The sequence below is a fragment of the Leisingera sp. CC-HEC093 genome, from assembly GCF_059429195.1.
This window is the reverse complement of the sequence record NZ_JCAIJR010000001.1, coordinates 3,000,857-3,055,957: the sequence shown is the minus strand read 5'-3', so window position 1 is coordinate 3,055,957 and position 55,101 is coordinate 3,000,857. Positions and strand designations below refer to the sequence as shown.

Sequence of the window (55,101 nt, the reverse complement as noted above, 5' to 3'; positions counted from 1 at the left end):
ACGGCTGGTTCACCCCCCGCGTCCTGCCCCAGCTGCACGTGCTGGTCTGGGGCAACAAGCGCGGCGTCTGAACATAGGAACCCTGACATGTCTGACAGCATCTACAGCAACCTGAAGCAGCTGGGCGGCGACACCATCGTGCCGCAAAGCCCGGAACAGGCAGAACTGGAGCGGGTCCAGAACCCGCAGGCCGATGTTGCCTACAACGTGCGTTTCACCGCGCCGGAGTTCACCTCGCTCTGCCCAATGACCGGGCAGCCGGACTTTGCCCATCTGGTGATCGACTATGTGCCGGGCAAATGGCTGGTAGAAAGCAAATCGCTGAAGCTCTTTCTCACCTCTTTCCGCAACCACGGCGCCTTCCACGAGGACTGCACCGTCTCCATCGCCCGCCGGCTGGCGGACTTCCTGGAGCCGCAATGGCTGCGCATCGGCGGCTATTGGTATCCGCGCGGCGGCATTCCGATCGACGTGTTCTGGCAGACCGGCCCGATGCCCGAGGGTGTCTGGATCCCGGACCAGGGCGTGCCGCCCTACCGCGGCCGCGGCTGACACAACCCTAAGACCTCACGGCCCGTTACAGCCCGGCAGCGCAGCTGCCGGGCTTTTCCGTGTAAAAACAACCGCATTCCCACTACCCCCCTGTGATCTGCGCTGCGTTAGCGTCACTCATGGAAAAGAAACAATTTACCGCAAAAGTAGTTTTGAGTTTAGTGATCCCGCACTCCCTGACTGAAACGGGAGGGTATCCGGGACATCCGGGTGAATAAAAAGACGGGGAACATGATGAACTCACTGGACTTGGGGAAAGCACTTTCAAGCTATTTACACACCCTTACACAGGCCGGGCTGCAGGTGGAAATGTGCACCGATTTCGAGAACGTGCCGGAAGCAGCCGCAGCCACGGGCCGCCATTTTCAAATGCCTGGATTTGCCATCGAGCGGGCCGACCACACATCAAACTCGGCCTTTTGGCTGTTTCTCAAAGAGGGGGACACCTACATAGGCGGTGCAGCTTTGATGCTGCAGGACCTGGGGCGTGAATCCCTCGCGGACTACCTGATCCGCACGTCGCGCCATCAGTTCCCCAATGACGCCGGCGGCGGAGTGGAAAGCGTTGCCGAACCGCTGGCACGGGAAGTGGGCGGTCGGCTGGCCTATATCGGGGAGCTGAACTTCTTGCCCGGCCATCGCGGCAAGCGGTCTGAGCGCCTGGAGCCCTTCATGCGGATCCTTCAGGTTCTGGCAATCCAGAAATGGGATGTGGACTGGATTTATGCATTCATCCCCGACCGCCACATGCAGGCCCGGCTGGATCTTGTCTATGGCTTCAGCCGCGCCATCCCGCGGGCGCAGAAATGGCGCGACCCGGAACCCGAAGTGCGCAGCAGCAGCGAATGGTTTGTCGGCTCTTCCCGGCTGGAGATGGAGCACATGCTTCAGAGCGACCTAGCCAAAGTTGATGTCCTGTGAGAAATTGACCACCAGCAGCTTGCCGCCGGGCAGATAGACAGGCGCCAGAACCCGCCGGTACTGGCGGGTGAACCGCCGCCCGTTCAACAGCTTCACATCAATGGACGGATGGGTGATCACAGGTTCGCCCCTGCTGATTGCTTCGCTATGTGCCATCACCAGGTCAGCGTTCAGATTGTCGCTGAACCCGTTCAGTGTGTTTCTAAGCTGGCTGCTGTCGGACACTTCGAAGCAGATGGAGGCAAGGCTGGCCGGGCCGGAGCGGATCGGCTGAATGCGGTTCTGTTCAGGGTCCGGAGGGTCGAACATGTCCACCTTGTGCTGCAGCCGGTCAAACCCTTCCAGGCGGCCGCTGTTGGCATACCACCAGTCCAGGAAATCCTGCAGCGACACATCGCAGCCGCGGTACTGGCGGGTCCGTGCTGCCGCCTGCATCCGGTCGTTGAGAATCTGAAAGGCCTTCCGCTCCGATTCCCCGCCGTGATGGCCGGGCAGCAGATCCAGCCCAGCGTTATCTGACGAGAAATACTGGAACGACACCCCCAGCCCCCGCGCCAAGGCGTCCAGTGTGCTCCAGCCAATCTCGCGCTCATGCTTCAGGGCGCTGTTGAAGGTGCCGTAGGGAATGCCGCACTTCAGCGCCGCCTGCCGGTTGGACAGGTTCATATCCGCCAGGAGAGCTGCAATTTTCTCGTGGATGAGCGCCATATGCACAAAATCTTTTACATTCCGCGAAACATCTTGCACAAAACCATCGTCACAGCAACGCAATCCCAGCGCGAGCGGGTGAAACACCCCCCAAAAAGGCGGACAGTCCCCTGCCAGGTGCGGCGCCGCGGCCGAGGGAAAAGGCTGCCACCAAGACAGCGCCGCAAATAAGTTGAGAGAGCTGGTGCCCGCGGCCGGACTCGAACCGGCACGGCCATACGGCCAGGAGATTTTAAGTCTCCGGTGTCTACCATTCCACCACGCGGGCTCCGGGCGCCATCACCGCAGGTCTAGCCTCCTGATTTCACGCGGACAATGTGTTTTCGGTCAGAACGGCGAAAAATTCCCGCAGCACGGGCAGAGCTACAACTCCACATCCCCGGCACCTGGCGGCGCCAGTGGTCCGCCGGGATCCGCCAGATAGCGCTCTGGCAGCCACGGATTGAGCTTCAGCGCTTCCGCCAGCGCCGCGCGCGCCTCCTCCATCCGGGACAGGCCATAGAGCGACAACGCCCGCCCGCTCATCGCGGCGATATGGCGGGGCGACAGCTCCAACGCCCTGTCGAGATCGCGCAGAGCGGCCGTGAAATCCCGGCGCTGGTAATGGACAAAGGCCCGCTGGTTGTAGCCCTCGGCATAATCCGGGCAATAAGCAATCAGTTGATCGAATTCCGCCAGAGCACCGAGGAAATCAAAGGCCGAGCGTTTAGTCATTCCCCTGTCCAGGATGGCCTGTGCCTGCGCATCCGGCGCGTCCGCCCAGTATTCCCACATCCGGTTGGCAATATCCCGTGCCTGCCCTTCTGTTTCGGCTTCCTGCACTTCGGTCATCAGCGCTTCCAATGGTGTGCTGTGGTCGGGAGCTTCGGGGCATTCCGACGCCTGCAGCGGAGAAACCGCGACAGCAGAAAGAACCGCAGCGCAGCCGGCAAAGGAAAACGGGGGGCGAAGAGAGGCGAACAACATGCCCTATGCTCGCACAAATGCAATTTCAATCAAGTCAACTGGGCGTGCGCAGCCTTCGCGGCACCCTACAGCGGCCCCAGCGCGCCGTCCTCCTTGACCGCCTGCATCGCCACATAGGTGGAGGTGGAGGACACATGCGGCAGCGAAGAGATCTTTTCCCCCAGCACCGCCCGGTAATCAGTCATCGAGCGGGTCCGCACCTTCAGCAGATAATCGAAATGCGAGGCCATCATATGCGCCTGCTCAATCTCCGGCAGCCGCGCCACCGCGGCGTTGAACCTGGCCAGCGCCGCCTCGCGGGTGTCATCCAGCTTCACCTCGACGAAAGCCACATGATCCAGCCCCAGCCGGATCGGGTCCACCAGAGCCCGGTAACCTGTGATGATCCCTTCCGCCTCCAATCGCTTGAGCCGGGTCTGGGTCGGGGTCTTAGACAACCCGATCCGCCGCGCCAGATCGGCGATAGAGATGCGGCCGTCCTCGCTAAGCACATTCAGAATCGCCCGGTCGAAACGGTCAAGATCGAGAGAGTTCATTTGGACTTCCCAAAACCAATAATTCACCCATTTGACCTGCTTCTATCACATCTTCAGGCGATTGTCCTTTTAGAAAGGGTGTATTCTTAACAAAAGCCCTGCACACCCTCTGTGGAGTACCCTTCATGACCGCTCAAACCAAGCTGCGCTACCGGATCGACGCCGGCACCTATGCCGATCAAGCCGCGATGCGCGACCAGCTGGTGGCCCAGGCCGCCCTCACTGACGCCGATCGCGCAAAAATCTGCGCCAACGCCGCCGCCCTTGTGCGTGACATCCGCGGTCATTCCGCTCCCGGTTTGATGGAGGTGTTCCTGGCCGAGTACGGCTTGTCCACTGATGAAGGCGTCGCCTTGATGTGCCTGGCCGAGGCGCTGCTGCGGGTTCCGGATGCCGACACCATCGACGCGCTGATCGAGGACAAGATCGCGCCGTCGGACTGGGGCAAGCACCTGGGCAAATCGACCTCCTCTCTGGTCAATGCCTCCACCTGGGCATTGATGCTCACCGGCAAGGTTTTGGACGAGGAACGCAGCCCTATCGGCGCCCTGCGCGGCGCCATCAAACGCCTGGGCGAGCCGGTGATCCGCACCGCCGTCAGCCGCGCGATGAAGGAAATGGGCCGCCAGTTCGTGCTCGGCGAAACCATCGAGAGCGCGATGGACCGTGCCGCCGGGATGGAGGCCAAGGGCTACACCTATTCCTACGACATGCTGGGCGAGGCCGCCCGCACCGAGGCCGACGCGTCGCGCTATCACCTGTCCTATTCCAAGGCGATCTCCGCCATTGCCGCCGCCTGCAACAGCGACGACATCCGCAAGAACCCCGGCATCTCGGTCAAGCTGTCGGCGCTGCACCCGCGTTACGAGCTGGCGCATGAGCACAGCGTGATGGAAGCGCTGGTGCCGCGCCTGAAGGCGCTGGCGCTGCTTGCCAAGGCGGCAAAGATGGGTCTGAATGTCGATGCCGAGGAAGCTGACCGCCTGTCGCTGTCGCTGGAGGTGATCGAGGCCGTGGTCTCCGACCCGGCGCTGGCGGGCTGGGATGGTTTTGGCGTGGTGGTGCAGGCCTATGGCCCCCGCACAGGGCTGGCGATCGACGCGCTGCACGAAATGGCCGAGAAATACGACCGCCGTTTCATGGTACGGCTGGTCAAGGGCGCCTATTGGGACACCGAGATTAAGCAGGCCCAAGTCGAGGGCGTGGACGGCTTCCCGGTCTTCACCTCCAAACCGCTGACCGATGTCTCCTACATCTCCAACGCCCGCAAGCTGCTGGGTATGACGGATCGGATCTATCCGCAGTTCGCCACCCACAACGCCCACACCGTCGCCGCCATCCTGCATATGGCCGAAGGGATCGGCAACGAACGCTATGAATTCCAGCGCCTGCATGGCATGGGTGAAACCCTGCACCAGATGGTGCTGGAGCAGAACAAGACCAACTGCCGGATCTACGCGCCGGTCGGCGCCCACCGCGATCTGCTGGCCTATCTGGTGCGCCGCCTGCTGGAAAACGGCGCCAACTCCTCCTTCGTGAACCAGATCGTGGACGACAACGTGCCGCCAGAGGTGGTGGCCGCGGACCCGTTTGATGCCGTAGAAGATGTGACCCGCAAGATCCCGACCGGGCCGGAGCTTTATGCACCGGAGCGTCCGAACTCCAAGGGGTTCGACCTGGGCCACGCACCGACGCTGGCAAAAATCGAAGAGGCCCGCGCGCCCTGGCGCAGCCACCAGTGGCAGGCCGCGCCGCTTCTGGCGGGCGATGCCCAGCCGGAGGCCGCCAAGGACGTGACCAGCCCCACCGATCACAGTGTCGTTGGCACCGTCAGCCAGTGCAGCCCCGAGGATATCGAGCTGGCGCTGGCGCTGGCAGATCCCTGGGATGCCCCGGCAGCGGAGCGCGCCGCGATCCTGAATAAGGCAGCCGACCTTTATGAGGAAAACTTTGGCGAGCTGTTTGCGATCCTCGCCCGTGAGGCCGGCAAGACCATTCCCGACGCGGTGGCCGAACTGCGCGAGGCGGTGGATTTCCTGCGCTACTACGCGGCCCGCATCCCTGAGGCCCCGCCTGCCGGCATCTTCTCCTGCATCTCGCCCTGGAACTTCCCGCTGGCGATTTTCACCGGCCAGGTCTCAGCCGCACTGGCTGCGGGCAATGCTGTACTGGCCAAACCCGCCGACCAGACGCCGCTGATCGCCCACAGAGCCGTGCAGCTGATGCATGAGGCCGGAGTGCCGCGCAGCGCGCTGCAGCTGGTTCCGGGCCGCGGCAGTGTGGTCGGGGCCGCCATCACTTCCGACCCGCGGGTCAATGGCGTTGCCTTCACCGGCTCCACCGCTACTGCCCTGCGTATCCGCAAGGCGATGGCAGACAACCTGCAGCCCGGTGCGCCGCTGATTGCGGAAACCGGCGGTCTGAATGCGATGATCGTCGACTCCACCGCGCTGCCGGAGCAGACCGTGCAATCGGTGATCGAAAGCGCTTTCCAGTCGGCGGGCCAACGCTGCTCGGCGCTGCGCTGCCTCTATCTGCAAGACGATATTGCCGACAACGTGCTGAAAATGCTCAAAGGCGCAATGGACTGCCTGCAACTGGATGACCCCTGGCATCTGTCGACCGACAGCGGCCCGGTGATTGACGAAACCGCCCGTGCGGGCATCCTGGACCATGTCGCCAAGGCCCGCTCTGAAGGCCGGGTGCTGAAAGAAATGCGCGCGCCGCAAGGCGGCACCTTTGTCGCGCCCACGATGATCGAAGTGCCCGGCATCAGTGCGCTCGAGGAAGAGATCTTCGGCCCCGTCCTGCATGTTGCGCGGTTCAAGTCGCAGGATCTGGATCAGGTGATCTCCGACATCAATGCCACCGGCTATGGTCTTACCTTCGGACTGCACACCCGCATCGACGACCGGGTGCAGCATGTCTGCGACCGGGTGCATGCGGGCAACATCTATGTGAACCGCAACCAGATCGGCGCCATCGTCGGCAGCCAGCCGTTCGGCGGCGAGGGTCTGTCCGGCACCGGCCCCAAGGCAGGCGGCCCGCTCTACCTCAGCCGGTTCTGCGCGCCCGACCGCCAGTCCAGCGCCGCCGGCTGGGACAACAGCATCACAGACCTGAAGGCGCCGAGCGGCGTGCCCAGTCAGCCGGTCACAACCTCCCTGCCCGGCCCGACCGGTGAATCGAACCGCCTGACCGTCTCTGCCCGCCCGCCGCTTTTGTGCATGGGTCCGGGCGCCGAAACCGCTGCAGCGCAAGCGAAGGAGGTAGTCAGCCTCGGCGGCACCGCGATTGAGGCGCATGGCCTTCTGGACCTCAGCCAGCTGGAGAGCATACAGGGCATCGCAGGTGTCTTGTGGTGGGGTGACGAGGCCACCGGACGGGAGATCGAACAAAGCCTGGCCAAGCGCGACGGCGCGATTGTACCGCTGATCCCGGGCAAGCCGGACCGCGCCCGCGTTCTGGCCGAACGCCACGTCTGCGTCGACACCACTGCCTCTGGCGGCAACGCGCAGCTGTTGGGCGGTATGGCCTGAACTATCGGCGCTAAGCTCTTGACGCTGGGCCATTTCCGGCCCAGCGTTCCCCCATGTTTCCGATCCGCGACCACAACCCGTCCGGCCGCACGCCCTATGTGGTGTATGCGCTCATTGCTGCAAACGTCCTGGCCTATATCTACTACTCCGCCAGCTACGCCTCGCCCCGCGCGCTCGCCTATTTCTATGAGGCATATGCAGTGGTGCCGGCCGAGATCAGCCACGGCTACGCGGTCGAGACGCTGTTCACCTCCCTGTTCATCCACGGCGGACTGATGCATCTGGGCGGCAACATGCTGTTCCTGTGGATCTTTGGCGACAACCTGGAGGAGGAGATGGGGCATATCCCCTTCCTCCTGTTCTACCTCATCAGCGGTTTCGGCGCCGGACTGATCCATGTGCTTTCTGCCCCGGATTCACTGGTGCCAACGGTTGGCGCTTCCGGGGCCATAGCCGGCGTGATGGGCGGCTACCTCTTGATGTTCCCCAAGGCGCGGGTCGATATCCTGCTGGTGCTGATCATCTATTTCCGCATCTTCACAATCCCCGCCTTTGTCATGCTGGGCGTCTGGCTGGCGATGCAGTTCTTCGGCGGTCTCGGCGCCGATCCCAACCAGGGCGGCGTCGCCTACTGGGCCCATGCAGGCGGGTTTGCAGTCGGGCTGATCCTGTGTCTGCCCCTGTGGCTGCGCCGCGGCGGCCCGGCGTTCTGGAACCGAACGCATGGGACACCTCCGCATCCGGAGAACGAGTATGAGTTCTCTGCCAGCCGCATCCCCAAGCTGCCGCGCAAGAAGCGCCACCCGGGGCCTTGGGGAAAGTGAGGCGACGTCCGGCCCGGTGGTTAATGTGCGGGAAGAAGACGGCCTGCGGAACCATAAAAACAGGCTACTGATCAACACGCAGGCCGCCACCCCGACGGGCATCGGGGTAAGGTAATGGTAGATCCGCTCCGGATAAGTTTACGGGGAATTATCGAAAGCTTCACTCAAGGTTTGCCAAGCAAGGGAAATTCTAATGACACGAATGAAAGCCACCTGCCACTGCAGCGCTGTTGAAATCGAGGCGGAGTTCCCCGAAGGCCTCGCCTCTGCTGCGCGCTGCGACTGTTCCTTCTGCCGCCGCCGCGGTGCGGCTGCCGTCACCGCCCTTGCCGCCAGCCTGAAAGTACTGAAGGGGGCGGAGAACCTCAGCCTTTACACCTGGGGCACCCACACGGCGAAGCACTATTTCTGCAAGACCTGCGGCATCTACACCCACCACCAGCGCCGCTCCGACCCACGGGAATGCGGCGTCAACCTGGGCTGTATTGAGGGCGCCAATCCGCGGGCGCACGCGCAGACCTACGGCGAGATCCCCTGGAATGACGGGGTGAACCATCCGTCCGACCAGTGATCCAATCAGCTGAGGCCAAGCGAAAGAAAAAACGCGGCACGTTGGCCGCGTTTTCAATAGTTCTTTGCCCTGACAGCGTTAACCGCGGATCACTTTGGCAAAGTTCTCGAAGATCGGCTCGTTCGAGCAGACCACAGAGCCGCTGTCGATGATGCCCGCTTCCGGGTCGATCGCCTCAGCCAGCCCGCCGGCCTCTTTCACGATGATGATGCCAGCGGCCAGATCCCAGGAATTCAGACGGCGTTCCCAGAAGCCTTCGTAGCGGCCGGCAGCCACATAGGCCATGTCCAGCGCGGCAGAGCCCCAGCGGCGCACGCCGGCGCAGGCGGGCATCAGGCGGGCCAGATCCTGCAGCGTCAGCGGCAGGTCGGCACGGCCGCCGAACGGCACGCCTGTTGCGAAGATGGATTCGATCATCCGGTGGCGGCCCGAGACGCGGATACGGGTGTCGTTCATCCAGGCGCCCGCACCCTTCTCGGCAAAGAACATCTCGTCCTTGGCGGCGTCATAGACCACGCCGGCAACGATCTTGCCCTTGTGCTCCAGCGCGATGGAAATCGCCCAGTGCGGCAGCCCGTGCAGGAAGTTGGTGGTGCCATCCAGCGGGTCCACGATCCAGCGGCGGGTGGGATCCTCGCCTTCGATCTCGCCGCCCTCTTCCGCGATCCAGCCATAGGTCGGGCGGGCGTTGCGCAGCTCTTCCTTGATGATCTTCTCAGCGGCGATGTCGGCCTTGGAGACGAAGTCGCCCGCGCCCTTCATCGACACCTGCAGGTTTTCCACCTCGCGGAAGTCCTTCACCAGGGAACGGCCGGCCTTGCGGGCGGTCTTGATCATCACATTGAGGTTTGCGCTGCCAATCATGTCTGCAGAATCCTGTCACGTCGGGGAGATGCCGGGGTCAATGCGTGCCTATACGCGCCCTGCCCCCGAATGCCAAGGGGTTATGCCGCAAACTGCTGATCCCGCCTGACGCCGCGGAGCCCGGCCAGCGAACGGTTGCAATCGGCCGCCGCCGCACCCAGTGTTTGCAGCAAGCAAAAGAAGGAACACCCTATGACCGGACAAATGCAGCGTATCGTGCTGGCCAGCCGCCCCGAAGGCCAGGCCAGCGAGGAAAACTTCCGCCTTGAAACGGTGGACCTGCCCCAGCCCGGAGAGGGGGAAGTTGTTGTTAAGGTTCACTATATGTCGTTGGACCCCTACATGCGCGGGCGCATGAACGCAGGCAAATCCTATGCCCCGCCGGTAGCGGTCGGGGAGACCATGACTGCAGGCGGCGTAGGCGAAGTGATCATCTCCAACAGCCCTGATTTCAAGCCCGGCGACTTTGCTCTTGGGATGTTCGGCTGGGCCAGCCATGCCCATGCGAAGGCGTCCGAAATCCGCAAGCTGGACCCGGCTATCGCGCCCCTCACCACTGCGCTCGGCGTTCTCGGCATGCCGGGGTTTACCGCATGGCATGGCTTGGACGCCTATGGCCGCCCGCAAGCCGGCGAAACCCTGGTGGTGGCCGCCGCGACCGGCCCGGTCGGTTCCATGGTGGGCCAGTTGGCCAAGCAGAAGGGCTTGCGCGTTGTCGGCATCGCGGGCGGTGCGGATAAGTGCAAGCTGGCGGTGGAAACCTTCGGCTTTGACGCCTGCCTCGACCACCGCGCCTATTCCAGCGCCGAAGAGCTGAGTCAGGCGCTGGCCGCGGAGTGCCCGGATGGCATCGACATCTATTACGAAAACGTCGGCGGCAAGGTGCTGGAAGCGGTGCTGCCCCTGATGAACAACTTCGGCCGCATCCCGGTTTGCGGTATGATCGCCTGGTACAACAGCGCTGAAACGGATCTGACAGCCCCGGCCATTTGGCGCGCGGTGCTGACCAAGTTCCTGTCGGTCAATGGCTTCATAATCTTCAACCACTACGACCGCTATGGCGACTTCCTGCGCGAGGCCGCCCCCAAGATTGCCAGCGGGGACATCAAGTACCTGGAGGATATCGCCGAAGGACTGGAGAACGCGCCAAAGACATTCCTGTCGATGATGCAGGGCGGCAATACCGGCAAGCAGATCGTCAAACTGGTCTGAGCCGCGCGACAGCACCTGCCGGATCACGCGGCCGCGCGGGGCAGGCACAGGCGCGGGACGGCCCCGGCCGTTCCGCGCCACTCCGGGCGGCAGCCTTTACTGAAACTGCAGCTTGCGCGCCTCTACCTTGGCCAGACGGATCAGTTCCTGCATGAAAGGCTTTTCGCGGTCTTCCGTCCGGATCGCCGCGTACAAGCTGCGGGTGATACCGGATTTGGTCAGCGGCCGGGTCACATAGTCGGAGGAGTATTTCACCTCACGCACCACCCAGTCCGGCAGCACCGACACGCCGCGGTTGGAGGCGACCAGCAGAAGGATCACCGCCGTCAGCTCCACCTGCCGGATCGACGCAGGCTCCACCCCGGCGGGGATCAGCAGCTGGCTGAAAACATCCAGCCGGACCTTGTCCACCGGGTAAGTGATCAGGTTCTGGCCGATGAAATCTTCTGCATCGACATAGGGTTTCTCTGCCAGCGGATGCTGCGCCGAAGCGACAAAGACGGGATTATAGTCAAACAGCTCAATAAACTCGACACCCACAATATCCTCCGGATCAGAGGACACCACCAGATCCACCTCTTCCTTCAGCAACGCAGGCAGCGCGTCAAAGGCCAGGCCCGGGCGGATATCGACATCCACATCGCCCCAGTTTTTGCGGAACCCCTCCAAAACCGGGAACAGCCATTCGAAACAGGCGTGGCATTCGATGGCGATATGCATCCGGCCCGTGTTGCCGTCCCGCAGTGAAGAAAATTCTGCTTGTGCTGCCTCCACTTGCGGCAAGACCTGTTCTGCCAGCCGCAAAAGCCTCAGCCCCGCCGGCGACAGTTTCATCGGCTTGGAGCGGCGGATGAACAGTTCGACGCCTGCCTGTTCCTCCAGCCCCTTCACCTGATGGCTCAGCGCGCTTTGGGTGATGTTCAGCTGCTCGGCAGCCCGTGCCAGACCGCCGGCCTCATGGATGGCCTTGATGGTGCGGAGATGGCGGAATTCGATATGCATTCTATCAGATCGCTCATGTTAATCTTGAGTATTATGAAATTGTCTCACATTGCTGCGCATGCAACAAGTGTGGACATCAACCTAGCGAGAGACCTGAGATGACGACGCCCAAGATTTCCTTTGAATTCTTCCCGCCGCAAAATCTCGAAGCCTCCTTCCGGCTTTGGGACACCGTGCAGGTCCTCGCTCCGATGGGGCCGCGCTTTGTCTCGGTGACCTATGGCGCTGGCGGCACCACCCGCACCCTGACCCGCGACGCTGTGGCGACCCTGCACAAGACCTCCGGCCTCAACGTGGCCGCGCATCTGACCTGCGTGAATGCCTCCAAGGCGGAAACGCTGGAAATCGCCGACCAGTTTGCCGAAGTTGGCGTGACAGAGATTGTGGCCCTGCGCGGCGACCCGCCCAAGGGCGAAGGCAAATTCACACCGCATCCTGAAGGCTTTGCCAATTCGGTGGAGCTGATTGAGGGGCTGAAGGCGCGTGGCGATTTCAGCATCAAGGTAGGCGCCTATCCGGACCGCCACCCGGACGCCGCCGATCAAGCCGCTGACGTGGAATGGCTGAAGCGCAAGCTGGATGCCGGCGCGGATGAGGCGTTGACCCAGTTCTTCTTTGAAGCCGATACGTTCTTCCGTTTCCGCGATGCTTGCGAAAAAGCCGGGATTGACGGCAGCAAGCTGACTCCGGGCATCCTGCCGATTGAAAACTGGAAAGGCGCGCGCAATTTCGCCAAGCGTTGCGGCACCGTCATCCCCGATTGGGTCGAGCATGCCTTTGACAAGGCGCAGCGCGACGGCCGCGAGGAACTGCTGGCCACCGCTATCTGCACCGAGCTGTGCTCGGATCTGCTGGAGGGCGGCGTGGATAAGCTGCACTTTTACACGCTGAACCGGCCGGAGCTGACCCGTGACGTCTGCTTTGCCCTGGGTGTTACCCCCAAGGTTTCGCTTCAGAACGTGGCGTAAGCGTTGCGCGCAATGGCGCGCGGTTTCTAATGGCAGGACCAACCCGCCAAGGACCCGCGTGCCATGTTTTATGCCAAACAGCCTGCCGACCTGCTGACAATCGACCAAATTGCCCGGATTTCCGGGCTCGACTTCATGCAGGGCATCCTGGACGGCCGCCTGCCCGGCCCGCCGATTGCCGAAACTCTGGGCTATCACCTGCATAGCGTTGAGGACGGCCAGGTGATGTTCCGCGGCACACCGGAATTTCATGTCTGCAACCCGATGGGCACCGTGCATGGCGGCTGGTATGGCACGCTTCTCGACAGCGCCATGGCCTGCGCAGTGATGACCAAAGTGCCCCCGGGCGCGGTCTACACGACGTTGGAGTACAAGGTTAATATCCTGCGGCCGATCCCGCTGGGAACCACGATCGACTGCACCGGCAGCATTGACCACGTGGGCCGCTCCACTGGTGTGGCGCATGGCGAAATCCGCGGACTGAGGGACGGCAAGCTTTACGCGACAGGCTCCACCACCTGCATCGTGATGCAGATCGCCCCGCGCTGATCAGCAATCGGAGGCCTGGGTCTTGTCTGCCGCAGCTTGACTGCTATCTTCCATGCAAGCAATTGAAAAGCTGCAGAAAGGCTGACCATGCCGCCAAACAGTCTGGCCCGCGCCGCGACAGCCCGCATTCAGGTCCTGGCACCGGCGAAGGAGCTGGACTTCCTTGACACGCAATCGCTGGTTCTGCCGGTTGAGGTCACGCCGCTGGAGGCCTGGAACCTCATGCACTCCCGGCCTCTGCCCGGTATGAAACTGGCTTTCCGGCTGCGCGACGCCATTTCTGCCTTGTTCGGGGTCAAACGCATCGGCGGCTTCTCTGGACGGCCGCACCGTGATGTGTCAGCAGGGGACAAGCTCGATTTCTTTCTGGTAGAGGCCGTTACAGACAAGGTGCTGACCCTCACCGTTCGGGACCGGCATCTGGACGTAATGACCTGCGTCACCTGCAGCTGCGGGGTGCTCAGCATCACCTCTTCGGTTAAGACACACAACCTGTTCGGCCGCATCTACATGCTGCCGGTCCGCCCGGCCCACAAGCTGATCGTGTCGCGGTCGCTGAAACGGCTGGCAAAAGAGCTGAATCAGCGCAATCGGGCCTGCACTTAGTAACAGTGCACCTGCCTGCAGCGGCCCCGGGCCAGCAGCGTTCAGACCGAGGCATTTTGCCCGCCGCGGTGGGCCGCCGCGCATTTCGCACGTTTATGTCTTGGAAAACATCTACGTCTTGGAAAACATCGTAAGCCAGCCGTTTGGCTGGGTATTCTCCCTGCCCGCGCCGACACTGCTGTGCAGGCGTTCGCTGGCATCCAGCCCGACCCGGCGGCGGCTGCGCAGAAGAAAAATCTTGGCCCAGCCCTGCCAGGTGCCAACCGAAGGCGCCTTGGGGTCTACCGGAAACCGCATCCGCCAATCGCTGGGCAGCGGCAGGCCGCGCTCCTCTGCCTTCTCCAGCATCCAGATCAGCGAGACATTGGCCAGCGGCCGCGCGTCTTCAAACCCGCCCAGCTGGCCGCCGACATCGCCATGCGCTCCGCGGAACCAGACCTGTTCGACATGGCCATTCCAGCCCTTGGGGCAATCCCACAGAACCGGCTTGAACACGTCGCGCGTCTCATCCATCGCCAATGCGTGGTAGCCGCTCTTGATATGCGGGCCCAGTGTATGGTTGTGAAAATTGTGCTGCCGTTCTGCCCAGCGCCACAAGAGCGGCAGGCGCAGGCCCAGCGCTTTTACGGTGTCCCAGACGCCGACCATCTCGATCTCAACCTCGTCGTGGCAATGGGCGGCGGTAAAGGCCGCGCCAGTCTGAGAGCGTCCGTTCAGCCGGTAATGCCGGTAGGCGGTGCGGATGTGGCGCACGGTGGCATGTTCGGGTTTCAGCAAGCCGATCCGGTCGATCACCCCGGCCAAGGACCGCACCGCATAGGCGCCCCGGGAATAACCGAACAGGTAGATCCTGTCGCCGGGCCGGTAGCGGGAGGCAAGATAACCGTAGGCCCGTCGGATCTGGCGGTTGATGCCGCGCCCCATCATCACATCCGGCGCGCTGCCCCAGCCTTTCCACTGAACCCCGGATTCGTAGAACACCGACACCTGCGCGCCCATTTCCCTGCTCAGGCGGAACAGCTGGCCTGGATGGGTTTCACGGCCCGCCTCCAGCGTCGACATTGTGCCGTCGAGGATGATCACATGGGCCTGCGGCCCGCGCAGCTTGGTTTCCCCGGAATGCTCCGAACGCAGCGGCCGCCCAAGCCACCCTAAAACCCTTTTACTCAGCTGCCTCAGAAACATCTCTAAGCACTTCCCAAATCCTCAGCGGGGTGAACGGCATGTCCACCTGCCGCACGCCGCGGTCCCAGACCGCGTCCTGCACCGCGTTTGCAACTGCTGCCAGCGCGCCGACGGTGCCCGCCTCGCCGCAGCCCTTCATCCCCATCGGGTTCTGTGTCGAAGGCACTGGCTCGGAGGTAAACCCAATCATGGGGACGCCGCTTGCCCGCGGCAAGGCATAGTCCATGAACGAAGCCGTGAGCAGTTGTCCGTCCTCATCGTAGACAACCCGCTCCAGCATGGCCTGTCCCAGCCCCTGCGCCACCCCGCCATGCACTTGGCCTTCGGCCAGCATCGGATTGATCAGATTACCGAAATCGTCAACTACAGTGTAGCGCTCCACCTCGGCTTGCCCAGTCTCCGGATCGATAACAATTTCGGCAATATGTGCGCCATTCGGAAACGAGCGCCCCGGCAGCCGGGCCCGCGCTGCGTGACGCTGCAGATCAAGCCGGCCGTGCGCGCGGGCCATCTCTGCCGCTTCCAGCATTGTGGGGGTCAGGTTGGACCCCGGTGCGCGAAAGGTTTCGCCGTCAAACCCCACGGCCTCCTCCTCCACTCCCATTTCCTGCGCAAGGAACGGCGTGAAGGCGGCAATCATCGTTTCCACCGCAGCCAGCGTCGCATTGGCCTGGGTGGTGACGGAGCGCGAGCCGCCGGTGCCGCCGCCCTGGGCAATGCGGTCGCTGTCGCCCTGGATCACATGAACGCTGTCCGCCGGGATGCCGCTCTGGTCAGCCAGGAACTGGGCATAGACAGTTTCATGCCCCTGCCCGTTGCTCTGCGTACCGACATAGATGTTCACCCGGCCATCCTCCCGAAACTCCACTTCCGCGCCTTCTGAAGGATCGCCCAAAATGCTTTCGATATAGTAACAGACCCCGACGCCCCGGTACTTGCCGCGTTTACCACTTTCCGCGCGGCGGGCCGCGAATCCCTTCAGGTCCGCCTCCTCGGCGGCGCGGCTCAGCACCTTGTCGAAGTCGCCGACGTCATAGGTCTCTCCGGTCACGGTGCCATAGGGAAACGCTGCGGGCTGGATGAAGTTCCGCCGCCTAAGCTCCAGCGGATCGACCCCCAGTTCCCGCGCGGCGCGGTCCATCACCCGCTCCAGCACATAGATCGCCTCCGGCCGCCCGGCGCCGCGGTAAGCGTCCACCTGGGTGGTGTTGGTGTAGATCCCCTCCACCTGCAGCCAGGCAGTCCGGATGTCATAGACTCCGGCCAGCACCCGGCTGAACAGCTGGGTCTGGATCGGCTGCCCGAAAGGCGCGTTGTAGGCGCCGAGGTTGCATCGGGTGCGGACCCGGTAGGCCGTGATCTTCAGGTCTTCGTCAAATGCCAGTTCCGCCAGCGAGGTCAGGTCGCGGCCGCCATTGTCGCTCAGCATCGCCTCACCGCGGTCCGACATCCAGAGCACCGGGCGGCTCAGCACGGTGGCGGCGTGGGCGACAGCAAAATATTCCGGATAGGCAGAGGCCTTCATGCCGAAGCCGCCGCCGACATCCGGCGTCGCGACCCTGATGTCGGACTCGTTCAGCCCCAGCTTGGCAGCCAGCTGGGACTTCATGCCCCACACCCCCTGCCCGCCAAAGGTGAAATGCAGCCGTCCCTGCTGCCACTCGGCAAAACAGCCGCGCGGTTCCATGGTGCTCACCATGATCCGGTTATCCTCGACCTGCAGCGCGATGGTATGGGCGGCATTGCGGAAAGCCTCATCCGCCGCCGCCTCATCCCCCATGCCCCAGTCAAAGGCTTTGTTGTCCGGCACGCTGTCATGCAGCGGCTCGCCGCCGGGCTGCAGGTCCAGCTTGACAGGCAGGTCGTCGATTTCCAGTTCTATCAGCTCGCCCGCATCCCGGGCCTGGTCCAGCGTCTCCGCGACGACAACCGCAACCGGCTCCCCGACATAGCGGACCTTGCCGCGGGCCAGCATCGGGCGCTCCGGCGACGCCCCGCGGGTGCCGTCCCGGTTCTTGACCGTGGCCCCCTCTATCGACACGTCCATACCGGCGGCCTCAAGCTCTGCCAGGGTAATCACCGCATGGACACCCTCGGCCTCCAGCGCATCTTCAGTGCGCAGCGCGGTGATCAGCCCATGCGCCACCGGGCTGCGCAACACCCAGACGCGCAGGGCGCCCGAAGGGGCGGCGTCTTCGATGTAATTGCCCTGCCCGGTCAGGAAACGCACGTCCTCGACCCGTTTCACCGGCTGGCTTTTTCCGAATTTTTCCATGCTCGCCCCCTGTCCGCGCTGGCTGGTTCACAGGGGCGAGACTAAGGTTAAGGGGCGGCCTGTCCAGCCAGTTCGATCACCGTCGCCACGTCAGAAAGACCGTAGCCATTGAACTGCGTGCTCATCGCAGAGGAATAGGCGCCAAGCCCCGGGAACAAAACATAGTCCCCTGCCACCGCGTCGCAAGGCAGCGGCAGCCCGTCCGGCAGCCGGTCCAAACTGTCGCAGGTGGGGCCGAACACCACACGCGGCTGGCGTTCCCCCGCCCGGTGGGTGCCATCACCTGCGACAACTTCCACCCGCCCCGGCAGGCCCATGTCGCGGATATCAACCAGCCCGCCATAGATGCCGTCGTTCAGGAACACCACCTCTCCCGCCTTGCGCATCCCCTTGATGCGCGCCGCCAGGGTGAAGCTTTCGGAGACCATCGCCCGGCCCGGCTCGCAGATCAGCTCCGGCTTTTCAGCGCCAAAGGCGGTATCAGCCGCCTGCCCGATGGCGGCAAAGACCTTCTCCAGATCCGGCGCCACGCCGTCGCGGTTGGCAGCAAAGCCACCGCCGACGTTCAGCCGCGCGATCTGCACGCCGGCCTGATCAATGATCCGCTTGGCGGCGTGGACATATTCAACCCAGGCACTTTCGTCCTCGCACTGGGTGCCGGGGTGAAAGCACAGCGCCGGTGTCCAGCCCCGCGCGGCAACCTGTTTCAAGAGTTCGACCGCCTCTTCCGGTGCGGCGCCGAACTTGCTGCCGAAATCATAGGCGGCGCCCGCAACAGGCAGGGCAAAGCGCACCGAGATTTCGCAGTCGCGCGGCACTGCGTCCAGCTTTTCCAGCTCGCTCAGTTCATCCACTGACCAGCTTGCGACACCGGATTTAATACCCTCGGCGATCTCCGCCTCCGACCGCATCGGGTTGTTGTAATGCATCACCGCATCCGGGCTGGCCGCGCGCACGGCTTCCATCTCTGCGGGCGAGGCCACGTCAAACGCCGTGATTCCCGCAGCAACCAGGTTAGACAACACCGCCGGGTGCGGGTTTGCCTTCACCGCATATGTAACCAGCCCCGGAAACCCCTCTCGGAACCGCCGCGCCACCTCATGCAGGACCCGCGGCGAGAAATACAGGATCGGATGATCCGGCGCGCTGCGGGCCAGGTGGGATTCAGGCGAAAGCCATAGCGGGGGAATCTGCTGCATCGGGTAACCCTCATTCGTTTTATCTATTTTCTGCGAATTCTCCGTCGATTCCGGTTGGCACTCTGACTATAGTGACGAAAATCACCGTCATATCGAAGGCCATAGATGCAAAACGACGACACAGATCAGCGTCTTATCACCCTGCTGCGGGACAACGCCCGCCGCCCGGTGGCGGAGCTTGCCCGTCATCTGGGCTTGGCCCGAACCACTGTGCAGGCACGGATCGAGCGGCTGGAAAGCACCGGCGTGATCACCGGTTACACGCTCAAGACGTCCGCGGCCGCCCGCCCGCCGTTGCAGGCCACGGTGCTGATGTCGATTGAGCCGAGATCGGGGCCTGAGGTTCTGGCCCGCCTGCGCGGCCTGCCCGGCGTCGAAGTGGTGCACACGACCTCCGGCCGCTTCGACCTGCTGGCACAGGTGGTGGCGCAAAGCACAGCGGAACTCGACGAAACCATCGACCGCATCGCGGAGGCTCGCGGCGTGCGTTCCTCCGAAAGCCTGATACATCTGGCAACCAAGCTGGACCGGACTGGACAGTAACAGTCAAACAGCCTTCACGTAATCCAGCAGCCAGTCCCGGAACAGTTTTGCTGCGGGGCGCATGGCGCCACGGTCCGGGTAGATCAGATGGTATGCCTCCTGTCCCGGCACTTCGACGTCCGGCAAGCAGCGCACCAGCCCAGCGGCCCTGACCTCAGCGTCCGACGCTGGCGCGCGCGCCAGCGCGATCCCCATCCCCTGCGCCGACAGCTCCGCTGCCATCAGCGAGTTGTCGGCAAAGAAATAGCGTGCCTGCCCGTGGGACAGGCGCAGGGCCTCGAACAGTTGCACCCAGCTGGCCCGGTGGGTCGAAACTTCGATCAAGGGGAAGCGGAACAGATCCTGCGGCGACTGGATCTGCGCAGCGATTTCCGGCGGCGCCACCGGATAGAGCACCTCGCGCAGCAATTCGTCGCCTTCGGTCCCGAACAGCGACGGATTGCCGAAAACGATCTGCAGATCGGTGAACCGGTTGGCAAAATCAGCCGCCATATTGCCGGTGCTGAGCGCCAGGTTTACTTGCGGATGCGCGGTCTGGAACTCCGGCAGCCCGCGCGCCAGCACCCCATGGGCAAACAGCAGCACCGACTGCACGAACAGCCGCTGCTCCCGGCTTTCTCCGAACAGGCCGGTGGTGGCGGTTTCCAGCATCAGGAGCGACTGCTGCACCGAGGGCAGATAGGCCCGCCCTGCCTCTGTCAGCGTCACCGCATGGGCATGGCGGTGGAACAATGGCGTGCCCAGCTGGGTTTCCAGCGCCTTCACCTGCTGACTGACCGCCGCTGCCGACATGTTCAACTGCGCCGCCGCGCGGGCAAAGCTCTCGGTGCGCGCTGCAACCTCAAACACGCGCAGCCAGTTCAAAGAGGGGATCCGGGTCGCCATGGTGCGAGGCTAAGCAAAACTTGGCCTGACCGGCGAGACATACCGTGCTGGGATTTTCGACCGCCCGCCTAGGGTCCCGGGCAGCGAACAGACCCCCGCCGCGGACACCGCGCCACCAGCCATATGAGAGACGAGACATGACAGGTCCCGCCACCCCCCCGCGCCCCAAGCGCAAGATCTGGAACTTCACCCCGCAGCTGCCGATCCGGACCGCCCCCTATTGGGATTGGCCGGTGAAGCCGCTGGCCTCACTCAAATACCTGTTGCAAAGCTGGAACCCGCTGGCGTTGCGGGCGCTCTTGCTAGTCTTTGCCGTCATCACCTGGACCTTCTTCACCCCGTCGCTGGACCGCGTTTCCATCTTTGGCTGGGACTGGGTGGCAGAGATCTGGCTGCGCAACTTCTGCATCCTGATGGTGGTGGCCGGCGGGCTGCACCTGGCCTTGTGGAAAATCCGCACGCAAGCAGACGAATACCGCTATGACATGCGCCCGATGATGAAGGGCGCCAAGGTCTTCACCTTCAAGAACCAGGTCTGGGACAACATGTTCTGGACCCTTGGTCCGGCACTAACCTTCTGGACCTTTTGGGAGAGTTTCATCCTCTACGCTTACGCCAATGGCTGGGTGACGATGATCACGCTGGATGACAACCCCACTGCCTTCATCCTGATGACCATATTTGTGCCGATATGGGCGGGCTTCCACTTCTACTGGCTGCACCGGCTGCTGCATGTGGGCGTGCTTTATACCAAGGTGCACGCCTGGCATCACCGCAACATCAACACCGGCCCATGGTCCGGCCTGGCAATGCATCCGGTGGAGAGCTTCTTTCTGATGTTCGACACCATGATCTTCTTCCTGCTGCCGGGACATCCTGTTCTGGCGATGTTCCTGCTGTTCCACCATGGCATCGGCGCCCCGGCTTCGCACGCAGGGTTTGAGCATCTGAAATTCGGCAACAAGGCCAAGTTTCTGGTCGGCGATTTCTTTCACCAGCTGCACCACCGGTTCTTCGACTGCAACTACGGTACCTGGGAGACGCCCTGGGACGAATGGTTCAACACCTTCCATGACGGCACCGAAGAAGGCAACGAAATGATCAAGGAACGCCGCCGCAAGATCTGGAACACGGGCTGAAACGCCTGGCCTGCCATCTGGCGAGAAGGAAATTCGTGCGCCCGGTCCATACCGCGGAATGCGCGTCAGCAGGGACCGGGCGTCTTTGTGTGCGGCGCCGGCCTCCGGCGCCTGAAACTCTCCGCACCCTGCAGTACCGCTGGATGCATCGTGCAAGTAGAACGCCGCCGCCTGCCCTTGGTTCCCAAGAAATGTGGCATCCAGCACGCGAGGGCCCCGGCTGCCGGTGGCCGCGGCACAGGGTACTTTCCCTTTGCCGCCCCTTTCGGTAAGGGATAGCGCGACCAGAAATTACACGCACGCAGGACTTAGCGCATGGCGATGGAAAAAACATTTAACGCGACTGAGGCCGAGAGCCGCCTTTACAAGGCTTGGGAAGAGGCCGGTTGTTTCAAGGCCGGCGCAAATGCCAAGCCTGAGGCTTCCACTTATTGCATCATGATCCCGCCGCCGAACGTCACTGGCGTGCTGCACATGGGCCATGCGTTCAACAACACGCTTCAGGACATCCTGATCCGCTGGAAGCGGATGCAGGGCTTCGACACATTGTGGCAGCCCGGCACCGACCACGCAGGCATTGCCACCCAGATGGTGGTGGAGCGCGAGCTGGCCAAGACCCAGCAGCCGTCCCGCCGCGAGCTTGGCCGCGAGAAATTCCTGGAGAAGGTCTGGGAGTGGAAGGAAAAATCCGGCGGCACTATTGTTGAGCAGCTGAAACGCCTGGGTGCCTCCTGCGATTTCTCCCGCACCGCCTTTACCATGGCGGGTGCCCAGGGCGACACCCGCACCGGCCACGAGAATTCCCCCAACTTCCATGACGCCGTGATCAAGGTGTTCGTGGAGATGTACAACAAGGGGCTGATCTACCGCGGCAAGCGGCTGGTCAACTGGGACCCGCATTTCGAGACCGCGATTTCCGACCTTGAGGTCGAGAACATTGAGGTTGCGGGCCACATGTGGCACTTCAAATACCCGCTCGCGAACGGCGCCACCTACACCTATGTGGAAAAAGACGAGGACGGCAACGTCATCCTCGAGGAGGAGCGCGACTATATCTCCATCGCCACCACCCGGCCCGAGACCATGCTGGGCGACGGTGCGGTGGCCGTGCATCCTTCTGACGAGCGGTATGCGCCCATCGTCGGCAAACTGTGCGAAATCCCGGTCGGCCCCAAGGAACACCGCCGCCTGATCCCGATCATCACCGATGAATACCCGGACAAGGATTTCGGCTCCGGTGCGGTGAAGATCACCGGCGCGCATGATTTCAATGACTATCAGGTTGCCAAGCGCGGCGGCATCCCGATGTACCGCCTGATGGACATGCGCGGCCAGATGCGGGCCGACGGCGCGTCTTATGACGAGGCCGCAGGCATTGCCATGGCTGTGGCCAAGGGCGAGCAGACCCTGACCGAAAACGAGGCCGACGCCGTCAACCTGGTGCCGGACGACCTGCGCGGGCTGGACCGGTTCGAGGCGCGTAAACTGGTGGTGGAGCAAATCACCAGCGAAGGCCTGGCGGTGATGCAGACCATCACCAAGACCGATCCCGAGACCGGCGAAGACGTTCAGGCGCAGGAACCCTACGTCGAGAACAAACCGATCATGCAACCCTTTGGCGACCGCTCCAAGGTTGTGATCGAGCCGATGCTGACCGATCAGTGGTTCGTGGACGCGGAAAAGGTTGTCGGCCCAGCACTGGATGCGGTGCGCAATGGCGATGTGAAGATCCTGCCGGAAAGCGGCGAGAAGACCTATTACCACTGGCTGGAAAACATTGAGCCCTGGTGCATTTCGCGCCAGCTGTGGTGGGGTCATCAGATCCCGGTCTGGTACATTCCGGGCGAGGACGACTGGTACGCCATCTGCGCCGCGACAGAGGCAGAGGCGCTGGAAAAAGCACGTCTGCAGTCCGCCGAAGGCACCGAATTCCGCATCGTCGCCGATCAGCATGAAGCCGCAAAGATTCTGGCCGAACAGGTCAAGCTGATGGATGTGCAGGACGAAGGTGCCATCCGCAGCTTTGACGGCCCGATGCAGGTTCCGATGTTCCGCGACCCTGACGTGCTGGACACCTGGTTCTCCTCCGGCCTCTGGCCGATCGGCACGCTGGGCTGGCCGGAAGACACGGTGGAGATGCAGAAATACTTCCCGACCTCGACCCTGGTCACCGGTCAGGACATTCTGTTCTTCTGGGTTGCCCGGATGATGATGATGCAGCTGGCTGTTGTCGATCAGATCCCCTTTGACACCGTCTACCTGCACGGGCTGGTACGCGACGCCAAAGGCAAGAAGATGTCGAAATCCACCGGCAACGTGGTGGACCCGCTGGAGATCATCGAGGAATTCGGCGCCGACGCGCTGCGCTTCTCCTCCGCCGCAATGGCGGCGCTTGGCGGCGTGCTGAAGCTGGATATGGAACGCCTCAAGGGCTACCGGAACTTTGGCACCAAACTGTGGAATGCGGTGAACTTTGCCCATTTCAACAACGTCTACGACGAGACCGTCCCGGCCTATGCCTGCCCGGATGCCAAGGCCGCCGTGAACCAGTGGATCATCGGCGAAACCGCCAAGGTGCGGGTGGAAGTGGACGCCGCTTTGGAGGCCTACCGCTTCAACGACGCGGCCAATGCGCTTTATGCCTTTGTCTGGGGCAAGGTCTGCGACTGGTACATCGAGCTTTCAAAACCGCTGTTCGGCTCCGAAGACGAAGCGGTGATCGCTGAGACACTCCAGACGCTGGGCTGGGTGCTCGATCAGTGCATGATCCTGCTGCACCCGATCATGCCCTTCATCACCGAAGAGCTGTGGGGCAACACTGCCAAGCGCGAGAAGATGCTGGTGCACGCTGATTGGCCTGCCTACGGCACCGAGCTGGTCAACGCCGAGGCCGATGCCGAGATGAACTGGGTGATCACCGCGATTGAAAACATCCGCTCCACCCGCGCACAGATGCACGTGCCCGCTGGCGCCAAGATTCCAATGGTGGTGACCGAATTCTCCGATCAGGCGCGCAACGCCTGGAAGAAGAACGAGGCGATGATCCAGAAACTCGCCCGCATCACCACGCTGGAACAGGTGGAAAGCTTCCCCAAGGGCTGCGCCTCGGTGGCCGCTCCGGGCGCTTCCTTCGGCCTCCCGCTGGCGGACGTGATCGACGTAGACGCCGAAAAAGCCCGCCTGGAAAAAACCCTGGGCAAGCTCGCCAAGGAATTGGGCGGATTGCGCGGGCGGCTGAACAACCCGAAGTTCGCAGCCTCCGCGCCGGAAGAGGTTGTGGCGGAAGCCCGCGAAAACCTTGCTGCGCGCGAAGAGGAAGAAGCCAAGGTCAAGGAAGCGCTGGCGCGCCTGGCCGAGATCGGCTGATACCGCAGCAAAGCGCTTTGGAAACACCCGCCGCTCCGGCGGGTGTTTTACTTTCCGCCGCAGTGCGTTGAAACCATTCATCTTTCCATCAATACGGGGAAATTCTTGGCATCCGCCCCATTGTCTTTGCCACGCTTTTGTATCAGCCTGCCTGCAACCATAAGAACAAGGGAGGCTGCAGCCCATGCCCGATGGAACCGCGCCCAAAGGATATTGGGTTGCCCATGTGGATGTACGCGACATGGAACGCTATCAGGCCTATATCAACGCCGCCCGCCCAGTGCTGGCCGAATACGATGCCAAGTTCCTGATCCGCGGCGGTGAACGGGAAGTGCGCGAAGGCGCGTTCCGGGCCCGTACAGTGGTCCTTGAATTCAAGGATTTCGAAACCGCAAAAGCCTGCTATGATTCCGTGGCTTATCAAGACGCCAAGGCCTTCCGCGATCTGGTCTCGACGGGTGATATGCACATCATTGAGGGGTACGGCGGCTGACCCCGCTTACCCTCCTGTCTGACTGAGGTCTGCTGATGCCCGTGCTCAAGAAACTCTTTCAAGCTTTCCGCCCGACCGAACCGCCGGCGCTTCCGGACCCGGATGCAGAGCTGGCGCTGGGGGCGCTGCTCGTGCGGGTGGCGAAGGCGGACCGTGAATACCAGCTGGAGGAAATCAGCCTGATCGACAGGATCCTGGCGCGGCTTTACCAGCACAACGCGATTGAGGCCGCCAAGGTGCGTGCCACCTGCGAGAAGCTGCACGCCGCGGCGCCAGAGACCGACACCTTCGGACGGCTGATCCGCGAGACCACCGGCCTTGAGGAACGGCTGGCAGCACTGGATGCGCTTTGGGAGGTTGTGCTTGCAGACGGCACCGAGCATGCAGGCGAAGTCACCATCATCGAGGACGCGCGCAAGGCAATGGGGCTTTCCTATGCCGACAGTGAGAAGGCCCGCGACCGCGCGGTCAGGAAATTCAGCGGCACCGCGGAGGACAGCTGATGTTCAAGGAACTTCTGAACCGGCTTCTGGAACCGGCGCCCGCGCAGCTGGACGACGAAGGCGCCCGGCTGGCGCTGACGGCGCTGCTGGTCCGCATTGCCCGCTCTGATCATAATTATTCCGAGGTGGAAAAAGACCGCATCGACCGCATCTTGGCCGCCCGCTACGGGCTGGACACCGGCGGCGCGCTGATCCTGCGCGAACAGGCGGAGGCGATGGAGGCAGAGGCCCCCGACACCGTGCGCTTTACCCGGGCTATCAAAGATGCGGTGGCCTATGAAGACCGCACGGGCGTGATCGAGGCGCTGTGGCAGGTGGCACTGGCCGATGGCCGCCGGGACGCCAATGAAGACGCGCTGCTGCGGTTGGCCTCCAGCCTGCTGGGCGTTTCCGATGTGGACAGCGCCATGGCACGCAAACGGGCAGAGGCCGCAAAATGATAGCACACCTGGGAATGTACGACCGCCCCGAAACCGCGGCGGCCAATGACAGGTTCTGGTCCGGGATCCGCAAACACCTGAGCGGCGGCCCGGACCAGCTGACACGCTGCGCCGATTTCTGGCAGGTTTGGAAATCTCCGGACCTGCTGCTGTCGCAAACCTGCGGCTGCCCCTACCGCACCCGGCTCTATGGCGAGGTGGAACTTGTGGGCACGCCAGACTACGGCCTGCCCGGCTGCGCGCCAGGGTTTTACAACAGCGTCTTTGTCGCCCGGCAGGAAGATGCGGGCCAGCCGCTCTCTGCCTTCGCGGGGCGCTGTTTTGCCTTTAATGAGGGGCTGTCGCAATCCGGCTGGGCTGCACCGATGGTGCATATGCACGAGCGCTCCATCCTGCCCGGTGCACTGGTGGAAACTGGCGGCCACCGGCTGTCCGCCGAGGCTGTTGCCGAGGGCCGGGCAGACTTTGCCGCCCTCGATGCGCTGACTTGGGAAATGATCCAGGAATTTGATGGCTTTGCAGCCGGATTGTGCGAGATTGAGCGTACAGAGCCCACCCCGGCCTTACCCTATATCACCGCCTTTGGCAGAGATCCCGATGAACTGTTCACGGCCGTGGAGACCGCCATCCGCGGGCTGGATGAGGACACCAGGGCCTGCCTGCGCTTGAAGGGGCTGGTGCGGCTCACCCCCAGCGATTACCTGGCGGTGCCGACCCCGCCCGGCCCTGTGCTGACCGGGCAGCGCATCCGTTCAGCGGAGCTGACGTAACGCCCCTTCCGAAATGCGCCGCCAAATCTGCCGTTTTGACAACTGAGGTGGCAGCTTGTGCGGTTTGAACATTGCAATCGGTCTTTTTTTCGGTCCAATAAGAACGAATTTCCACGCACAGGGACAAAGACACCTTGACCGATACAACGCCCGTTCTGCAAATCCGCGGCCTGCATAAATCCTATGGCGAGCTGGAAGTGATCAAAGGCGTCGACATCACCGCCAAGAAGGGCGATGTGGTGTCGCTGATCGGATCTTCAGGATCGGGCAAGTCGACCCTGCTGCGCTGCTGCAACCTTCTGGAAGACAGTCAGGAGGGAGAGGTCCTGTTCAAGGGCGAGCCGATCACCTGGACCGGCCACGGCTTGGCGCGCCGCCCGTCGGATGCCAAGCAAATCCTGCGCATCCGCACCAATCTTTCGATGGTATTCCAGCAGTTCAATCTGTGGGCCCACATGACCATTCTGCAGAATGTGATGGAGGCGCCGGTCACCGTGCTGGGCCGCAGCAAAGCTGAGGTTGAGGAAAAGGCCCGCCACTACCTTGCCAAGGTCGGCATCGGCGACAAATGCGACGTGTACCCTGCGCAGCTGTCCGGCGGCCAGCAGCAGCGTGCGGCGATCGCCCGCGCCCTGTGCATGGAGCCTGAAGCGCTCCTGTTCGATGAGCCGACCTCAGCACTGGACCCGGAACTGGAGCAGGAAGTGGTCAAGGTGATCAAGGACCTTGCCGCCGAAGGCCGCACCATGCTGATCGTGACCCACGACATGAAGATGTCCGCGGATGTGTCCAGCCACGTCGTGTTCCTGCACCAGGGCCTGATCGAGGAAGAAGGCACCCCCGACGAAGTCTTTGGAGGCACCCGGTCCGAACGGCTGCGGGCGTTCTTGTCTTCGACACGGCACGAGTAATAATAACGAAACCAATAACCAACCAAAATGGGAGTAACTTTATGAAATCACTGATCCTTGGCACCGCCGCCCTGGCGCTGTCCGCGGGCATGGGCCTGGCGGAGACTGTGCGCCTTGGCACCGAAGGCGCCTATGCGCCGTGGAACTTCGTCAACGACGCCGGCGAGATCGACGGCTTCGAGCGCGAACTGGGCGATGAGCTGTGCAAGCGCGCCGAGCTGACCTGCGAATGGGTCAAGAACGACTGGGATTCGATCATTCCGAACCTGGTTTCCGGCAACTACGACACCATTATCGCGGGCATGTCGATCACCGACGAGCGCGACGAAGTCATCGACTTCACACAGCCCTACACGCCGCCGGATCCCTCCGCATATGTGGCGCAGTCGGCTGATGTCGACCTGGCAAGCGGCGTGATCGCCGCCCAGGCAACCACCATCCAGGCGGCTTTCATCGCTGAGCAGGGTTGGACCCTCGTCGAATTCGCAACCCCGGAAGAAACCGTCGCAGCCGTGCGCAATGGTGAAGCCGATGCGGTTCTGGCCGACAAGAGCTTCCTCGACACTGTTGTCGGCGACGATCTGGTGATGCTGGAGAAATCCGAAGCCTTGGGCGGCGGCGTTGGCATGGGCTTCCGCGAGTCGGACTCTGAGCTGCGCGGCACGTTCGACGCGGCGATCCAGTCGATGAAAGACGACGGCTCGCTGAACGAACTGATCGCCAAGTGGGAAGTGTCCTCCCAGTGGTAATCTGATCCTGTTCCAGGATCTTGCAGGCCCGCGAGCCGCGGCACGCGGGCCTCATTCATTCTCTTCCGGCGCTGCGGCCCCGGGCGTGAACACGAGAAAGACAGGGTACATATGTTTTCCTATTGCACGGACCCATCCACGCTTGAGGGGCTGAACTGGCTCAGCTGCTATCTGACCACCGGCAAGCATGTGAACCTCTACATCTCGGTCTTCGTGGTTCTGACCCTGCTGGCGATCACTGCTCCGGTTGCGCTCTTGTTCGGCTTCGGCGCCGCCAGCGCCGCCCGCTCCAAGTTCCTGCCGCTGCGCTGGTTCGGTAAAGGCTACACCAGCATCGTGCGCGGCGTGCCGGACATTGCATTCTTCCTGTTTTTTGTCATCGCGCTGGACCAGGCGTTTGAATGGATGCGCCACAAGGTGAAATGCCCGGATTGGGATCAGCCGGTCCGCCAGGGCATCGACTTTGTGGTCTGCGATGCAGCCAAGCTGCCGCTGTCGACTTCGCCGCAATGGGTGCATGAGACCTACGGCTTCTTCCTGGCAGTGCTGACCTTCTCTATTGTCTTTGGCGCTTTTGCCGCCAACGTCCTTTATGGCGCGATGCGCGCGGTGCCGCGCGCCCAGATCGAAACCGCAGAGGCCTATGGCATGACCCACCGCCAGGCGTTCTGGCGCGTTTTGGTACCGCAGATGTGGGTCTATGCGCTGCCTGGCCTGTCGAACCTGTGGATGGTGCTGATCAAGTCCACGCCACTGCTGTTCCTGCTGGGCGTTGAGGACATCGTTTATTGGGCGCGCGAACTGGGCGGCACCAAGACCGCGCGCTTCACCGACTACCCCCACCCGAACTGGCATGTCTGGTATTTTGCAGCCCTCCTGGTGTTCTACCTCTGCTTCACCAAAGTGTCCGAGGTTGTCTTGGACCGGGTTATGAAACGCCTGACCAAAGGCCAGGCCACCGCAGCGGGTGAAGCACAAAGAAAGGCAGCGGCATGAGTTGCGTTGAAACCATTCAGGCCTATGCCTTTCGCTCCTTGGGCTTTGGCGAACGGCTGCTGCCGCGCGGCGAATATACCCTGTGCGAACATTTTACGCTGATCGGCTCCGGCTTGATCTGGAACGTCTACTTCGGCGCGCTGGCGCTGATGACCGGCTTTTTCCTGGCGGTGGCGCTGGCAGTCGGCAAGTCCAGCCCCAACCCGCTGTGGCGCAAGCCCGCGGAATGGTTCATCTTTGTGTTCCGCGGCAGCCCGCTGTTCATCCAGTTCTTTTTTGCCTATGCCTGCTTCCTCAGCCTGAAAGGCGTGTCCAGTTTCTTCGACCCGTTCACTTCGGCCTGGCTGGGGGCGCTGGTTGTGCTGTTCTGTAACACCGCGGCTTATTCCGGCGAAATCTTCTACGGCGCGCTGCTGTCGATCCCCAAAGGTGATATCGAGGCTGCCGATGCCTATGGCATGACCGGCTGGAACCGCTTCCGCCGCATCACTTTCCCGACCATGCTGCGGCTGGCCTGGCCAGCCTACACCAACGAGGCGATCTTTCTCTTCCACGCCACCACGCTGGTGTTCTTCTCCGGCTTTCCGGCCTGGCGGCAACAGGGCGATGCGCTCTACTATGCCAGCTATTTCGCGGACAAGACCTTTAACCCCTTTGTCCCCTACCCGATCCTGGCCTTCTACTTCATCCTGCTTACACTGCTGATTATCTCCCTGTTCGGGTTTGTGAACCGCCGGCTGAACAAGCATCTTCCGCAGGAACGGCGGCAGAGGTTTCGCTTGCGCCCCAATCTGATCCGCTGACTGCAGAATGGCTCCTTCGGGAGCCATTTTCTTTGCACGGGCCGGCCCGCAGCTGTGCCATTCTCCGATACGCCCGCATTTATGTGGGAAAAGGCTGCGCAGCCGTCCTGTCAATATTTTGATCAAATTATCTTGGCGAATGGATTTCCTTAGGCTAGGGTTGGCGCAACGCATTCATGGAGCCCCGAATGGAACTGCCCGGACTGAAGACAATCCGCATTGCCGCCTGTGATATGAACGGCCAGATGCGCGGCAAGCGGCTGCCCGCGAGCCAGGCCGGCAAACTGGACAGCGGCGGCGCGCGGATGCCGGTTTCCGCCCTCAACGTCGACCTGTGGGGCCGCGACGTGGAAGACAGCCCGCTGGTCTTTGAAACCGGCGATGCTGATGGCGTCATGCTGCCGACCGAACGCGGCCCGGTACCGATGCCCTGGCTCAAGACCGCCTCGGCGCTGGTTCCGATGTCGATGTACTGGGAGGACGGTTCCCCCTTCCTGGGCGACCCGCGCCACGTGCTGGCCGATGTGCTGTCACGCTACACCGCGCGCGGCTGGACCGTTGTCGCCGCCACCGAGATGGAATTCAGCCTGCTGGATGACAGCGGCGCCCGCCCCGCCCCGCCGATCGATCCGCTCACCGGCCGCGAACTGGATCAGCAATCGGTGCTGTCGATTGCCGAACTGGACGCCTTTGACGAGTTCTTCTCCGATCTCTACGATGGTGCCGAGGCGATGGGCATTCCAGCCCAGGACGCCATTTCCGAGGCTGGTCTGGGCCAGTTCGAAATCAACCTTCACCACCAGGAAGCGATGCGCGCCGCGGATGATGCCTGGCTGTTTAAGGCGTTGGTAAAAGGGCTTGCGCGCAAGCACGGATTTGCCGCGACATTCATGGCCAAACCTTATGCCGAGGAAGCCGGCAACGGCATGCACGTGCATTTCTCGGTCGAGGACAAGGAAGGCAACAATGTCTTCAATGACGGCAGCGACAAGGGTTCCGACTTGCTGAGGCACGCAGTTGCCGGCTGTCTGGCGGCGATGCCCGCCAGCTCGCTGATCTTTGCCCCGCATGGCAATTCCTATGACCGGCTGGTGCCGGGCGCCCACGCCCCGGTCAGCGCCGCCTGGGCCTATGAAAACCGGACCGCGGCCATCCGCATCCCCGGCGGCAGCCCCAAGGCTCGGCGGATTGAGCACCGGGTCGCAGGCGGTGACATCAACCCCTACCTGATGCTCGCTGCGGTGCTGGGTGCGGCAATGGCCGGGATCGAAGACAAGATGCAGCCCCCCGCCCCCTCCGATGGCAACATCTACGAAATCGAGGGCCTGCCGCAGCTGGCCTCCAACTGGGAGACCGCGATCAACTGGTTCGACACCGACCCGCTGATTGCCCGTATTCTGCCCGATCTGGCCATCCGCAACCTGGTGATGACCAAGCGGCAGGAGCTGAAAGGATTTGCGGAACGCCCCAAGGAGAGCCATTGGCTGTCCTGGCTGGAAGCGGTGTAAGGTCGCCTTTGCAGAGGCCCTTGCCCCCTTCAGCGTCGTCGGCTAGGCTCAATTTGATCAAATTTGGTGACTCATGAAAATCGGCATCCTCCAAACCGGCCACTCTCCCGAAGACCTGTTCGGAACCTTCGGTGACTACGACGCCATGTTCCGCGACATGCTGGACGGCAAAGGGTTTGAGTTTCAGACTTGGGCGGTGGTGGACGGCATCCTGCCTGACAGCGCAGACGAAGCAGACGCTTGGCTGATCACCGGATCCAAGCATGGCGCCTATGAGGATCACGACTGGATTCCGCCGCTGGAGGATCTGATCCGCGCCATCCACGCGCGCAAGCAGCCGCTGGCCGGCATTTGCTTCGGCCATCAGATAATCGCCCAGGCGCTTGGCGGCAAAGTCGAGAAGTTCGAGGGCGGCTGGGCCGTCGGGCCGGTCACCTATCAGGTGGACGGAAAGGAGCTGACGCTGAACGCCTGGCACCAGGACCAGGTAGTGAAACTGCCAGAAGACGCGCGGGTGCTGGGCGGCAATGATTTCTGCCGGAACGGCATCCTCGCCTATGGCGACCACATCATCTCCTGGCAGCCCCACCCTGAATTCCCCAATGCCTTCGTTGGCGGCCTGATCGAAAAACGCGGCCGCGGCGTGGTGCCCGACGACCTGCTGGACCGTGCAGCCGCTGAGCTGGACACCCCCGTGGACAATCAAGATATCGCAACCTTCCTCGCAGAGTTTTACAGGAAAGAGAGGACCTAATGTCAGCCTGGCTCGACGCCCTTCCCGAAGCAGCAAAAACCTATCTGGAGGGCCGTCGTCTCGACGAAGTTGAATGCGTTATCTCGGACCTTCCCGGTATCGCCCGTGGCAAGGCGGTACCGGCATCCAAATTCGCGAAAACCGATTATTTCCATCTGCCCGACAGCATCTTCTACCAGACCATTACCGGGGACTGGGCCGATGCGGCGGATGAGGACGGCTGGATCGAAAAAGACATGACCCTGAAGCCGGACATGTCGACGGCCACGGCTGCGCCCTGGACCGGCGACTGGACCCTGCAGGTTATCCATGATGCCTATGACAGGCACGATCAGCCGATCCCCTACAGCCCGCGCAACGTGCTGAAGCGGGTTGTGCAGCTCTATCACGACAGGGGCTGGAAGCCGGTTGTGGCACCGGAAATGGAATTTTTCCTGGTCGCCCGCAACATCGACCCGGCCAAGGAGATCGAGCCGATGATGGGCCGCTCCGGCCGCCCGGCCGCGGCGCGCCAGGCCTATTCGATGACCGCGGTGGACGAGTTCGGCCCGGTGATTGACGACATCTACGACTTTGCCGAGGCGCAAGGATTTGAGATCGACGGCATCACCCAGGAAGGCGGCGCCGGCCAGCTGGAGATCAACCTGCGCCACGGCGACCCGGTCAAGCTGGCGGACGAAGTGTTCTACTTCAAACGGCTGATCCGCGAGGCGGCGCTGCGGCACGACTGCTTTGCCACCTTCATGGCCAAACCGATCGAGAACGAACCGGGCTCAGCGATGCATATCCACCATTCGATCCTGGATGTGGAAACCGGCCAGAACATCTTCTCTGGCCCGCAGGGCGGCGAGACGGATGCCTTCTACAACTTTATTGCAGGCCTGCAGAACCACCTGCCTGCCGGTCTGGCTGTGATGGCGCCCTATGTGAACTCCTACCGCCGGTACGTGAAGGATCACGCCGCGCCGATCAATCTGGAATGGGCGCGCGACAACCGCACAACCGGAATTCGCGTGCCGCTGTCGGGGCCTGAGGCGCGCCGGGTGGAGAACCGCATCGCCGGCATGGACTGCAACCCCTACCTGGGCATCGCCCTGTCCTTGGCCTGCGGATATCTCGGCCTGGTCAACGAGGAACGCCCGCGCAAGCAGTTCAAAGGCGACGCCTACGAAGGCGAAGGCGATATTCCGCAGGTGATGGGCCAGGCGCTGGACCTGTTCGACGAGGCCAAAGAGCTGCATGAAGTGCTCGGCCCGGACTTTGCCCGCGTCTACTCCATCGTCAAACGCACGGAGTATGAAGAGTTCCTGCAGGTGATCTCCCCATGGGAGCGCGAGCATTTGCTGATGAACGTCTAAAACCTCCGGCGCTGCGCCTCGGTGCAGCGCCAGTGCAATTGAGTATTTTTTGAAAGATGAAGTGCAGGCCGTCCCGGATGACACCTGCTCTCAAATGAGGTGCGTGATGGGAATGAACCTGCTCTATTCCAATGACCGCAAGGGCGAATACCCGGAGAGCTGGTATGCGGCGACTGCCGCGCCGCTGGAGCGCTTTCCGGCGCTGGATGAAGATTCGAGTGCAGACGTTTGCATCGTCGGCGGCGGCTATACCGGCCTGTCGGCGGCTTTGCATCTGGCGGAGGCCGGCCTGTCTGTGGTGCTGCTGGAAGCGCAGCGGGTAGGCTTTGGCGCCTCTGGCCGCAACGGCGGCCAGCTGGGGAGCGGCCAGCGGATGGAGCAGGACGGGCTGGAAAAGCTGGTCGGCCCGGATGAGGCCCGCAAGCTCTGGGATCTGGCCGAAGGCGCCAAGGATCTGGTGAAGGATCTGGTGGCCCGGCACCGGATAGACTGTCATCTGAAGCCTGGCGTGGCCCATGCCTGTTTCTCCAAGGGCGAGACGGCACATGAGCACGCCTATGCAGAACATCTGCAAAAACGTTATGGCTACAATCAGATTGAACTGCTGGACCGGGACGGAATGCAGGCTCTCTGCCCCTCCCCGGCCTATGCCGGCGGATCGCTGGATATGGGGGCCGGCCATCTGCACCCGCTTGCCTATGCTCTGGGTCTGGCCCGTGCGGCGGCGGCTGCCGGGGCCAAGGTCCACGAAGGCAGCGAGGTTCTGGACATCCAGAAAGGCACCAAACTGCGCATCCGCACTGCGGGCGGCACCGTCACCGCGGATCATCTGATCCTGGCCTGCAACGGATATCTCGGCGGATTGAATGGCCAGGTCGCGGCGCGGGTGATGCCTATCAACAACTTCGTGGTGGCGACCGAACCGCTGGGTGAGGACGCCGCCCGGGTGCTGACACGCGACGTCGCCGTGGCGGATACCAAATTTGTGGTCAACTATTTCCGGCTCAGCCATGACAAGCGGCTGCTGTTCGGCGGCGGCGAGAGTTACGGCTACCGTTTCCCGGCAGATATCTCCGCCACCGTGCGCAAGCCGATGAGCGAGATCTTCCCGCATCTGAAGGATGTCAGGATCGATTATGCCTGGGGCGGCACCCTGGGCATCACCATGAAGCGAATGCCCTATCTGGCGCGGCTGGCTCCCAATGTGCTGACCGCTTCCGGCTACTCCGGCCACGGTGTCGGCACCGCCACCCATGCAGGCCAGTTGATGGCGCAGGCCATTCAGGGGCAGGCTGAGGGGTTTGACACTTTGGCCCGCGTCCCGGCACCGCGCTTTCCCGGCGGGCCGCGGATGCGTTCGCCGCTTCTGGTGCTGGCGATGACCTGGTTTTCCCTGCGCGACCGGCTGGGCGTCTAGCCGTCCAGGCGCTTCTGGGCCGGTTTCCGCGCAACTCCGCAACAATTCTGTGAAATTTTACCGGGCGCAGCAGATTCCGCCGCGCCCGGTCTTGGCATCTTGGCAACTTAGTTTTAGATTTACCAAAGCAACCATTTAGGATTTTGAAATATGGCCCTGCCGCCCAACGTTCATGATGCTGAGCCTATTCCCGCAGCTGCCCGCGAAGCCATCGACGCACTGATCCAATCGGGCGACCTGTTCCGCTACACCGCGTCCCAGGACGCACCGGTCACGCTGCTTGAACAGGAATACGCAGAGCTCCTGGGCAGCAAATATGCGCTGGCGGTCTCTTCTTGCTCGGCAGCACTGTTTCTGTCGCTGAAGGCGCTTGGCCTGCCCCGCGACGCCCGCGTGCTGATCCCGGCCTTCACCTTTGCCGCGGTCCCCTCCTCGGTGGTGCATGCCGACTGCGTGCCGGTGCTGTGCGAAGTGGCTGACAATTACCGCATCGACATGGCTGATTTCGAGGCCAAGCTGGACGGCGTGCAGGCAGTGATCATCAGCCACATGCGCGGCCATACCTCTGACATGGATGCGATCATGGCTCTGTGCGATGCCCGCGGCATCCCGGTGGTCGAGGATGCGGCCCATTCGCTGGGCACCACCTGGAACGGCAAAAACATCGGCACCATTGGCAAGGCGGGCTGCTTTTCTTTCCAGTCTTACAAGATGGTCAATGCCGGCGAAGGCGGTATCCTGATCACCGACGACGCGGACCTGATCGCCCGCGCTGCGATCATGTCCGGCGCATATGAGCACAACTGGAAAAAGCACAAAGGCCCGCATGGGGAAAACACCCCGGACTTGGAACAGGCCTTTGCCAAGTGGCAGAACCAGCTGCCGCTGTATAACCTGCGGATGAGCAACCTGTCCGCCGCCGTGATCCGCCCGCAACTGCCGGAACTGGCCCGCCGGGTGCGCGACGGCCTCGCCAACCACGATTATGTGGCCGAACGGCTGAATAGCTCCCCCTTCTTTGACGTGCCCGCGCCGCTGGCCCCGGAACGCCGCGCGCCGGATTCGATCCAGTTCAATCTGATGGACCTCAGCGAGGCGCAGACCCGCGCCTTTGCTGCCGCGGCAGAAGCAAAGGGCGTCAAGGTGCAGGTTTTTGGCCTGTCGACAGACAACGCCCGCGCTTTCTGGAACTGGCAGTTCCTGCGCGATGTTCCCGACCTGCCGCAGACCCGCGCGATGCTGATGAAAGCCTGCGACGTGCGCCTGCCGGTACGCCTGTCCCGGGCTGAACTGAACGTGATTGCGGAGATCCTGCTGGCGTCGGCGGAAGAGGCCCTGGGCAAGGCAGCGGCCTGAACTGCACGGATGATTTAGCGAAACAAAGCCCCGGTATTGCGCCGGGGCTTTTTCGTGATTGCAATCCAGGCTTGTGCCGTTCACGGTGCCGCCATGAAAGGCCCACAGAAATTCAAGCGGCGCCCCGCCACCGCCCTGGTGGCCATGGCAAACTCCTTAAGCATGGGGGATACCGTCCCTGAGGACGAACTAAGCCAGATCATTGGCGCGGTGGTGAGGAACCGGGCGGAGCGGGCCGCACTGCTTACCGCCATCCGCGCATCCAACGATCCGGACAGCGGCCTGGCCGTGGCGGACCTGCTGACCGCCTTTGCCACAGAGGCCGCAGAAGCCGAAGCGCAGGCCCGCGACGCGGATCAGGTCATCGGCCAATGGGCACAGCGGCTGGCCGCCGGCGCGCTGCTGGCGAGCTTTGGCGCAGCAATTGCCGGCACGGTCACCGGCGGGCTGGCCTTCAGCCTTACCCTGCTTTCGTTTTCCGGCTTTATTTTCGCAACCGCCTCCCGGATCGGCGGCCGGGTGAAAATGCGCCGCCGCGCCCAGGAACGGGAGAGCGCCGACTCCCTGGCCCGCCATGTGCTGGAAGCAGGCAAACTGAAGCCGGAGGGGAAGTGATATGGAATTTTCAGCATTCCTCCCCTATATTGTCAGTGTAACCGGAGAAACGCATGATTGAAGCCATGGGACTTGAGACTGTCATCGTCAGTACGATCATCGGCGCCTGCGCCCTGTCTTTTGGCGCCAGCGCTTATCTGTTCATGCGTGCACGCCCGCAGTCTGCGGCAAAGGATCTGGACAAGATCGTGAAAAACGCCCCCTATCACCGTCTCCACAACGTGCTGAGGGTTGAGGCCGGGTCCTGATCCGCACCCGCAACAGACTGCGCAACAAAAAAGCCCCCGCCGAACCGGACAGGGGGCTTACTTGTGGAATATGCTGTCGGTGCCCTACGCTGGGCACTACTTCATCTTGGACAGTTTCTCCTGCAGCGCCGCCAGCTGCTTCTTGATGTCATCAAGATCCTCGCCGCTGCTGTCAGACTTTTCGCCCTCCTGCGCGCCTGCGCCCCAGCCCGCAGCGCCGAAGCCACCGGACATCGCCTTCAGGAAAGCCTCCTGCTGCGCCTTCATCGCTTCGAATCCCGGCATCTTGGACATCGGGTTCATGGCGTTCATGTTTTCCATCATCTTCGACTGGCTCTCGCGCAGCATGTCAAAGGATGTCTGCAGGAACTGCGGCATCACCCCGCCGCCGGGCACCATGTAGCTGCGCACCAGATCATTCAGCACATTCACCGGCAGCACATTCTCGCCGCGGCTCTCGTGCTCGGCAATGATCTGCAGCAGATACTGGCGGGTCAGGTCATCGCCGGTCTTCAGATCGACAATCTGCACTTCCCGCCCTTCCCGGATGAACCCCGCGATGTCTTCCAGCGTGACATAATCGCTGGTCTCGGTGTTATAGAGCCGCCGGCTCGCATACCGCTTGATCAGCAAGGGTTTGTCCTGCTCTGCCATGTACTCCCTCCCCGGTATTGATGCATTGCAGCGAAGCCTATGCCACTGCAGAACAAAAGGGAAGCCTTGCCGTGTTTTCCGCAACATTTGTTCCTCTCCGGCCTTCTGCATATGCATCCCCGGCTTGACCTTAACCTGGCTTGAGCTTTTACAGAGGACCCCGCAATAGAATCTGCAGCGGGAGGCAGCACAATATGAAGGTCCTTATTCTGGGCGGCACCGGATCCATTGGCACCGCCGTCACCCAAGAACTGGCCAGGCACGGCCACCAGGTCACCGGCCTCAGCCGGTCGGAGACATCAGACCGCAAGCTCCAGGCCCTGGGTGCCAGCCCCCTTCGCGGCGATCTGCGCGCACCCGGCGCCTGGGTGCGCGAGGCAACCCGCACAGACGCGGTGATCCAGCTGGCCGCGACCTTCGATAAAGACATGGCTGAAGCCGATACCGCAGCCATCACTGCCATTCTGCGGCACGCCGCCCTGCGCCCGGATCCGCTGCGGATGATCTACACCGGCGGCTGCTGGCTCTATGGCGCTACCGGCAGCCGCGTCGCGGACGAGGCCAGCCCGATGCATCCGATTAAGCCCTTCGCCTGGATGCAGAAGAACGCCCGTATGGTCCTGTCGCCTCCGGCCGTCTCGGCTGCGGTGATTCACCCGGCGATGGTCTATCACGCCGGGGGCGGCGTTTTTTCCCGCTACCTGGACGCTGCCCGCGCTGGCAGGCCGTTTGAGATCTGGGGCAGCATCACCACCCGCTGGCCGCTGATCCAGCGCGACGATCTGGCGCGGGCATACCGGCTGCTGCTGGAGAACCCCAGCCTGACCGGCCATTTCAACGCCAGTGCCGAAGACGGCGTTCCGGCGGCGAATATCACCAGTGAGATTGCCCGCCGCCACGGCCACAATGGCAGCTATGTGGTGCGCAGCCTGAAACACGTGTTGTGCAGGTACGGCGCCTGGGCCGAAGGGCCGGCGCTGGACCAGCAGATGGGCTCCTCCAAGCTGCGCCGCCTGACCGGCTGGACGCCGCAGTTTTCCAGCTTCTGCGATGCGCAGTTCTGAAGCCCGGCCGCAAAGCGCTGAAAGAAATGCGTTCTTTTCGAGCCATTAAACCACCGCAAAATCCTCAATATGATATAATAGCTGTCAGGTCTTTGAGTTTGTGGTGCAGGAAAGATGGCTGACCAAGGGGACAGACAAAGACAAGCTGCTATTTTGATCGCTGATGTGGCCGGGTTTTCCGCGCTAGTCGAGACCGGCGAAGCCGAAGCTGTGGCTGCCGTCCGCAATCTGTCGGACAAGGTCATAGTGCCGGCCGCACAACAGTATTCCGGCCAGCTTGTCAAAACACTGGGGGACGGCTTTCTGCTGGAGTTCCCGAATTCCCTGCAAGCTGTGAAAGCCGCCCTGCTGATCGCAAAGAAAACCGCCGCCCGCGGCGCCAGCCGGACCGGCCCGCAGCTGATCCTTCGGATGGGCATCCACACAGGCAAGGTCATCGCTGCCGGCGGCGATCTGTTCGGCAACTGCGTCAACATTGCCGCCCGCCTCGAAAGCTTGGCCGGACCGGGTGAAATCTGCGTCTCCGGCACTGTGCAGGCCCAGGTCCGCGGCCGGATCAATGCAGCCTTTGATGATCTTGGCCTGCAAGTCATCCGCAATATGTCGGACCCGGTGCGGATCTTCCGGATCTGCGAAAACGCCATGCCGCGGCTGGAGCCGGATGGCCCGGCCTATGACATTTCCGTGGCGGTGCTGCCCTTCCGGAACATGTCTCCGGATTCGGAAGCGGCTGAAAGACTTGCAGAGGCAATGACCGAAGATGTGACCATCGGTCTCTCCCGGTTCCGGGAATTGCGCGTCATTTCCCGCACCACCGCCCTGCGGTTTGCCGCCAGCGCGTCCGAGACATCCTTGGCGGCGGTGGAGCTGGGTGTCAGGTATCTTGTCGAGGGCACTGTGCGCCAACTGATGAACGATCTGCGGGTCAGCATTTCCTTGGCCGATGGCGTCAACGGGACATCGCTGCTCAGTGAACAGTACGATCGGGCTGCGGCCGGCAGCTTCAGCCAAGAGGATGCGCTGGCCGGGCAGATCACCCAGACACTGGCCGGCCAGCTGCAGGCCAACGCCAAACGGAAGTCCGCCGAGCTGCGCGCCCGCGGTGAACCTGTAACGTCGCGGGAGCTGGTGCTTCAGGCCAAGGCGCTTTTGCTCGACACTCAGGAGGCGCTGCTTGAGTGCCGCCGTCTCTATCAGCGGGCTTTTGACAGCGACCCCGGTAATGCCTCCTCCTGCTGCGGGCTGGCACTGACTTACCTGGTGGAATGGATGAGCGGCTGGGGCAATTCCCCAGCGGAAACCCTGGACCAGGCCTTCCCGCTGCTGCGCCGCGCCGCCCGCATCGATCCGCTCGACAGCGTGGCGCAGCGCCGCCTGGCCGTCATGCACCTATTCAAGGGCGAATTCTCCCTGGCAGAGGACCATTTCCAGCGCGCACTGACGCTCAACCCGAACGACACCGACGCCATTGCATTCCGCGGCTTGTCCTTGGTCTATCAAGGCAAGCCGGAGAAGGCGCTTGCTGAACTGGATGAAGCCTCTGCGCGCAATCCCTTCCATCCGACCTACTACCATTGGTTCAAGGGACTGGCTCTATACATGTGCCGTGAATACCAGCCCGGCATTTCAGAGGTGAACAAGGCCGTGGGGCTGTTTCCGGGCTTCCCAGCACCGCGCCGCCATTTGGCGGCCTGCTACGGACAGCTAGGCGACAGGAAAGCCGCTGCTCAGGAAACCGGGCGCATTCTGCAGCTGGAACCCGGGTTTTCCGTGTCACGGATCAGCGAGACCCTGCCTTTTGCAAATAGCGAGGACCTTGAGCATTACTGCGACGGCCTGCGCCGCGCGGGGTTGCCGGACTGACCGCTAAAATGCAAAAGGACAGGCCTTGCGGCCTGCCCTTCTTCACGTTCCGGCTCCGTCAGGGAGGAGAGCGAGGGCCGGTACGTGGTCGTTCTTACTTGGCAGTTGCCGAAGCTTTCTTCGCTGCGGTGGTCACCTCTTCGGTGGCCTTTTTCACGGCAGCAGTTGCTTCTTCGGTTGCGTCTTTGCCAGCAGCCATCATCAGTTCGACGGTGTCCATCTGAACCTTCTTGGCGATCTCAGCAAAGGCAGCCATGTTTTCAGCAGCCACTTCAGCGGAAGCGGAGGCGAAATCAGTTGCGGCCTTGGCGTAGTCTGCCGGCTCAGCCTTGACTTTGGAAACGTCGCCCAGCTTGGCGATGGTTTCTTTGGTCCACTTGCTGGAGATCTCGGCGGATTTGCCGGCTGCGTCCAGTGCAACAGCGGACAGCTTCTCGTTCAGGGCTGCGGTGTTCTTGAATGCGTCTTCCATCGCTTTGGTGTCGACCGGGAAGGCGCCCATGAAGTCTTTCATCATCGCGGTGAAGTCTTGGGTCTTTGCCATAGTTCTAATTCCTCAGAAAGCTGCAGCAGGACCATCCTGCGCTCTTAGCATGAGAGGAATATGCGTGCCGCACTGCAGCATTTCAAGAGTTTTGATGCTGCAGTGCAGAAAAAAATCGCAAATCCTGCGGAATCAACGGTTTGCCTTTACCTTCACATAGGACCCCGGGGCCGGCATCAAAGAGGGATAGCCCGAATCCCCGACCTCCCGAGCAGGAACCTGCTTGCCTGACCGCTTCTTCAGCCAGTCATTCCAGCGCGGCCACCAGGAACCCTCGTGGTAATCCGCGCCATCCATCCAGGTCTCGCTGTCGCCCTTCAGCTCGTCGTTGATATAGTGGCCGTACTTCTTCTTGCTGGGCGGATTGACGATCCCCGCGATATGGCCGGACTCCGATACGATGAAGCTCTTGCTGCGCGACCCCATCTGCTGCACGCCGCGGTAACAGTCCTTCCACCGGGCGATATGGTCGGTCTCGCAGGTGATCGCCATCAGCGGCACATCGACGTCTTTGATATGCAGTTTGTGGCCCATCAGCTCGAACCCGTCGCCGACAAACTCGTTATCCTGGCACAGGCCGCGCAGGTACTGTATTGCCATCTTGCCAGGCAGGTTGGCGCCGTCGCCGTTCCAGTAGAGCAGATCGAAGGCCGGCGGCGTCTCGCCCATCATATAGCTTTTGACCGCGGGGCCGTAGATCAGGTCTTTTGAGCGCAGGAACGACATGGTCCGCGCAATCACCCAGGACCGCAGCAGCCCCTCTTCTTCTACCTGTGCCTCGATCCCGTCGACGAAATCGTCCTGCAAAAACGGCGTGAACTCGCCCTGGTCGCCGAAATCGGTGAGCGTGGTAAAGAAGGTCGCCGATTTCACAGATTTGTCGCCGCGCTGCTTCATCAGCGCCAGCGTCAGGCCCAGCGTGGTGCCCGCGATGCAATATCCAACCGCGTTGACCTGCTTGACCTTGCAGATCTCCTTGGCGGTCTCGATTGCAGCCAGGAAGCCCTCTTGTATGTAATCCTCCATCCCCACGTCGGCATGACTGGCATCGGCATTGACCCAAGAGACCACAAATAAGGTGTAGCCCTGCTCGGTCACCCATTTGATCAGGCTGTTCTGCGCCTTCAGGTCGAGGATGTAGAACTTGTTGATCCAGGGCGGGAACAGCACGATAGGTGTCTCATGCACCGACTCTGTCACCGGTTTATACTGGATCAGTTCCATCATCCGGTTGCGGTAAACCACATCGCCCGGCGTCGTGGCGATATTGCCGCCCAGCTCAAAGGCGCTCTCGTCCGCCAGCCGCACCACCAGTTCGCCGTTGTTGGCTTCCAAATCGGTGACCAGGTTCTCCAGCCCGTCGATCAGCGACTGCCCTTCCGTCGCCACCGCCTTTTCCAGCGCGTCGGGGTTGGTCGGCAGGAAATTGGTCGGCGCCATCATCTCGATGATCTGATCGGCAAAGTAGGTCAGCCGCTGCTTATCCCTGCGGTCCAGATCCACCGCATCCTGCACCGCCTTGCGGATCGCATCGGCGTTGGTCATGTACTGCTGCTTCACAAAATTGAAGTACGGGCTGCTGTCCCAAAGCGGATTCGAAAAACGGCGGTCCTTGGGGCCGCCGTCATCCGAGCTGTCCAGTTTCCCAGCCAGAGCTTTCTGGGCATCCGCAAAATTCAGCACAGATTTGCTCCAGTACTCGACCTGCTGCTCCAGGATCTTGGCCGGGTTCTGCATCGCTTCGGCCCAATAGGCAGTTGCTGCGCGCGCATAAAGCTCTTGATTCGGACCGTCCAAAGCCGGGTTATGCGGTACCTTTCGGGACATGACATCGGCCAGACGCTTGCTCAGCTCCTCCACACGGGTCATGTTTTCCTTAAGCTTTTCAATGCTCTCAGAATTGGCCGCTGCGGATAATTCGTCACTAGTTGTCATATAAAAGAATCCCTCATAGGCTTTCTGCTATGCAGAATACTCTTCTGCATTTTTCAGGGCAAAGCGGCGATTGGTCCAATGTTCCGGATTTGATGGTCCGATGACGCAGGGGCAGAGCCCGAAGGAGACACGCATGCGATACATGATGACCTACGATCTGATGGAGACCGTCCGGAACACCAACCAGTGGTTGGGCGCCACCGCCCTCTCCATGGCATCTTACCCGGTCTTCTCCGCCTTGCCAAACCCTGCGCTCAGCTGGATGGCCGCCTGGGGAGAAGTAACGGAACGTACTTACCAGCGCATGGTGGTGAAACCCGACTGGGGCATCCCCTCCTTCACCTGCGAGGACGGCAAGGACCATCTGGTCGAAATCACCACCGTGGTGGAGCGCCCGTTCGGCGACCTCATCCATTTCAAGGTCAACGGGCGCGAAGAACAGCCGCGCAAGGTGCTGCTGGTTGCCCCGATGTCCGGCCACTACGCCACCCTTCTCCGCTCTACCGTCCAAAGTCTGATCAGAAACTGCGAAGTCTATGTGACGGACTGGCACAACGCCCGCGACATTCCTGTTTCCGCAGGGAAATTCGACGTCGAGGATTATACGCTCTACCTTGTCGACTTCATGCGCGAGCTGGGTCCCGACACCCATGTGGTCGCGGTCTGCCAGCCGGTGCCGCTGACGCTCGCCGCCACCGCCTATCTGGCGGAGCAGGATCCCAAGGCGCAGCCCTCCTCACTGACGCTGATCGGCGGCCCGGTGGACCCTGACGCCACCCCGACCGAGGTTACCGACTTCGGCCGCCGCGTCACCATGGGCCAGCTAGAGGAAACCATGATCCAGCGCGTCGGCTTTAAATACCCCGGCGTCGGCCGCAAGGTCTATCCGGGCCTGCTGCAGCTGGCGTCCTTCATGTCGATGAACGGCGAACGTCACTCCAAGGCGTTCATGGATCAGATCCAGCGCGTCTCCCGCGGCGAAGCTTCGGATCACGATGCCCATAATCGTTTCTATGACGAATATCTGGCGGTGATGGACATGACGGCAGAATTCTACCTCTCCACCGTCGAACGCATCTTCAAGAACCGCGAGATCGCCCGCAACGAATTCGTGGTGAACGGCCACAAGGTCGACTTCTCCAAGATCACCGATGTGGCGGTCAAGACCGTCGAAGGCGCCAAGGACGACATCTCCGCCCCCGGCCAGTGCATTGCCGCGCTGGACCTCTGCACCGGTCTGCCGGAGGAGAAGAAGGCCAGCCATGTGGAGCCTGGCGCCGGTCACTACGGCATCTTCGCAGGGCGCAGCTGGCGCAACAACATCCGCCCGCTGGTGATCGATTTCATGAACGCCAACAGCCGCCGGAAACCGGCGGCACACAAACCGGCCAACAAAAACACCGCGGCTTGACAACATGACGGGCGAACTGTCGTTTTCCTGCAATTGCGGGGCCTTACGCGGCGAGGTTGCCGCACAGGGCATTAAGACCGGAACCAGGGTTGTCTGCTATTGCGCCGACTGCCGCGCCAATGAGCTGTACCACGCCCAGCCTGACCCGGCCCCGGATCCGGTCGACCTGTTCCAGCTGTCGCCCGATACCATCACCATCAGCCAAGGGGCGGAGCATCTGAAAGCGCTCCGCCTTGGCCCCCGCGGCCCCTTGCGCTGGTATGCGTCTTGCTGCGGCACGCCCTTTGCCAATACGCTGGCCAAACCCGGGCTGCCCTTTGCCGGCATGCGCTCTGACCTGTTTCAGGACAAGTCCGCCCTGGGCAAGATCCGCGCCAAGGCTTTTGTCCCCGCGCCCGGCAAGCAAGCCCGCACCAAGGGCGGCGGGGCCATGGCCTGGGGCATCGTCAGCCGGATGATCACCGCGCGGGTGTCAGGCCGGTGGAAGGACACGCCATTTTTTGATGCGGAAACCGGCAAGCCGGTGGCCGAACCTCAATTGATCAGCAAGGCAGAACGCGCCAGGCTTTACCCCTGAACGCAGAGATCCGTTTCAGCCACGGGTTCCGCCAGCCAATGCAGCAGCGCCCGGTTCACTGCATCCGGCTGCTCCAGAACCGGGAAATGACCGGCATCCGGCAGGATATCCAGCCGCGCCCCAGGCAGCAGCTGCGCCAGCAGTTCCAGTTTCGCTGGCGGCACCAGCGTATCATGCGCCCCGCCCAGAACCAGCGTGGGGACATGCACCCGCCGCATCGCGGCCTGCTGATCCGGCCGCCGCTGCAGGGCACGCGCTTGCGCCACATACATCTCCGGCCCCAATTCCATCCCCATCCGGCAGAACAGATTGTGCACCTCCAGCCGAAGGGGACCGGGTGCAAGCGCCTCCATCGGCAGCGTCTCCCGCAGCACGTCCTCCAGACGCCCTGCACGCGCCGCGACGATCTGCGGCTCCCGGCTGGCGGCCTGATCCGGCGTCTCTGCCAGCGGGCTGGCCCCGATGATGCACAAACGGCTGACCCGTTCCGGCGCCCGGCGCACCAGCTCCATTGCCAAAATACCACCCATTGAAAACCCCGCCAGGGCAAATCGAGGCGGCAGGTGGCTCAGCATCCGCGCGGCGATCTTCTCCACCGTGTCGCCGCCCGCCAGCGGCAGCACCATCACCGGCATACTGCCGGAGAATGTCCGGACCTGAGCGTAGAAAATCCGCCCATCGCACATCATGCCCGGCAGCAGAACCAGGGGTTCGCGGCACGGTAGCTGGTCATAAGGCATGTGATGCCCTCGCGGTTTGCCTTCCACCCGTGCCCCAACTGTGCGGGCGTACGCGCCCCTGGATCAAGAAAAACCGTCCGGCGGCGGCAACTTCCGCAATGGCTGCCGCCGCTGCGCCACGTTAGTAGCCGTTCCAGCGGAACGCGCCATCCTCCGCCAGCGGCGAGAACGGGTTATAGGCAATCTCCCAGATGTGCCCGTCCGGGCTGCGAAAATAGCCGTGATGGCCGCCCCAGAACACATCTTGCGCAGGCTTCAGGATCACCGCGCCGGCCGCCTCGGCTGCAGCCAGCAGCTCTGCCACCTCTTCCTTGCCGCGGGTGTTGTGGCTCAGCGTCATCGCACCGGTGCCCAGCTCCCGCTCCTCCAGACCCATCTCCGCTGCCAAGGCTGCCAGAGGATACAGGCCCAGCGTCTGCGAAATCAGGTCAAAAGCAATCACCCCGTCCGGGCTCTCCGCCCGCTTCCATCCCAGCGCCTCATAAAAAGCCGCAGCCCGGCCCATGTCCGGCACGCCCAGCGTGATCAAGCTTACCCTCTGTTCCATTTCCGAAAATCCTCATTGAACAATCAAATACCTTCCGCCGCCGGCATGCCCCCGGCAAATCCCGGGGCTGATCCAGCAGCACCAAAATTCTAACGGCTTGGCCGGATGTGAACAATACGTGAACAGGGCGTTTCCGGGCGCACGCCCCAGCAGCCCGGCGGCAATACGATCAAGCCCCGGCCGCCGTCAGGCACCGCCCAGCACGTCCAGCACCGCGTCTTCAATCATCCTTAAACAGGCCGCATCCGAGAACCGGTGATCGGCATCCTTTACCAGGTTGAGCCGCATGTCCGGGCAGGTCGCATGATCCATCAGCCGCAACGCCGTGTCCGTGGACACCGCGGAATCCGCTGTTCCCTGCAGACAGCGCGTCTTGAACGGCAGGAACAGCGGCGAACGCAGCACCAAGTGCCTGCGCCCGTCCTCGATCATCCGCTTGGAAATATGATAAGGCTCCATATAGTCGCTTGGCAGTTCCACATAACCCTGCGCGTCCAGCTGCGTCTTTTGCGCATCTGAAAAGTTGGCCCAATAGCCGTCCTCGGTGAAATCCGGCGCCGCGGCAATGGTCACCAAGCCCTTGATCCGCTCTGGCATCTCCCGCGCCAGAAGCAGGGCCTGCCAGCCGCCCATGGAGGAGCCCACCGGAACGATCAACCCCTCCGTCAGATGCGCCACGGCCTCCAGCGTGTCCTCATGCCAGTCGCCGATGCAGCCTTCCTCGAAAGTGCCGGAACTTTCGCCGTGGCCGGAATAGTCGAACCGCAGAAACGCTTGGCCGCGGGCCTTGGCCCAGGCCTCCAGATGCACCGCCTTGGTGCCCTCCATGTCGGACTTCAGCCCGCCCAGGAACACCACGCACGGTCCCTGCCCTTCGGTCTTATGATAGGCAATCCGGCGGCCCTGGGCAGTGTCGAGGTAAGATGCGGCTGGCATGTTGTCGGTCTCCTGTCCTTTTACCAAGATGTGGCATGGCTCCGCCCGCCCCGCAAGCTGTAGCACTCCCCGCTTGCAACTCCCCCGCCGGCTTCCTTATGGTCCGCAAAATTTTTTTGAAGGACCGCGGGGCATGTTCAGACTCATCAAGGGCTTTATTACCGGCGCTGCCATTTTTGCGGTGGCATTGGCCACGGTCTGGGCCGTGCTGGCTCTCTGGTACCGCCTTCCGTTTGAAACGCTGGCGCGCGGCGCGCTGGCCGGCGGCTTCGCTGTCCTGGGCCTTGCGGTCATTGCCGGCCTGTTCCGGCGCCGCGCCCTGCGGGCGCTGACCACCTTTGCCCTCGCATTGGCTGCGGTGGTCCTGTGGTGGTCCACCCTCACACCGCCCGCGGACGGCGACTGGTCCCCCGATGTGGCCCGCCAGGTGACCGGGACGGTCGACGGCGACATCCTCACCCTGACGGATGTGCGGAATTTTGCCTGGGAAACGCCGGAATCCTTCACCGGGAAGTGGGAGACCCGCAGCTACGACCTGAGCAAGCTCGAAACCACCGACCTGTTCATGTCTTATTGGGCCGGGCCGCAGATGGCGCATATGATTGTCAGCTTCGGCTTTGAGGGTGGCGAACACATCGCCTGGTCTGTCGAGGTGCGGCGTCAGGTTGGCGGCGGCTTTTCCCCGATTGCCGATCTTTTCAAATCCAATACCCTGGTGCTGATCGCCGCGGATGAGCGCGACCTGGTCGGCACCCGCACCAATGCCCGCGGCGAGGATGTGCAGCTGTTCCGCATCGGTGTCAGCCCTGACACGGGCCGGGCACTGCTGCTGAAATATGTCGAAACCGCCAACCGCCTTGCCGCCCGGCCCGAATGGTACAACTCGCTGACCACCAACTGCACCACGGTGGTGATGACGCTGGTCCGGGCCATCGCCGATCAGGTGCCGCTCGACTGGCGGGTTCTGGCCAACGGCTACCTGCCGGAGTTCGCTTGGGAACAGGGCGTGCTGGACCAAAGCCGCAGTGTCGAGGATCTGCGCGCACTTGGCAGCATCACACCGATCGCACAGGCGCATGGCGTCAGCCCTGACTACTCCGCGATGATCCGCGAAGGCGTGCCCTCGCCTGCCCGGTAATCCGGGTTCCCTTTCTTCTGGCCGGAAATATCCCGGGGAGCGCGAGGGGCAGGCCCCTCGCCTTTTTTTTGCAACCGGGTCAGGACAAGCCCGCCAGCGGACTGCTGCCGGCCTTCTGCATCTGCAAACGGCCCAGCAGGTTCTGAATGCGGCCCAGGACTTCCCCGGTCCGCACCGCTTTCTCCTGGCTCGCCCCGCCTTCGATATGCGCGCAATGTTCATAGGACAGGCGGCGCTGCGACAGGATCTTCTGGGACTCGCACAGTGCGGTTTCAATCAAATCCACATCTTCAACGGTCAGGTCAAAGCTTGGGTTCGGGCGGGTCATCGGAACACTCCTGATATGTCCATTGGGTTGCTGGTTTCGGCCACCCTGCCCCGGACCGGCGCATATATCAAGATATTTTTTGTTATTTTTCAGACACTTACCTGTATACATATATGTGCAATCGCATACGCAGGCACACAACCGGATTTTCCGGCGCAATTACAATCACCTGCAAAGCTGCCTTGACTTGGCCTCGCTTTGACCGCAAAACGCGGCGCACTAACACATACCCGCAACCGGGCGTTCTGTGGGCGCCAAACCGACGAGGAGCAGCCAGCCAATGGCCCAAATCTCTCTCACCTTCCCCGATGGCAATGCACGATCCTATGACGCAGGCGTGACCCCTGCGCAGGTGGCTTCCAGCATTTCCACCTCGCTGGCCAAGAAGGCCATCTCCGCCACCGTCAACGATCAGCACTGGGACCTGCAGTGGCCGATCGACACCGACGCCGCCATTGCCATCCACACCATGAAGGATGAGGTCCAGGCCAATGAGCTGATCCGCCACGACCTGGCGCACGTCATGGCGCGCGCGGTGCAGGAAATCTGGCCCGACACCAAGGTCACCATCGGCCCGGTCATTGAGAACGGCTGGTACTACGACTTCGACCGGGCTGAGCCCTTCACCCCGGAGGATCTCGGCGCCATCGAGAAAAAGATGAAGGAAATCATCAACAAACGTGATGAAGTCCGGACCGAAGTGTGGGAACGCGACCGCGCGATCCAGCATTATACCGACAACAACGAACCCTATAAGGTCGAACTGATCGAAAGCATCCCCGGCGATGAGCCGCTGCGGATGTACTGGCACGGCGGCTGGCAGGACCTTTGCCGCGGCCCGCACCTGCAGCACACCGGCCAGCTGCCGGGCGACGCGTTCAAGCTGATGAGCATCGCAGGCGCCTACTGGCGCGGCGACAGCTCCCGCGCGATGCTGCAGCGGATCTACGGCGTTGCCTTCACCGGCAAGGAAAAGCTCAAGGCCCACCTCACCATGCTGGAAGAGGCCGCCAAGCGCGACCACCGCAAGCTGGGCCGTGAGATGGACCTCTTTCACATGCAGGAAGAGGCCCCGGGCCAGATCTTCTGGCATCCGAACGGCTGGACCATCTACACCCAGTTGCAGGACTACATGCGCCGCCAGCAGCGCAAAGGCGGCTATGTCGAGGTGAACACCCCGCAAGTGGTTGACCGCAAGCTGTGGGAACGCTCGGGCCACTGGGACAAATACCAGGAAAACATGTTCGTCGTCGAAGTGGACGAGGAACACGCCCGCGAAAAAGCGGTGAACGCGCTGAAGCCGATGAACTGCCCTTGCCACGTGGAGATCTTCAAGCAGGGCCTGAAGTCCTACCGCGACCTGCCGCTGCGCATGGCCGAGTTTGGCTCCTGCAACCGCTATGAGCCCTCGGGCGCGCTGCACGGCATCATGCGGGTACGCGGCTTCACTCAGGACGACGCGCATATCTTCTGCTCGGAAGATCAGATCGAATCCGAGACCGCCACCTTCATCGACTTCCTGTCGACCATCTACAAGGATCTCGGATTCGAGAAGTTCTCGGTGAAATTCTCCGACCGCCCGGACACCCGCGCAGGCTCTGACGAGGTTTGGGACAAGGCCGAGGCGGCGCTTCTGTCCGCCACCCGCGCCGCCGGGATCGAGCCGGAACTGAACCCGGGCGAAGGTGCCTTCTACGGTCCCAAGCTGGAGTTCGTGCTGACTGACGCCATCGGCCGCGACTGGCAGTGCGGCACCCATCAGGTGGACTTTGTGCTGCCGGAACGCCTGGACGCAACATATATCGGTGCTGACGGTGCCAAGCACCGCCCGGTGATGCTGCACCGCGCCACCCTCGGCTCGTTTGAACGTTTCATCGGCATCCTGATTGAGGAGCACGCCGGCAAGCTGCCGTTCTGGCTGGCCCCGCGCCAGGTGGTGGTCGCCTCCATTACCTCGGAGGCCGACGACTATGTGCATGAGGTCGTCGCCGGTCTGAAGAAGGCAGGCGTGCGGGCTGAAGCCGACATCCGCAACGAAAAGATCAACTACAAGGTCCGCGAGCATTCGGTGGGCAAAGTTCCGGTCATCCTCGCCGTTGGCCACCGCGAGGTGGAGGAGCGCACCGTTTCCGTCCGCCGCCTCGGCGAGAAGCAAACCAAGGTCGAGAGCCTCGAAAATGTTACAAAGGCGCTGGCAGCGGAAGCCACCCCGCCGGACCTGCTGTAACATTTCCCCCCAAAGCATCATCAGCGGCCCCCTTTTCGGGGGCCGTTTTGTTACAACGACTTGTAAAATGGCGGCATTTCAGCACCTTGCGCGGCATTCCGCTCTCACATAGCCTGACGCAGACGTGAGACACGGCCTCGTGACTTAAATTCCTGAAAACCTCGGGTTAGTGTTTCCCTGTCAACACGACACCGCATGTTAAACCGAAAGGAATTCACGAGATGTCGACCACCGCAAAATCCCTGGCCGTTGCCAGCGCCGTTGCCGCCGCTCTGACCGCTGCTTCGACCATCCCGGCTGCTGCCGCCACCAAGGAAAAATGCTACGGCGTTTCGCTGGCTGGCCAGAATGACTGCGCCGCCGGCCCCGGCACCACTTGCGCCGGCACCTCGACCACCGATTATCAGGGCAACGCCTGGACTCTGGTGGACGCAGGCACCTGCGAAGGCATGGAACTGCCTGCGATGGCAGACGGCACTGAGCGCAAAGGTTCGCTGGAGCCGCTGGAGCGCGATTTGCCGGCATAAGAACGGTTTGATTTCCGGGGCGGGAGTGTGAATTCCCGCCCCTTTTGCACCCGGACTACAGGACCCGCCCCGCCATGCTCGACTCTGCTGCACATAACGGGCTGCCCGCCGCCCCCGGCGTTGGCTACAAGCCGCAGCATTTCGCCCAGATCACCACTGATCCGGGCAGCGTCAGATGGCTGGAGATCCACGCTGAAAATTACATGGGCGATGGCGGCCGCCCGATTGCGCAGCTGCGCCACCTGTCCGAACGCTTTGCTATGTCGGTGCACGGCGTCGGCCTCTCCATCGGCGGCGAAGGGCCGCTGGACGCAGACCACCTCGCCCGGCTCAAGCATTTGGCGGGATGGCTGAACCCGGCAAGCTTTTCCGAGCATCTGGCCTGGTCCACCCACGACAGCCATTTCTACAACGACCTGCTGCCGCTGCCCTACACGGACGCCAGCCTGCAGCGGATCTGTGACCACATCGACGAACTGCAGGACACCATCGGCCGCCGGATGCTGCTGGAAAACCCCTCCAGCTACCTTGCCTTTGCCGAAAGCACCTGGTCCGAGCCGGAGTTCCTTGCCGAAATCTCACGCCGCACCGGCTGCGGGCTGCTTCTGGATGTGAACAACGTCTTTGTCTCTGCCACCAACCTGGATTTCTCGCCGCAGGGCTACATCGACGCCTTCCCGTTGGACAAAGTCGGCGAAATCCACCTCGGCGGCCATGACGAGGATGAGGACGACCACGGCCATCCGCTGCTGATCGACAGCCACGGGCGCGCGGTGGTGGACCCGGTCTGGGCGCTGCTGGACTATACGCTTGCCAGATCCGGCCCCAAGCCGGTGCTGATCGAATGGGACAACGACGTGCCGGACTGGCCGGTACTGGCGGCCGAAGCCGCCCGCGCCGCAACCGCGCTGGAGCGCGTTCCGGTATGAGTGTTTCCCAGACAGACTTCACCCGCGCCATGATGGATGCGGGCCAGCCAGTGCCGGATGGCCTGATTGACCATCAGGCCCAGCCCGCCGGACGCCGTTTCAGTGTCTACCGCAACAATGTGGCTGTTTCCCTGACTGAGGCCATGCACAGTGCCTTTCCGGTGATTGCCAAGCTCTTGGGAAAACAAAACATGGACGGGCTGGCAGGCATCTACCTGCGCCAGCATCCACCGGCCTCGCCTCTGATGATGTTTTACGGCGAACACTTCCCGGCCTTCCTGGAGGGCATGGAGCAGCTCAGCCACCTTGGCTACCTCGGCGATGTGGCGCGGCTGGAACTGGCCCTGCGCCGCGCCTACCACGCCGCGGATGCTGGCCCCATCGCGCCCGAGGCGCTCGGCGCGCTGACGCCGGACCAGCAGATGAACTCCTGCCTGGCGCTGGCACCTGCGGTGCGGGTCATCTGTTCGCCTTGGCCCATCCACGCCATCTGGCGCTACAACACAGAGGACGGCGCGCCCAAGCCTGAGCCGCAGGCCCAGGACGTGCTGATCACCCGCCCCGAATTCGACCCCATTCCCCAGGTCCTGCCCCCCGCGGGCGCAATCTGGATCCGCGCCCTGATGGGGGGCGCCTCCATTGGCGGGGCCTTGGAACAGGTCGCCGCCGAAGACGCAACCTTCGACCTGGGTGCCACGCTGGCCCTGCTCCTGCAGGGCGGCGCAATAACCGGATTGGACAGCAAAGGGTAAACCCATGCACACACTTGTCTCCCTATACGACGCCGTCTTTCACCAGCTGGAAAGAGCAGGCAACTGGCTGCTGCCGCTGGCGGCGCGCATTGCCTTCGCCTCAACACTGCTGTTTTATTTCTGGAACTCCGGCCTGACCAAGCTGGGCGATGGCCTCACCGGCCTGTTCAGCCCCTCGATCGGCGCCTACAGCCAGATTTTCCCGAAACAGCTGGAGGCTGCAGGCTATGACGTCTCCCAATTCGGCCTGCTTCAAAAACTTGTTGTGCTGGCTGGAACCTACGCCGAATTCATCCTGCCGCTTCTGATCGTTATCGGGCTGCTGACCCGTCTCGCCTCGCTGGGGATGATCGGATTTGTCATCGTGCAGTCGCTGACCGACATCTACGGCCACGGCGCGACCGATGACAAAACCCTGGGCGCGCTGTTCGACCGTTTCCCCGATGCGGTGATCCTGGACCAGCGGCTGTTCTGGGTCTTCCTGCTGACGGTATTGGTCGTCAAAGGCGCAGGCGCCCTGTCGGTTGACGCCCTGCTGCGCAACCGGATGGAGCCCGCCCTGGCCTGACGCTGCCGGCTCCTGCAAAAAAGAAAAGGCGCCCTGCTCCGGCAGCGGCGCCTTTTTCCTGCTATTCGGATCAGAAATGCGCCTTGGGCTCATCCGGCTTGCCTGCGGCCAGCGCCATCAGGCCGCCCACCGCGGCAAAGCTGAGCGGGAAAATGGTAAAGACATTGAGGCCAAAACCCGCATACATCCCCGCCGCTGACCCCAACAGCAGGATGCCGCCCCACAGGGCCCTGGCCCGCGCCATAGCGCCGCCGGCAATCGCCAGCAGCGGCGACAGCACCGCCAGCAGCCGCAGCTGTTCAATATTGTCGACTTGTTCGGCCACCCCCTCGATCTCGCCGAAGTACTCGACCGCGGCGGTATAGCCATAGCCGAAGAAGCCCACCAACATGCCGAAAATCCCGGCGATGATCCCCAGAACAAGGGCTGCGTTGCGCATTAACTCTCTCCCGAAATCCAGGATACAGACATAAGCCGCAGCTTATGCCGCGCCAAGGGCGTCCTTCGTGTTCTGATCCCAACCCAGGAATAATTCCCCGTCACGCTCGATCAGCGGCCGTTTCATCAGCGCCGGATGCGCCCGCAGCAGCTCCAGCGGCGCGCCCTCGCGCTCCTCCCCGCTCAGGTTGCGCCAGGTGGTGGACCGCGTGTTGACCAGCTTGGCCCCGAATTTTTCGTGTGCCGCCTCCAGCAGGCCCTCAGGCATCCCATCCGTTCGGATATCGACCAGATCGAAATCCGGCAGCTGTTTCAGTACTTTGCGGCAAGTATCGCAGTTCTTTAGCCCGTAGATCTTCATTTTTGCTCTTCGCTCCCCGCACAGATTCTGCACAATTTATGGTAGAATACCTTGGTTTCACTTGATTTTCGGCCAGCCCGTGTAAAACTTAAGGTTGTCCGGCCCCGCCTTGCGCATTTTCGCCAGGGACCGGCCGGATGCCCCGGGAGGGCCCTGGGCGACGTGCAAAGTAGAAGGAGACACGGGAAATGCCAAGCGGCACCGTGAAGTGGTTCAACACCACCAAAGGGT

The 55,101-nt window shown here is 62.3% G+C and carries 57 protein-coding genes and 1 tRNA gene (2 of these 58 only partly in view); 39 read left to right on the top strand and 19 right to left on the bottom strand.

Annotated elements, in window-relative coordinates:
* The 3 genes from queE to AC5STB_RS14970 all read left to right on the top strand — a co-directional run.
* A protein-coding gene (queE, locus tag AC5STB_RS14980) for a 7-carboxy-7-deazaguanine synthase QueE (protein ID WP_495443606.1) crosses the window boundary here: on the top strand, positions 1-71 show its 3' end. 637 nt of this gene lie to the left of the window's left edge; the window shows 71 of its 708 coding nt (coding positions 638-708); its start codon lies beyond the left edge, outside the window; the stop codon is at positions 69-71.
* Between the two features lie 16 nt (positions 72-87).
* Positions 88-552, top strand: coding sequence for a preQ(1) synthase (gene queF, locus AC5STB_RS14975; RefSeq protein ID WP_495443605.1), 465 nt, complete (start codon positions 88-90; stop codon positions 550-552).
* 231 nt (positions 553-783) lie between these two features.
* Positions 784-1,473, top strand: coding sequence for a hypothetical protein (locus AC5STB_RS14970; protein WP_495443604.1), 690 nt, complete (start codon positions 784-786; stop codon positions 1,471-1,473).
* Here AC5STB_RS14970 and AC5STB_RS14965 read toward each other — a convergent pair.
* The 4 genes from AC5STB_RS14965 to AC5STB_RS14950 form a co-directional block, all read right to left on the bottom strand.
* Positions 1,450-2,181: a helix-turn-helix domain-containing protein gene (locus tag AC5STB_RS14965; protein ID WP_495443603.1), complete on the bottom strand. Its 732-nt coding sequence runs from the start codon at positions 2,179-2,181 to the stop codon at positions 1,450-1,452. The genes AC5STB_RS14970 and AC5STB_RS14965 overlap by 24 nt on opposite strands.
* Before the next feature lie 182 nt (positions 2,182-2,363).
* Positions 2,364-2,449, bottom strand: a tRNA-Leu gene (locus AC5STB_RS14960).
* Positions 2,450-2,544: 95 nt separating this feature from the next.
* Positions 2,545-3,147, bottom strand: a complete 603-nt coding sequence (locus AC5STB_RS14955; protein ID WP_495443602.1) for a tetratricopeptide repeat protein — start codon at positions 3,145-3,147, stop codon at positions 2,545-2,547.
* Positions 3,148-3,212: 65 nt separating this feature from the next.
* A complete protein-coding gene (locus tag AC5STB_RS14950) occupies positions 3,213-3,683 on the bottom strand; it encodes an Lrp/AsnC family transcriptional regulator (protein ID WP_495443601.1) in 471 nt (156 codons plus the stop codon).
* A 125-nt stretch (positions 3,684-3,808) separates the two neighbouring features.
* On the opposite strand from AC5STB_RS14950, the gene putA reads away from it, so the two are divergent.
* The 3 genes from putA (at position 3,809) to AC5STB_RS14935 (ending at position 8,617) form a co-directional block, all read left to right on the top strand.
* On the top strand, positions 3,809-7,222 hold the full coding sequence (gene putA / locus AC5STB_RS14945) for a bifunctional proline dehydrogenase/L-glutamate gamma-semialdehyde dehydrogenase PutA (RefSeq protein ID WP_495443600.1): 3,414 nt from the start codon (positions 3,809-3,811) through the stop codon (positions 7,220-7,222).
* Between the two features lie 53 nt (positions 7,223-7,275).
* The gene (locus AC5STB_RS14940) at positions 7,276-8,046 is read left to right on the top strand and encodes a rhomboid family intramembrane serine protease (RefSeq protein WP_495443599.1); all 771 of its coding nucleotides are present in this window, start codon (positions 7,276-7,278) and stop codon (positions 8,044-8,046) included.
* A gap of 202 nt (positions 8,047-8,248) precedes the next feature.
* Complete coding sequence (locus AC5STB_RS14935) at positions 8,249-8,617, top strand: GFA family protein (protein ID WP_495444610.1); 369 nt, start codon at positions 8,249-8,251, stop codon at positions 8,615-8,617.
* A 78-nt stretch (positions 8,618-8,695) separates the two neighbouring features.
* Here the strand turns inward: AC5STB_RS14935 and AC5STB_RS14930 are convergent, their stop codons facing one another.
* The gene (locus AC5STB_RS14930) at positions 8,696-9,481 is read right to left on the bottom strand and encodes an inositol monophosphatase family protein (protein WP_495443598.1); all 786 of its coding nucleotides are present in this window, start codon (positions 9,479-9,481) and stop codon (positions 8,696-8,698) included.
* Between the two features lie 192 nt (positions 9,482-9,673).
* On the opposite strand from AC5STB_RS14930, the gene curA reads away from it, so the two are divergent.
* Positions 9,674-10,693: an NADPH-dependent curcumin/dihydrocurcumin reductase gene (gene curA / locus AC5STB_RS14925; protein ID WP_495443597.1), complete on the top strand. Its 1,020-nt coding sequence runs from the start codon at positions 9,674-9,676 to the stop codon at positions 10,691-10,693.
* A 96-nt stretch (positions 10,694-10,789) separates the two neighbouring features.
* Here curA and AC5STB_RS14920 read toward each other — a convergent pair whose 3' ends face one another.
* Positions 10,790-11,695, bottom strand: coding sequence for a LysR family transcriptional regulator (locus tag AC5STB_RS14920; RefSeq protein WP_495443596.1), 906 nt, complete (start codon positions 11,693-11,695; stop codon positions 10,790-10,792).
* Positions 11,696-11,793: 98 nt separating this feature from the next.
* On the opposite strand from AC5STB_RS14920, the gene metF reads away from it, so the two are divergent.
* From metF to AC5STB_RS14905, 3 genes are all read left to right on the top strand, one after another.
* Entirely contained in the window at positions 11,794-12,663 is an 870-nt protein-coding gene (gene metF / locus AC5STB_RS14915; protein ID WP_495443595.1) for a methylenetetrahydrofolate reductase [NAD(P)H], read from the top strand.
* A 63-nt stretch (positions 12,664-12,726) separates the two neighbouring features.
* Positions 12,727-13,212: a PaaI family thioesterase gene (locus tag AC5STB_RS14910; RefSeq protein ID WP_495443594.1), complete on the top strand. Its 486-nt coding sequence runs from the start codon at positions 12,727-12,729 to the stop codon at positions 13,210-13,212.
* 87 nt (positions 13,213-13,299) lie between these two features.
* The gene (locus AC5STB_RS14905; protein WP_495443593.1) at positions 13,300-13,818 is read left to right on the top strand and encodes a DUF2867 domain-containing protein; all 519 of its coding nucleotides are present in this window, start codon (positions 13,300-13,302) and stop codon (positions 13,816-13,818) included.
* A 111-nt stretch (positions 13,819-13,929) separates the two neighbouring features.
* Here AC5STB_RS14905 and AC5STB_RS14900 read toward each other — a convergent pair whose 3' ends face one another.
* Genes AC5STB_RS14900 through AC5STB_RS14890 form a run of 3 tightly spaced genes read right to left on the bottom strand, consistent with a single transcriptional unit; the run spans position 13,930 to position 18,477 of the window.
* A complete protein-coding gene (locus AC5STB_RS14900; protein ID WP_495443592.1) occupies positions 13,930-15,003 on the bottom strand; it encodes a T6SS phospholipase effector Tle1-like catalytic domain-containing protein in 1,074 nt (357 codons plus the stop codon).
* The gene (locus tag AC5STB_RS14895) at positions 14,981-17,278 is read right to left on the bottom strand and encodes a xanthine dehydrogenase family protein molybdopterin-binding subunit (RefSeq protein ID WP_495443591.1); all 2,298 of its coding nucleotides are present in this window, start codon (positions 17,276-17,278) and stop codon (positions 14,981-14,983) included. The genes AC5STB_RS14900 and AC5STB_RS14895 overlap by 23 nt, the downstream gene beginning before the upstream one ends.
* Positions 17,279-17,325: 47 nt before the next feature.
* Positions 17,326-18,477: a type III PLP-dependent enzyme gene (locus AC5STB_RS14890; protein ID WP_495443590.1), complete on the bottom strand. Its 1,152-nt coding sequence runs from the start codon at positions 18,475-18,477 to the stop codon at positions 17,326-17,328.
* A gap of 105 nt (positions 18,478-18,582) precedes the next feature.
* Here AC5STB_RS14890 and AC5STB_RS14885 point away from each other — a divergent pair, with 105 nt between their 5' ends.
* The gene (locus tag AC5STB_RS14885; RefSeq protein WP_495443589.1) at positions 18,583-19,020 is read left to right on the top strand and encodes an Lrp/AsnC family transcriptional regulator; all 438 of its coding nucleotides are present in this window, start codon (positions 18,583-18,585) and stop codon (positions 19,018-19,020) included.
* Between the two features lie 3 nt (positions 19,021-19,023).
* On the opposite strand, the gene AC5STB_RS14880 is transcribed toward AC5STB_RS14885, so the two are convergent.
* Positions 19,024-19,905, bottom strand: coding sequence for a LysR substrate-binding domain-containing protein (locus tag AC5STB_RS14880; protein WP_495443588.1), 882 nt, complete (start codon positions 19,903-19,905; stop codon positions 19,024-19,026).
* A 137-nt stretch (positions 19,906-20,042) separates the two neighbouring features.
* Here AC5STB_RS14880 and AC5STB_RS14875 point away from each other — a divergent pair, with 137 nt between their 5' ends.
* The 17 genes from AC5STB_RS14875 to AC5STB_RS14795 all read left to right on the top strand — a co-directional run bounded on the left by AC5STB_RS14875 (position 20,043) and on the right by AC5STB_RS14795 (position 37,331).
* On the top strand, positions 20,043-21,044 hold the full coding sequence (locus tag AC5STB_RS14875; protein WP_495443587.1) for a sterol desaturase family protein: 1,002 nt from the start codon (positions 20,043-20,045) through the stop codon (positions 21,042-21,044).
* A gap of 315 nt (positions 21,045-21,359) precedes the next feature.
* On the top strand, positions 21,360-24,410 hold the full coding sequence (locus AC5STB_RS14870) for a valine--tRNA ligase (protein WP_495443586.1): 3,051 nt from the start codon (positions 21,360-21,362) through the stop codon (positions 24,408-24,410).
* Positions 24,411-24,594: 184 nt separating this feature from the next.
* Positions 24,595-24,903 carry a DUF1330 domain-containing protein gene (locus tag AC5STB_RS14865; protein ID WP_495443585.1) on the top strand — a complete coding sequence of 103 codons (309 nt, stop codon included), beginning with the start codon at positions 24,595-24,597 and terminating at the stop codon, positions 24,901-24,903.
* A 41-nt stretch (positions 24,904-24,944) separates the two neighbouring features.
* The gene (locus AC5STB_RS14860; RefSeq protein ID WP_495444609.1) at positions 24,945-25,406 is read left to right on the top strand and encodes a tellurite resistance TerB family protein; all 462 of its coding nucleotides are present in this window, start codon (positions 24,945-24,947) and stop codon (positions 25,404-25,406) included.
* The gene (locus AC5STB_RS14855; protein WP_495443584.1) at positions 25,406-25,846 is read left to right on the top strand and encodes a tellurite resistance TerB family protein; all 441 of its coding nucleotides are present in this window, start codon (positions 25,406-25,408) and stop codon (positions 25,844-25,846) included. The genes AC5STB_RS14860 and AC5STB_RS14855 overlap by 1 nt, the downstream gene beginning before the upstream one ends.
* Positions 25,843-26,616, top strand: a complete 774-nt coding sequence (locus AC5STB_RS14850; protein ID WP_495443583.1) for a phosphate/phosphite/phosphonate ABC transporter substrate-binding protein — start codon at positions 25,843-25,845, stop codon at positions 26,614-26,616. The genes AC5STB_RS14855 and AC5STB_RS14850 overlap by 4 nt, the downstream gene beginning before the upstream one ends.
* A 134-nt stretch (positions 26,617-26,750) precedes the next feature.
* The gene (locus AC5STB_RS14845; RefSeq protein ID WP_495443582.1) at positions 26,751-27,527 is read left to right on the top strand and encodes an ABC transporter ATP-binding protein; all 777 of its coding nucleotides are present in this window, start codon (positions 26,751-26,753) and stop codon (positions 27,525-27,527) included.
* A gap of 41 nt (positions 27,528-27,568) precedes the next feature.
* Positions 27,569-28,276, top strand: coding sequence for a transporter substrate-binding domain-containing protein (locus AC5STB_RS14840; protein ID WP_495443581.1), 708 nt, complete (start codon positions 27,569-27,571; stop codon positions 28,274-28,276).
* Between the two features lie 111 nt (positions 28,277-28,387).
* Positions 28,388-29,272, top strand: coding sequence for an ABC transporter permease (locus AC5STB_RS14835; protein ID WP_495443580.1), 885 nt, complete (start codon positions 28,388-28,390; stop codon positions 29,270-29,272).
* Positions 29,269-30,075 carry an ABC transporter permease gene (locus tag AC5STB_RS14830; RefSeq protein ID WP_495443579.1) on the top strand — a complete coding sequence of 269 codons (807 nt, stop codon included), beginning with the start codon at positions 29,269-29,271 and terminating at the stop codon, positions 30,073-30,075. Before AC5STB_RS14835 ends, AC5STB_RS14830 begins: the two co-directional genes overlap by 4 nt.
* A 188-nt stretch (positions 30,076-30,263) precedes the next feature.
* On the top strand, positions 30,264-31,583 hold the full coding sequence (locus AC5STB_RS14825) for a glutamine synthetase family protein (protein WP_495443578.1): 1,320 nt from the start codon (positions 30,264-30,266) through the stop codon (positions 31,581-31,583).
* 73 nt (positions 31,584-31,656) lie between these two features.
* A complete protein-coding gene (locus AC5STB_RS14820; protein WP_495443577.1) occupies positions 31,657-32,337 on the top strand; it encodes a type 1 glutamine amidotransferase in 681 nt (226 codons plus the stop codon).
* Positions 32,337-33,695, top strand: coding sequence for a glutamine synthetase family protein (locus AC5STB_RS14815; protein ID WP_495443576.1), 1,359 nt, complete (start codon positions 32,337-32,339; stop codon positions 33,693-33,695). The genes AC5STB_RS14820 and AC5STB_RS14815 overlap by 1 nt, the downstream gene beginning before the upstream one ends.
* 106 nt (positions 33,696-33,801) lie before the next feature.
* Entirely contained in the window at positions 33,802-35,112 is a 1,311-nt protein-coding gene (locus tag AC5STB_RS14810) for an NAD(P)/FAD-dependent oxidoreductase (protein WP_495443575.1), read from the top strand.
* A gap of 150 nt (positions 35,113-35,262) precedes the next feature.
* On the top strand, positions 35,263-36,468 hold the full coding sequence (locus tag AC5STB_RS14805; protein WP_495443574.1) for a DegT/DnrJ/EryC1/StrS family aminotransferase: 1,206 nt from the start codon (positions 35,263-35,265) through the stop codon (positions 36,466-36,468).
* 93 nt (positions 36,469-36,561) lie between these two features.
* A complete protein-coding gene (locus AC5STB_RS14800; protein ID WP_495443573.1) occupies positions 36,562-37,083 on the top strand; it encodes a hypothetical protein in 522 nt (173 codons plus the stop codon).
* 53 nt (positions 37,084-37,136) lie between these two features.
* Entirely contained in the window at positions 37,137-37,331 is a 195-nt protein-coding gene (locus AC5STB_RS14795; RefSeq protein WP_495443572.1) for a hypothetical protein, read from the top strand.
* A 96-nt stretch (positions 37,332-37,427) separates the two neighbouring features.
* On the opposite strand, the gene phaR is transcribed toward AC5STB_RS14795, so the two are convergent.
* Positions 37,428-37,985 (bottom strand): polyhydroxyalkanoate synthesis repressor PhaR, encoded by a 558-nt coding sequence (gene phaR, locus AC5STB_RS14790; protein WP_495443571.1) that lies wholly within the window; start codon positions 37,983-37,985, stop codon positions 37,428-37,430.
* A gap of 194 nt (positions 37,986-38,179) precedes the next feature.
* Between phaR and AC5STB_RS14785 the strand changes: the two genes are divergently transcribed.
* Together AC5STB_RS14785 and AC5STB_RS14780 are read left to right on the top strand one after the other, a co-directional pair.
* Entirely contained in the window at positions 38,180-39,049 is an 870-nt protein-coding gene (locus AC5STB_RS14785) for an NAD-dependent epimerase/dehydratase family protein (protein ID WP_495443570.1), read from the top strand.
* A gap of 114 nt (positions 39,050-39,163) precedes the next feature.
* Positions 39,164-40,912 carry an adenylate/guanylate cyclase domain-containing protein gene (locus AC5STB_RS14780; protein ID WP_495443569.1) on the top strand — a complete coding sequence of 583 codons (1,749 nt, stop codon included), beginning with the start codon at positions 39,164-39,166 and terminating at the stop codon, positions 40,910-40,912.
* A gap of 94 nt (positions 40,913-41,006) precedes the next feature.
* On the opposite strand, the gene AC5STB_RS14775 is transcribed toward AC5STB_RS14780, so the two are convergent.
* Positions 41,007-41,456: a phasin family protein gene (locus AC5STB_RS14775; RefSeq protein ID WP_495443568.1), complete on the bottom strand. Its 450-nt coding sequence runs from the start codon at positions 41,454-41,456 to the stop codon at positions 41,007-41,009.
* Between the two features lie 132 nt (positions 41,457-41,588).
* Entirely contained in the window at positions 41,589-43,391 is a 1,803-nt protein-coding gene (locus AC5STB_RS14770; protein WP_495443567.1) for a PHA/PHB synthase family protein, read from the bottom strand.
* 133 nt (positions 43,392-43,524) lie between these two features.
* Here AC5STB_RS14770 and phaZ point away from each other — a divergent pair, with 133 nt between their 5' ends.
* Positions 43,525-44,802, top strand: coding sequence for a polyhydroxyalkanoate depolymerase (gene phaZ, locus AC5STB_RS14765; protein ID WP_495443566.1), 1,278 nt, complete (start codon positions 43,525-43,527; stop codon positions 44,800-44,802).
* Positions 44,803-44,806: 4 nt separating this feature from the next.
* On the top strand, positions 44,807-45,379 hold the full coding sequence (locus AC5STB_RS14760; RefSeq protein ID WP_495443565.1) for a DUF6151 family protein: 573 nt from the start codon (positions 44,807-44,809) through the stop codon (positions 45,377-45,379).
* Here the strand turns inward: AC5STB_RS14760 and AC5STB_RS14755 are convergent.
* From AC5STB_RS14755 to AC5STB_RS14745, 3 genes are all read right to left on the bottom strand, one after another.
* Positions 45,370-46,119 carry an alpha/beta fold hydrolase gene (locus AC5STB_RS14755; RefSeq protein ID WP_495443564.1) on the bottom strand — a complete coding sequence of 250 codons (750 nt, stop codon included), beginning with the start codon at positions 46,117-46,119 and terminating at the stop codon, positions 45,370-45,372. The two genes, AC5STB_RS14760 and AC5STB_RS14755, sit on opposite strands and share 10 nt — an antisense overlap.
* A 121-nt stretch (positions 46,120-46,240) precedes the next feature.
* Positions 46,241-46,666, bottom strand: a complete 426-nt coding sequence (locus tag AC5STB_RS14750; RefSeq protein WP_495443563.1) for a VOC family protein — start codon at positions 46,664-46,666, stop codon at positions 46,241-46,243.
* A 186-nt stretch (positions 46,667-46,852) separates the two neighbouring features.
* The gene (locus AC5STB_RS14745) at positions 46,853-47,602 is read right to left on the bottom strand and encodes an alpha/beta hydrolase (protein WP_495443562.1); all 750 of its coding nucleotides are present in this window, start codon (positions 47,600-47,602) and stop codon (positions 46,853-46,855) included.
* Positions 47,603-47,735: 133 nt separating this feature from the next.
* Here AC5STB_RS14745 and AC5STB_RS14740 point away from each other — a divergent pair, with 133 nt between their 5' ends.
* Positions 47,736-48,740, top strand: coding sequence for an Lnb N-terminal periplasmic domain-containing protein (locus tag AC5STB_RS14740; protein WP_495443561.1), 1,005 nt, complete (start codon positions 47,736-47,738; stop codon positions 48,738-48,740).
* A gap of 79 nt (positions 48,741-48,819) precedes the next feature.
* On the opposite strand, the gene AC5STB_RS14735 is transcribed toward AC5STB_RS14740, so the two are convergent.
* Entirely contained in the window at positions 48,820-49,068 is a 249-nt protein-coding gene (locus AC5STB_RS14735) for a hypothetical protein (RefSeq protein WP_495443560.1), read from the bottom strand.
* A gap of 280 nt (positions 49,069-49,348) precedes the next feature.
* On the opposite strand from AC5STB_RS14735, the gene thrS reads away from it, so the two are divergent.
* The 5 genes from thrS (at position 49,349) to AC5STB_RS14710 (ending at position 54,071) form a co-directional block, all read left to right on the top strand.
* Positions 49,349-51,295, top strand: a complete 1,947-nt coding sequence (gene thrS / locus AC5STB_RS14730) for a threonine--tRNA ligase (RefSeq protein ID WP_495443559.1) — start codon at positions 49,349-49,351, stop codon at positions 51,293-51,295.
* Between the two features lie 221 nt (positions 51,296-51,516).
* Positions 51,517-51,822: a BufA1 family periplasmic bufferin-type metallophore gene (locus AC5STB_RS14725; RefSeq protein ID WP_019295611.1), complete on the top strand. Its 306-nt coding sequence runs from the start codon at positions 51,517-51,519 to the stop codon at positions 51,820-51,822.
* A 74-nt stretch (positions 51,823-51,896) separates the two neighbouring features.
* Positions 51,897-52,751: an MNIO family bufferin maturase gene (gene bufB / locus AC5STB_RS14720; RefSeq protein ID WP_495443558.1), complete on the top strand. Its 855-nt coding sequence runs from the start codon at positions 51,897-51,899 to the stop codon at positions 52,749-52,751.
* Positions 52,748-53,503: an HvfC/BufC N-terminal domain-containing protein gene (locus tag AC5STB_RS14715; RefSeq protein WP_495443557.1), complete on the top strand. Its 756-nt coding sequence runs from the start codon at positions 52,748-52,750 to the stop codon at positions 53,501-53,503. Before bufB ends, AC5STB_RS14715 begins: the two co-directional genes overlap by 4 nt.
* 4 nt (positions 53,504-53,507) lie before the next feature.
* Positions 53,508-54,071 carry a DoxX family protein gene (locus AC5STB_RS14710; RefSeq protein ID WP_495443556.1) on the top strand — a complete coding sequence of 188 codons (564 nt, stop codon included), beginning with the start codon at positions 53,508-53,510 and terminating at the stop codon, positions 54,069-54,071.
* A 70-nt stretch (positions 54,072-54,141) separates the two neighbouring features.
* On the opposite strand, the gene AC5STB_RS14705 is transcribed toward AC5STB_RS14710, so the two are convergent.
* The gene (locus AC5STB_RS14705; protein ID WP_495443555.1) at positions 54,142-54,510 is read right to left on the bottom strand and encodes a hypothetical protein; all 369 of its coding nucleotides are present in this window, start codon (positions 54,508-54,510) and stop codon (positions 54,142-54,144) included.
* Between the two features lie 42 nt (positions 54,511-54,552).
* Positions 54,553-54,870, bottom strand: coding sequence for an arsenate reductase family protein (locus AC5STB_RS14700; RefSeq protein WP_495443554.1), 318 nt, complete (start codon positions 54,868-54,870; stop codon positions 54,553-54,555).
* 188 nt (positions 54,871-55,058) lie between these two features.
* Between AC5STB_RS14700 and AC5STB_RS14695 the strand changes: the two genes are divergently transcribed.
* On the top strand, positions 55,059-55,101 hold the 5' portion of the coding sequence (locus AC5STB_RS14695; protein ID WP_039186282.1) for a cold-shock protein. It continues 164 nt past the right edge of the window; the window shows 43 of its 207 coding nt (coding positions 1-43); it begins with the start codon at positions 55,059-55,061; the stop codon falls past the right edge of the window.

Excerpts from the sequence above, each read along its gene's own strand:
- queF (WP_495443605.1), top strand. The coding sequence starts at position 88 with ATGTCTGACAGCATCTACAGCAACCTGAAGCAGCTGGGCGGCGACACC.
- AC5STB_RS14970 (WP_495443604.1), top strand. The coding sequence starts at position 784 with ATGATGAACTCACTGGACTTGGGGAAAGCACTTTCAAGCTATTTACAC.
- AC5STB_RS14965 (WP_495443603.1), bottom strand. The coding sequence starts at position 2,181 with ATGGCGCTCATCCACGAGAAAATTGCAGCTCTCCTGGCGGATATGAAC.
- AC5STB_RS14955 (WP_495443602.1), bottom strand. The coding sequence starts at position 3,147 with ATGTTGTTCGCCTCTCTTCGCCCCCCGTTTTCCTTTGCCGGCTGCGCT.
- AC5STB_RS14950 (WP_495443601.1), bottom strand. The coding sequence starts at position 3,683 with ATGAACTCTCTCGATCTTGACCGTTTCGACCGGGCGATTCTGAATGTG.
- putA (WP_495443600.1), top strand. The coding sequence starts at position 3,809 with ATGACCGCTCAAACCAAGCTGCGCTACCGGATCGACGCCGGCACCTAT.
- AC5STB_RS14940 (WP_495443599.1), top strand. The coding sequence starts at position 7,276 with ATGTTTCCGATCCGCGACCACAACCCGTCCGGCCGCACGCCCTATGTG.
- AC5STB_RS14935 (WP_495444610.1), top strand. The coding sequence starts at position 8,249 with ATGAAAGCCACCTGCCACTGCAGCGCTGTTGAAATCGAGGCGGAGTTC.
- AC5STB_RS14930 (WP_495443598.1), bottom strand. The coding sequence starts at position 9,481 with ATGATTGGCAGCGCAAACCTCAATGTGATGATCAAGACCGCCCGCAAG.
- curA (WP_495443597.1), top strand. The coding sequence starts at position 9,674 with ATGACCGGACAAATGCAGCGTATCGTGCTGGCCAGCCGCCCCGAAGGC.
- AC5STB_RS14920 (WP_495443596.1), bottom strand. The coding sequence starts at position 11,695 with ATGCATATCGAATTCCGCCATCTCCGCACCATCAAGGCCATCCATGAG.
- metF (WP_495443595.1), top strand. The coding sequence starts at position 11,794 with ATGACGACGCCCAAGATTTCCTTTGAATTCTTCCCGCCGCAAAATCTC.
- AC5STB_RS14910 (WP_495443594.1), top strand. The coding sequence starts at position 12,727 with ATGTTTTATGCCAAACAGCCTGCCGACCTGCTGACAATCGACCAAATT.
- AC5STB_RS14905 (WP_495443593.1), top strand. The coding sequence starts at position 13,300 with ATGCCGCCAAACAGTCTGGCCCGCGCCGCGACAGCCCGCATTCAGGTC.
- AC5STB_RS14900 (WP_495443592.1), bottom strand. The coding sequence starts at position 15,003 with ATGTTTCTGAGGCAGCTGAGTAAAAGGGTTTTAGGGTGGCTTGGGCGG.
- AC5STB_RS14895 (WP_495443591.1), bottom strand. The coding sequence starts at position 17,278 with ATGGAAAAATTCGGAAAAAGCCAGCCGGTGAAACGGGTCGAGGACGTG.
- AC5STB_RS14890 (WP_495443590.1), bottom strand. The coding sequence starts at position 18,477 with ATGCAGCAGATTCCCCCGCTATGGCTTTCGCCTGAATCCCACCTGGCC.
- AC5STB_RS14885 (WP_495443589.1), top strand. The coding sequence starts at position 18,583 with ATGCAAAACGACGACACAGATCAGCGTCTTATCACCCTGCTGCGGGAC.
- AC5STB_RS14880 (WP_495443588.1), bottom strand. The coding sequence starts at position 19,905 with ATGGCGACCCGGATCCCCTCTTTGAACTGGCTGCGCGTGTTTGAGGTT.
- AC5STB_RS14875 (WP_495443587.1), top strand. The coding sequence starts at position 20,043 with ATGACAGGTCCCGCCACCCCCCCGCGCCCCAAGCGCAAGATCTGGAAC.
- AC5STB_RS14870 (WP_495443586.1), top strand. The coding sequence starts at position 21,360 with ATGGCGATGGAAAAAACATTTAACGCGACTGAGGCCGAGAGCCGCCTT.
- AC5STB_RS14865 (WP_495443585.1), top strand. The coding sequence starts at position 24,595 with ATGCCCGATGGAACCGCGCCCAAAGGATATTGGGTTGCCCATGTGGAT.
- AC5STB_RS14855 (WP_495443584.1), top strand. The coding sequence starts at position 25,406 with ATGTTCAAGGAACTTCTGAACCGGCTTCTGGAACCGGCGCCCGCGCAG.
- AC5STB_RS14850 (WP_495443583.1), top strand. The coding sequence starts at position 25,843 with ATGATAGCACACCTGGGAATGTACGACCGCCCCGAAACCGCGGCGGCC.
- AC5STB_RS14840 (WP_495443581.1), top strand. The coding sequence starts at position 27,569 with ATGAAATCACTGATCCTTGGCACCGCCGCCCTGGCGCTGTCCGCGGGC.
- AC5STB_RS14835 (WP_495443580.1), top strand. The coding sequence starts at position 28,388 with ATGTTTTCCTATTGCACGGACCCATCCACGCTTGAGGGGCTGAACTGG.
- AC5STB_RS14830 (WP_495443579.1), top strand. The coding sequence starts at position 29,269 with ATGAGTTGCGTTGAAACCATTCAGGCCTATGCCTTTCGCTCCTTGGGC.
- AC5STB_RS14825 (WP_495443578.1), top strand. The coding sequence starts at position 30,264 with ATGGAACTGCCCGGACTGAAGACAATCCGCATTGCCGCCTGTGATATG.
- AC5STB_RS14820 (WP_495443577.1), top strand. The coding sequence starts at position 31,657 with ATGAAAATCGGCATCCTCCAAACCGGCCACTCTCCCGAAGACCTGTTC.
- AC5STB_RS14815 (WP_495443576.1), top strand. The coding sequence starts at position 32,337 with ATGTCAGCCTGGCTCGACGCCCTTCCCGAAGCAGCAAAAACCTATCTG.
- AC5STB_RS14810 (WP_495443575.1), top strand. The coding sequence starts at position 33,802 with ATGGGAATGAACCTGCTCTATTCCAATGACCGCAAGGGCGAATACCCG.
- AC5STB_RS14805 (WP_495443574.1), top strand. The coding sequence starts at position 35,263 with ATGGCCCTGCCGCCCAACGTTCATGATGCTGAGCCTATTCCCGCAGCT.
- AC5STB_RS14800 (WP_495443573.1), top strand. The coding sequence starts at position 36,562 with ATGAAAGGCCCACAGAAATTCAAGCGGCGCCCCGCCACCGCCCTGGTG.
- AC5STB_RS14795 (WP_495443572.1), top strand. The coding sequence starts at position 37,137 with ATGATTGAAGCCATGGGACTTGAGACTGTCATCGTCAGTACGATCATC.
- phaR (WP_495443571.1), bottom strand. The coding sequence starts at position 37,985 with ATGGCAGAGCAGGACAAACCCTTGCTGATCAAGCGGTATGCGAGCCGG.
- AC5STB_RS14785 (WP_495443570.1), top strand. The coding sequence starts at position 38,180 with ATGAAGGTCCTTATTCTGGGCGGCACCGGATCCATTGGCACCGCCGTC.
- AC5STB_RS14780 (WP_495443569.1), top strand. The coding sequence starts at position 39,164 with ATGGCTGACCAAGGGGACAGACAAAGACAAGCTGCTATTTTGATCGCT.
- AC5STB_RS14775 (WP_495443568.1), bottom strand. The coding sequence starts at position 41,456 with ATGGCAAAGACCCAAGACTTCACCGCGATGATGAAAGACTTCATGGGC.
- AC5STB_RS14770 (WP_495443567.1), bottom strand. The coding sequence starts at position 43,391 with ATGACAACTAGTGACGAATTATCCGCAGCGGCCAATTCTGAGAGCATT.
- phaZ (WP_495443566.1), top strand. The coding sequence starts at position 43,525 with ATGCGATACATGATGACCTACGATCTGATGGAGACCGTCCGGAACACC.
- AC5STB_RS14760 (WP_495443565.1), top strand. The coding sequence starts at position 44,807 with ATGACGGGCGAACTGTCGTTTTCCTGCAATTGCGGGGCCTTACGCGGC.
- AC5STB_RS14755 (WP_495443564.1), bottom strand. The coding sequence starts at position 46,119 with ATGCCTTATGACCAGCTACCGTGCCGCGAACCCCTGGTTCTGCTGCCG.
- AC5STB_RS14750 (WP_495443563.1), bottom strand. The coding sequence starts at position 46,666 with ATGGAACAGAGGGTAAGCTTGATCACGCTGGGCGTGCCGGACATGGGC.
- AC5STB_RS14745 (WP_495443562.1), bottom strand. The coding sequence starts at position 47,602 with ATGCCAGCCGCATCTTACCTCGACACTGCCCAGGGCCGCCGGATTGCC.
- AC5STB_RS14740 (WP_495443561.1), top strand. The coding sequence starts at position 47,736 with ATGTTCAGACTCATCAAGGGCTTTATTACCGGCGCTGCCATTTTTGCG.
- AC5STB_RS14735 (WP_495443560.1), bottom strand. The coding sequence starts at position 49,068 with ATGACCCGCCCGAACCCAAGCTTTGACCTGACCGTTGAAGATGTGGAT.
- thrS (WP_495443559.1), top strand. The coding sequence starts at position 49,349 with ATGGCCCAAATCTCTCTCACCTTCCCCGATGGCAATGCACGATCCTAT.
- AC5STB_RS14725 (WP_019295611.1), top strand. The coding sequence starts at position 51,517 with ATGTCGACCACCGCAAAATCCCTGGCCGTTGCCAGCGCCGTTGCCGCC.
- bufB (WP_495443558.1), top strand. The coding sequence starts at position 51,897 with ATGCTCGACTCTGCTGCACATAACGGGCTGCCCGCCGCCCCCGGCGTT.
- AC5STB_RS14715 (WP_495443557.1), top strand. The coding sequence starts at position 52,748 with ATGAGTGTTTCCCAGACAGACTTCACCCGCGCCATGATGGATGCGGGC.
- AC5STB_RS14710 (WP_495443556.1), top strand. The coding sequence starts at position 53,508 with ATGCACACACTTGTCTCCCTATACGACGCCGTCTTTCACCAGCTGGAA.
- AC5STB_RS14705 (WP_495443555.1), bottom strand. The coding sequence starts at position 54,510 with ATGCGCAACGCAGCCCTTGTTCTGGGGATCATCGCCGGGATTTTCGGC.
- AC5STB_RS14700 (WP_495443554.1), bottom strand. The coding sequence starts at position 54,870 with ATGAAGATCTACGGGCTAAAGAACTGCGATACTTGCCGCAAAGTACTG.